The organism is Cognatazoarcus halotolerans (genome assembly GCF_009800965.1).
GTDB lineage: Bacteria > Pseudomonadota > Gammaproteobacteria > Burkholderiales > Rhodocyclaceae > Cognatazoarcus > Cognatazoarcus halotolerans.
The window spans coordinates 1-53,864 of the sequence record NZ_WUAF01000001.1 but is presented as its reverse complement, the minus strand read 5'-3'; the positions used below and the strand labels follow the sequence as shown (position 1 = coordinate 53,864).

Below are 53,864 nucleotides of genomic sequence, written 5' to 3'. Positions count from 1 at the left end.
TGGCGTTGCCGACGTGGCCGCTGACGGTGGTGAAATCCCTGGTGGCGATGGCGATCTTCATGATTGGGTCCTTCAGTCGGGCGTGAGGCTTTCCGCCACGTCACGTGGCGGGGCGAAGTAGGGCGCGCTGGTCACCAGCAGGTCGGCGCCGGCCGCGGCATGGGCATGCGCGTTGGCGGGCGTGATGCCGCCGGCGGCAGCGAGGCGTGGCCGGCCGGGGCGCTCGGGCAGGCTGGCGCGCAGACGGGCGAGCGCTTCGAGCGGCATCTTTTCGAGCTGGATCACATCGGCGCCGGCCTCGATCCAGCGCATCGCTTCCGCCTCGCCGGAGACCTCCACCACCACCGGCCGCTCCGGCCATTGCCTGCGCAGCCGCCGTACCGTATCGGCGGGCACCTCGCCGGGCAGGAAGGCGCGGTGCTCGCCCATGCGCACGGCCTCTTCGCTACCGCACACGGTCATGTCGTAGCGGGCGCGCATCACCAACCGACCCGGGCGCTCGCCGATGCCGAGTGCGAAGGTGGTGGCATCGCCGCAGGGCGCATCGTCAAGCAGCAGCCGTTCGAGCTCGGCATCGGGGAGGGTGTAGGGATTCATTGCAGGTCTCATCGAGGCGGGAAATCGGCCAGCGTGTAGCAGCCGCGTGCCGCGGCGCTGTCGTCGTCGCGGAACTCGATGCGGTAACGCAGCCAGCGCCCGTCGCGCAGCCGCCAGGCGCGCACCGTCTCACCGTGCTCGAGCACCCGGTAGAACTCCTCGTCGTCGTCCGAGCGGCTGCGGGCCAGCGCATAGTCGTGACCGTAGAAGCACAGCACGCCATCCTCGTCGCGGCCGAGCATGCGCGAGGCGGGGATTTCGTACTCCCGATGCACGTTCAGCTCCAGCGGCGTAACCACGCATTCCCGCCACTGCGTCGGCAGGTGGGTGCGCCACTCAGGCTCGCAGGCGTCGTCGCCCGATAACTGCCGGTGGCCGACAGCCGTGCTGTGTTCAAGGCAGTTCATAGCCGTAGCTCCGGATCATGGCGCGCGCCTTGTCACTCCTGAGATAGGCGATCAGCGCCGCGGCAGCCGGGTTGCCGGCGCCCTTGCCCAGCAGCACTGCGTCCTGGCGGATCGGCTCGTAGAGCGCGGCGGGGACCTCCCAGCGCGAGCCGCCCAGCGGCTGGCCGTCCTTGACCAGCTGCGAGGCGGCGACAAAGCCCAGCTCGGCGTTGCCGGTGGATACGAACTGGAAGGTCTGGGTGATGTTTTCGCCCTGTACCAGCCGCGAGCTTACGGTGGGCAGGGCGCCGAGTTTTTCCAGGACACTCATTGCCGCCGCACCGTATGGCGCGGTGCGCGGATTGGCAACGGCGAGGTGACGGAAGCTGCCGTTCCTGAGCACCGCGCCCTTGTCATCGACCAGACCGGGCTCGGGTGACCACAGCACCAGCTTGCCGATCGCATAGGTGAAGCGGCTAGCCGGATCGGCGAGGCCCTCGCGGGTGAGGCGCGCCGGGGTCTCGTCGTCGGCAGAAAGGAAGACCTCGAACGGGGCGCCGTTGGCAATCTGCGCATACAGCTTGCCGGTGGCGCCGAAGGCCAGCACGGCCTGGTGACCGCTGTCGGCAGCAAAGGCCGCAGCAATCTTCTGCATGGGCGCGGTGAAGTTGGCCGCTACCGCGACGTGTACCTCGGCGGCACGGGCGGGCGTCGCGCATACGCCGAATACGGTGGCCAGCGCGGCAAGGGAAGTCGAAAGCTTACGGATCATGACGGGCTCCGGGTTCAGAGGTATTGGCACAGGATGACGGACGAGGCCTTGAAGGCGGCGCAGGCGGGGCTGCCCACGGTGAGCGCCAGCCTGTCGACGCTGTCCTGGGTGATCACCGCGCAGACGGCGCGCCCACCGGGCAGGGCGATCGAGACTTCGGCATTGACCGGGCCGCGGTGGATGCGGCTGACCTCGCCCCACAGCTGGTTGCGCGCGCTGATGCGCAACTGCGGGTCGGCGAGCACCAGCACCGAGGACGACTTGACCAGCGCGGTGAGCTCGCTGCCGATGGCAATGCCGAGCGACTCCGCCGAATCGCGGGTGATCACCGCGGCGATCTCATGCTGCGGATCCAGCCTAAGGCGCACCTCGAAATCGACCTGCCCTTCGCGCAGCGCCACCACCGTGCCGGCGAACTGGTTGCGGGCGCTGCTCTTCATCGACATGCGCTTGAGCAACTGGCGGAACTGGGCAAGGTCTTCGGCCGCGCCCTCGCTCAAGCCCTCGGCAAGGGTTGCCAGTGCGCCCTGGTATTCGGCTTCGAGCGCGCGGTATAGCGCGACGGTGCGGCGACCATGTTCGGTGAGCCGTGTGCCGCCGCCGTTGCGCCCGCCGGTGGAGCGGATCACCAGCGGCTGTTCAGCGAGGTTGTTCATCGCGTCGATGGCATCCCACGCGGCCTTGTACGAGAGGGGTACGGCGCGCGCAGCCTGAGAGATCGAGCCATGTTTCTCCACCGCCTCGAGCAGGCGTACCCGGGTGTCGCCGAGAAAACTGCCGAACTCGGTATCGACCTCGAGTCGTCCGAGCAAGCGCTGTGCGGTTTCTTTCATTTTGTCGTTTCCCCTACGCTGTATTGTCAGATACATAACGTAGTCCTGGTTCTTCGTAAACCCTGAAATCGTCATTTGCCGATTCTGCGCTATGGTTGCTTGTGAATAGCGTTGCTCGACAGAATGCGGCACGGGTCGGAACATTCGTTATGTTGTAGCAGATATAGCGAAAATCGGGCCAGCTCAATCAACACCGCAGGAGCGCATCATGAAAGTCAGTGCACGCAATGTCTTTGAAGGGACGGTCAGCAAGCTCACCGGAGGTGAGGTGAATACCGAGGTGGTGGTGCTCACCGCCGGCGGCGACAGCCTGGTCGCCGTGGTGACCCGCAACAGCGCGGAAGAACTCGGACTCGCGATCGGCAAGCCGGTGATTGCCTTCGTCAAGGCACCGTGGGTGATGATGCTCACCGGGGTGGATGGCGACGGGCAGCAGATCCGCTTCTCCGCCCGCAACCAGCTCGCCGGGGTGGTCGAAGCGGTGGACCACGGCGCGGTCAATTGCGAAGTCTCGCTGCGCCTTCCCGGTGGCAGTCTGGTGCAGGCTGTGCTCACCCGCGAAGCGGTACTCGAACTCGGGCTCAAGCCCGGCGTGCAGGCCACCGCCTTGATCAAGGCCAGTCATGTGATCCTCGGGGTGCCGGCCTGATCAGGAGGCCTGTGGCGCCGTCATGGCAGCAGCTCCGGGCGGATCTGCGCCAGCCACTGGTCAAGGCGCGCTTCGGTAAGCAGCGGCTGGTTCACCTGGTCGAGCGCGAGGCCGAGGAAATGCCCGTCCTCGACCGCCTTCGAGGCATTGAAGGCGTAGCCCGCCACCGGCCACCGCCCCACCAGCCGCGCGCCGCGAAGCAGCAGCGCATCGTGCAGCAGGCCGATCGCATCGACGAACTCGTCCGGGTACTTGACCTGGTCGCCGAGCCCGAAGATCGCCACCGGCTTGCCGGCCAGGTCGATACCCTCGAGACCGGGCAGGAACTCTTCCCAACTCGGTTGATCCAGCCCGACCGACGCACCCGGTAGCTCGCCGTCACCCAGCGTCGGCGTGCCGACGATGAGCGCATCGCAGGCCAGCAGCTGATCCACCGTGGCGCGGCCGATATTCAGCGGCGCATTGGTCTCAACGCCCCACTGCGCAGCCAGTTTTCGGCCGATCTGCTTGGCCACCAGCCGGGTGCGACCTGTTTCCGTGCCGAAGAAGATGCCGATCCTGGCCATGACCTAGGCGTCGGCCGGGGTGGTCTGGGTCAGCTCTTCCGGCAGGCAGCCCACTGGATTGCCCAGGGTGCCATCCGGCCCGGTCTCGAAGCGCACCAGGTAGATTTCCTGCTCGGGGTCGAGCTGGGCGTGGCCGAAATGCACCACCACCCCGCGCGCGCCGGCCGGCGCAATCACCGCCTCTTCGTCGAAGCCGGGCATGCCGCCATCGTTGAAGATGGGCTCAGCGGCGAACACCATCTCGCCGATCTCGTACTGTTTGACGTTCATCTCGGCTCCCCCTACCAGAGCTCGGCCGGCGCCAGCAGCCGCTCGACCGGGCGGTCACCGAGCAGGTGCTCGTCGATGATGGCGCTTACGTCCGCAGGCGTGACGCCGACGTACATCAGCCCCTCCGGATACACCAGCACGCTCGGCCCGGCCTGGCAGGGGCCAAGACAGCCGGTGTTGGTCAACTGCAGGCCCGACTCCCACAGCTTGCGGGCGGCGAACTCATCCGAAAAAGCCTGCCACACCGGGCCGCAGGCCTTGTCCTGGCAAGAGCCGCGAGGATGTCCGGCCGGACGGCCCTGGACGCAGACGAGGACGTGTTTCTTGGGTTTGGGCATGGCGAGCTCCTTATTGATGCCTTGGGCAAAGCAAGGGGAGTGCCATGGAGGAAGGTGTTATGAATCAGTTGCTTAAGCTCTGGTGGATTGTCGGGTTTGTGACAAGATTGCTGCCTGGCTGGACATACGGTTCCTGCTTCGTCGCCCCGGCGAACGCCGGGGCCCAGGGTTTCGCTCTTCGATGTCTTCCGGTGTGTGCCGCCGATTGGCGGTGATTGGCCGGGACTCGCCCCGGCAGGCGAGTGACTTTCTTGTGGCGACCAGAAAGTCACCAAAGAAGCGCCCCCTGCCGCACCGCCGGCTACGCCGGTTACCTCGCTTCGGTCGCGTCCGGCGGGTCGCGTCGAAACTCGCCCTGCGGGCTCAAACAGCGACGCGACAATTCCCGCCGGCCACGGCCTGCGCTCGGCGGTGCAGAAGGGGAAGGGGTTGCCGGCTCGGCTGCGCCATTGCCGATGGTCGTTGCGGTATCGCTGTGATGAGCCTTTTGATTGGCTGGGTGCGTGTTCTCTGATTCGTCGCCCCGGCGAAGGCCGGGGTCCAGGGTTTTTGCTCTTACCGTTTTCCGAAGTGTGTGGTGCCGATTGGCGGTGATTGGCCGGGACTCGCCCCGGCGGGCGAGTGACTTTCTTGTGGCGACAAGAAAGTCACCAAAGAAGCGCCCCCTGCCGCACCGCCGGCTTCGCCGGTTCCCTCGCTCCGGCCGCGTCCGCCGGGTCGCGTCGAAACTCGCCCTGCGGGCTCAAACAGCGACGCGACAATTCCCGCCGGTCGCGGCCTGCGCTCGGCGGTGCAGAAGGGGAGGGGGCTGGTGGCTCGGCTTCGCCTTTGCCGGTGGTTGCTGCGGTATCGCTGTGACGAGCCTTTTGATTGGCTGGGCGCGTGTTCTTTGATTTGTCGCCCCGGCGAATGCTGGGGTCCAGGGTTTTTGCTCTTACCGTTTTCCGGAGTGTGTGGTGCCGATTGGCGGTGATTGGCCGGGACTCGCCCCGGCGGGCGAGTGACTTTCTTGTGGCGACCAGAAAGTCACCAAAGAAGCGCCCCCTGCCGCACCGCCGGCTACGCCGGTTCTCTCGCTCCGGCCGCGTCCGGCGGGTCGCGTCGAAACTCGCCCTGCGGGCTCAAACAGCGACGCGACAATTCCCGCCGGCCACGGCCTGCGCTCGGCGGTGCAGAAGGGGAGGGGCTGGTGGCTCGGCTTCGCCTTTGCCGGTGGTTGCTGCGGTATCGCTGTGACGAGCCTTTTGATTGGCTGAGCGCGTGTTCTTTGATTCGTCACCCCGGCGAATGCCGGGGCCCAGGGTTTTTGTTTTTACCGTTTTCTGCGATGTGTGCCGCTGACTGGCGGTGATTGGCCGGGACTTGAGTTCCCGATTGCGTGAACTGCTGGATGCGCCGGGCCGATGCCAGCAAGATGGAGCCCTTGCCTCTTCACCCACTTAAGCCATCATTTCCTCTGGTCATCCATTTCATATTGCCGCAGCATGTGGCTTCGCGTGGGTGGGATGCGGCTTGCGGAGCGGTTGGCCCTCACGCTGGCTTTATAGAGGGTGGTGAGTCCCCGGAACCCGCATGACGCGCAACTCGCCCGCGCGTGGTTATGGAAACAGTGGTGGTCACTCCGCGATGTCACGCCGCGCTGGCCAGAGGCATGGTTTTCGGCACGGCCCGCCGCGATGCTGGGTTGACCGCGCCCGCAGTGCGTCGCAACACGTCACCGACAAGGAGGTCTCATGTCCGGATTCATCCGCCGCATCATGGTGTGCGGCTTTGTCTTTGGGGTGCTTGTCCATGTCGCCGATGCCGACGCGGCGCTGCGCTGGGGAGACCAGGGCAGCAAGTGCAATGGCACCCAGCGGGTCGACTACGCCCGGCTGTGGGGGCTGGCGCCGCTGACCGACTGGGTCGGCATCTGCAGGAGAACCAAAGCGGCCGGTGTCAGCGCCAGGGCGGACGGCAAGGTCCCGTCCACCTGTGTGCAGCATGTCGATTCCAGCGTGTGGGGTGAATGGAAGTTCTCCAATCATCCGTCCTGCCAGGTGCAGCCCCCGCCTGCGCCGAGCCTCAGCTGGTCCAATGTCGGTGACAAATGCGAGAACGGTGTGCGCGTCGAATATGCCCGCCTGTGGGGTTTGCAGCCGGGTACCGACTGGGTCGGCATCTGTTCCCGCACCAAGGCAAGTGGGGTCAGCGCACTGAGCGACGGAAAAGTGCCGTCTGTTTGCGTCAACCGCGCACCGGATGGCGTCTGGGGTGAGTGGAAGTACTCGAATCATTCGTCCTGCGCCGCGCGCTGGGGCGATTTCAAGAAAGATCAGTGCGTGCGCAGCGGCTACCGGCAGTGGTCGTCGCGCCTCTGGGAGGCCGGTGCCGATCCGCTGCGCACCTGCCAGAAAACCGCTGCGACGGTGAATGGCCAGCGATTCGTGGCGCCGACGCGATGCAAGAATCTGGGCGTGGGCGGCGTCTGGGGCGAGTTCCACGTCCGGGACGATTCGTGCCCCTTCTGGGGCAACGAGCTCGGTACGGCCGGCGTGGTGCGTGGCGAGTGCGCCGCGCTGAACGTTCGCAAATACTACGCACGCCTGTGGGATATTGCGGGCCGCGAAGACTGGAACGCCGCCTGCCACGCCAAGGCGGCGACGGTGGCCGGCGCCACCACGACGCCGGCGCGCTGCGTGAACAAGGGGCCGCTCGGCATGTGGGGCGAATGGCTTGTTGCGGATAACAGGTGCACCGCCGACAAGCTGCCGCAGGATGCGCGCCGCGAGGCGATCGCGCGGGCAAAGCTCGAAGAGATGCGCGACACCATTCTTTCCAATCTCGACGTGGCTGCGCTCATCAGCCGCGATCAGGGGGTGGCGAGAGAGCTGCAGGCTGGCGATCCCGTGCGGATCGCGAGTTCGGTGCGCAAGGCCGAAGGCGAAGGTGAAGGCGAAGGTGAAGGCGGCAGCGCGCAGCCAACTGGAAGTTTCCCGCGAACGCTGACAGTCGGCGCGGTGGTGTCGACCAAGATCCTGGTCATCGGCGGCAGTGCCGAAGCCGGTGCCGCGATCGACTGGGCCGGGCGCCGTCCAGTGTATGCCTACGGTGCGGCCGGCTATGACTGGGGGCCGGGCATGGCCGCGAGCGGTGGCGTGAACGTCGGATTCTGGGTGTGCCAGAACAACAAGATCGGCGGCGACGTGTGGGGTTGGACCTTCGGCCTGGACGATCTCGGCGCGGCCTTGCTCAAGAAGAACCCCTTCGGCAAGGGGCCCGGCATTGCGCTCGGCCTGTGGTTCAGCTATCCGGACAAGAACGATCCGAACTCGCACGACGAATTCCAGGGCTTCACTCTCACGCCGGGATACGGCGTCGGGGCCGATTTTGTGGGGCTGAACTACGCGACGACCGCGGTCGATGGCGACGAGACGGTCAATTGCGACGGAAGTCCCAAGCAGTAAGGCTCGTCCGGTCGGGGGCTGAACGCCGCGAGCGCTCCTGGCAGGAGTACACCTGGGGCCGTCCGGTTGGGCGGCGCGAGGGTGTCCGCGGCCCGTGATGGATGGGGCGCGGGACGCGTTGTCGGGTGTCTTTACTTTCCACCGCTGGCGGGTCAAATTCCGTGGCGAACACGGGGCGCGTGGTGTGACCCGGGTGCCGAGTAAACGGAGTCGTCGATGTGCTTTCATGGAACGCTGATCCGCTTTGCCGTGCTCGCGAGCCTGTTGCTCTCCAGCGGGGTACGCGCCGGTGGTGTGCCAGGCTCGATTCCGTCGGCTGCGCCGGGTTGCGGCGTTGATGCACCTCCGCCGGATGCGGGCGCTTACGTCACGCCGGGCGGCTTCTTGCTGGTGTATCCGCGAAACGCCGCGCTTCCGGACAACTACAGCGGCTGTAAGACGCTGTGGGTGGTGCAGGGGCCGGGCTCGCTGCCGCGACTGATGCGACTGTACTTCCTCGAGGGGCGGCTCACCGCGGCCGAAGCTTATGACGGACGCGGCGGCGGTGCAGCGTCGGCGACATGCTCCGCACCCTTCGACGCCCCCGGCTGCGAGGGCGTGGCCGACTCGCCGCTGACGGCCCTGCGCCTCGCGACCTGGCCGCGGCTGTGCATCGATAACGCCGAAGCCCCTGCATGTTCCGCGGAGCCGGAGTGATCGGCCGTTTCGGCGTCGCCTTGCTCGCCAGCCTGCTCCTGTCAGGCGGGGCCTTGGCCGACCCTGCCTTCGAGGCCTTCCTGCCGCGCTTTCGCGCCGCCGTGGCAACCGGGGATGCGGCTGGTCTGGCCGATCTGACCCGGCTTCCCTTTCTCTACGAAGGCAAGCCCCACGACCGCGCCGCTTTCACCCGTATCATGCCGGTCCTGTTCGATGCGCCGGTACGGCGCTGCCTCGCCGCGGCGCGGCCGCTCGTCGAGGACGACGCGCAGGTCGTGTTCTGCCCGCCGCTGGCCTTCTATTTCCGCAAGGGCGATGACGGCCGCTATCGTCTCGACGAATTCGCGGCGGACGGAGAGGACGCGCCATGAACTGGCAGACGGTTTACCAGATCGACGGCTCCGGTGACGGGAGTTCATTCCTGCCCTTTCTCTACGTCGGGCTTGGCGCGCTGCTCCTTGCCCTCGTCCTCTACCTGCGTGCCCGCGCTGCCAAAAGGGGGCGAGGCACGCCCACCGTGGTGGCGATCTTCGGTGTGCTCGTCGCCGGACTCGGCTACGGCATGAACACCTGGGACCAGGGGCGGCTTGCGCGGATGCTGGCGAGCGGCGAGGTGTTGAGTGTGGAAGGGCCGGTGAGTGCCCATCAGGTTTGGCGTGAGGACATCACCAACCCGAAGAAGGACATCGGTCGCCGCTACCGCACCTGGGAGACCATCACCGTCGGCACGACGTCCTTCATCTGGAGCCCCGGTGCAGTGGAGCCGGCCTTCACCAATGCGCAGCTGCCCCCGGTGGCCTTCCGGGATGGGCTGATGGTGCGTGTCACCTATGTCGAGGACGTCGCCGGCGAAGCCCATCAGCGGCGCATCCTGCGTCTGGAAACAGGGCCGGATGCGCCGGTCGGGGCGCTGCCTGACGCACCCTTTCCGTCGCTCGCCCCGGATGGGCATTTGCCGTCGCGCTGAGCGCAAGAGCGCGCGGCGAGGGGCCGTCGCTCACCCGACCGGCGAGGGGCTGCGGCATTGCAGCCGCGGCCGCCGCCGCGTCTTGCGGTCGCTGTTGGATGCGACTAAATAGAGAGGAGTGGAGTGATGTTTGAAGGCCCGACCGGGTGATCCGCTTGTTGCGAGGTGCCCTGATTGACCATGCCCGTCTACGTTGGATACGGAGACCGTGATGTCGCGTCGTAGCTCGCGCCGGCGGACGCGGATGGCCATGTTGATGGTGGCGACTTCCATATCGATACCGCAGTCGGGCCACGCCGGCTTCGACGCGCTCGATCCGCTCGGTGTGATGAGAGAGAAGGTTCATGCGATCACGGTGGAAGTGGCGCCAGGCGATTGGGGCGATGTCGACCCCCGCGACGTGCAGCTCGTACTTGAATCAGTCGCGAAAGAATTCCTGGCCGGCAGCGTCGGCGTGGAAAAGGATCTGAAGTTCAGGGTCATGCCCCGTAGCGGGGCGCCCCGGGTACTTTACGATCGGGGCGTCAGCGGTGAATACCAGATCCTGTTGACCGCGCGCGACGAGCGGTGGTTTCAGTATGCGTACCAGTTTGCCCACGAGCTGTGTCACGTTGCATCGAACTTCGACCGCAAGCTGCGCGTCGATGACGATCACGGGAGCGCCAATCAGTGGTTTGAGGAGGCATTGTGCGAGACCGCCTCGCTCTATACCCTGATGCGGCTCGCGGTGAGGTGGCGGACGCTTCCGCCGACACGCAACTGGATCGGCTACGGTGACACGTTTGCTGCCTACGCCGAAAAACTCGTTCAAGAGCCACATCGCCAACTGGGCCACCGCTCGCTGAGCGAATGGTATTCGGAGAACTCCGATTCCTTACGGCACAACCCCTACATGAGGGAAAAGAACGAGATCGTCGCCGGCCAACTGCTGCCGCTCTTTGAAGAACATCCCGAATACTGGAGGGCGATCGCCTATCTGAACCCGAATGCGGCCAGTAGCGCGAAACCGTTCGCCGCGTATCTGGCCGACTGGTATGCAGCCTCCCCCGACAAAGCGCTGCCGGCGCGGGTGTTCGCCCGCTTCGGTCTTGAGAACGTCGCCGGGGCATCCTTGGATACCGGCGAGGGCGCTAAGACGGGGGGTACGCAGAATCAGGCCGCTCCGCACGACAATGCCGTTCTCGGCCCGGGCGGGGACTGACAGCGGTGATCGCAACGGGCTGACGAGCAATTCGCCACCGCGGCGGTCCTCACTAGCGCCCCCCGATACCTCCGACCACCTTGACGTGGAGCGCACGAACCTCAGGGGCGTCCGCGCTCGCCAGAGCCCGCACGAGCGCCTCATCGAGAAGCGACGCTCCGCCGACAACGGCTCGCGCGGCAGAGGCCACCCAAGGCTCGCGCCAATCAAGACGTCGCGCTAATACGCCTCGTATCTCTGCTTTTCCTGGATCACGCGATTCACCGCATCAACATAGCCATTCATCCAGCGCGATCCGGTATCGGGAAGCCTGAAACCCGCCAGATAGCCGTCGAAACCGTCCAGCGGCCCATTGGGGCCGGCAGCACCATACGGTTCGCTGTGCTGTTTGTAGGCAAGTTCCTGATTCAGCGTCTCGACGTACGAGTCGAACCACCCTGAACCGGTGTCCCGCGAACTCATCATGGTCCCGAGCATCTGGTTGAAGGCTTCGTCAGAACCCGACGGGCCAGCCTGTACGGTGGATGGAAGGAACAACACGGTTGCACAAAATGCTGCAGCAACCGGAGCCAGGCCAGTTTTGCATTTCCACATGACGCCCTCCTCTTCGAGCCGATGTGCCCAATCCGGGACAGGCCGCGGAGGATTCCGCGCAGGCGGATCGCCATCACGAAAATGATCCCGTCCCTTCGCCGATTGATGGCTCGACTCTTCGGTATAGATTCGGTACCGAGCTAACGCAAATGCACCCGGCGCGTCTCGCGCTGTGCGGTGCGGCCCAGTCGTGCGAGCGAATACAAGCCCCGTCCTGAAGCAGACAGGATCGCGGGACGGTCTCATCGAAGAAAGAGAGCAAGACCAAATGTTTCCGCCCGCAGGATTTCAGCCTCGCGGACAATCACAGCCACTGCATCGGCTCGGCCCGCAAGCGGCTGCATTCCAATGGATCGGACTGCACGATCGGCGGGCGCAAGGCAAGCAGATTCTGCAAGGTGGTACGTGACTGCTTGCCGTGTGCGTTACGTGGCCAGTGTCCGAGGAAACCCGATACAACAAAGGCGCGCCACGTCGCCTTCTTAATGGCCAAGCGGAGCGGCACCGAGAGCTATACCGACCGGATGAAACGCCGGATCGACTTAGAAGAAGGAAAGCGCTTGATCGCGGCGCGCTTTGCCACGGTCGCACAGGTGTTCGGCAACCTGAGGCACAACAAGCTGCTGACTCGCTTTACGCTACGCGGAAAGGGCAAGGTCGATGGGCAGTGGGAGCTCTACTACATGGGGCACAACGTCGAAAAGCTGGCGTATCACGGGTATGCGGGATAGATTGGCGGGAACAGAGTCGAACGGCGCACCAACCCCGTCAGATAGCGCCAAGGAAATGCATATGACGGTGCGACAACGGAGACGCTGAAGGATGGAATTCTCGATAAAGCCGGTCGTGGCCGGTGGCGTCAACTTGACCCGGAAACGGGTTTTTCTACAGCGTCGTTAGACGTCATTTCACCGGTCTATGACTATCCTCACTGTTCAAGCGCTGGAGTTCGCTCGAGAGCACATCGAGAAATTTTACGACTCGGACTTCTTCCCCAAACCGCCAGAATTCGGAGCCTTGTGGCACCAATGGGACGAAGTGAAGAAGGAACTGACGTCCAAGAACGTAAACAAGCTCTGGGTCACATCTCCTCGAGCTATGACGATCGCGAAGCCCAAGGCAGGGTTTCGGGTCGTGCATCAGCTGGAACCGCTGGACGCGCTGGTCTACTCGGCTCTCGCGTGTCACGTGGCTGCAGGCGTCGAGGCCGCGCGAATGCCTATCGAAATGCACATTGCCTGCTCGTACCGCTTTCATATTGCGGACGGCAGCTACTTCGCAGGTGGCTCGGGCTGGACGAACTTCACCAACAAGACCGAGGAACTTGCCGCAAAGTTCTCACAAGTCCTGGTAACGGACATCACCGACTTCTACAACCAGATCTACCTCCACCGTCTGAATAACGGAATTGAGGCAGCAGACCCTGCTCTCAAGCCGACCGCTGACGACATCGAGACGTTCCTGTCGATGCTGAACGAAAGGGCGTCTCAAGGGGTTCCAGTAGGCCCGGCTGCCAGCATCGTGATGGCAGAGGCAGTGCTAATCGACGTGGACGTCTTCTTGCGCGATCAAGGCGTCCCTCATACCCGGTATGTAGATGACTTTCGCATCTTCTCCAACTCGCCGCGTCAGTTGCTGCAGGTGCTGGAGCGGCTCACCTTATACCTGTATGAGAATCACCGACTGACCCTCTCCTCTGACAAGACGTTGGTTATGGACTCGGAAACCTACGTCAAGGAGCATTTGCACAACACATACGCCGAAGAGAAGATCACGCTTCTCGAAACTTTAGAGGTGTTTAACCCGTACACCGACGATATCGAGGAAGTTGAGGTTGAGATTGACGACGAGGAAATTGAGAACGTACAACTGCGGGCCGCGATCGAGAGGGTTCTTGCATACGAGCACCTAGACTTGGGGCTGGCCCGCAGCGTTATTCGTACGGCCAGGCGACACAAAATCTCGGCTATAGCCGGGCACCTACTCGAGAATTTCGATTTTTTTGTCCCGGTGGTGAACGACGTTGCGCTTTACCTCCACGAAGTGACGGACGAAGAAATAGCGACAGTGCTTCTTCCGCATCTCGAGGGCATTGTCGATTCGACCGCACTAGACAGTCAGCTGGTTCGCTTCTGGATGGAGTGGTATGTCGCGCAGCACGCAACTTACATGGGTACGCCCACGCTTCACAGGCTTGTGTTCGGTGGACCTAACATTGAAAACCAGGCGCTTGCGGCCATAGCAACCAAGAACATCGCTTGGGTGAGGAGCCACAAAGCAGGCGTCTACAACTTGGGCGGCTGGGCGCGCCGGGCGATACTGAATGCATCGAGAGTCCTACCGAGCGATGAACGTGAACACTGGCTGAAACTGTTCATTAACAACTCACCTGTCGTTCTGGACAGATGGGTGGCGAAGTGGGTGCTGGAGACGGCGTGACGCCTAATCGGTCGTATATGGACTCCCTCGTAAATCAAGACGGATCGTGTTTTTGACGTTTCGGGATGAATCACCTGCAGTCGTATATCCGGCATCTGTGGTGGGTTCTGAGTGACCCGTGCCGACATCGAATCTGCCCGCGAAGCGCCAATCGTTACAGGCGGCTGCTGGAGAGCCGGAAGTGTTATCGGTGTTCTGTCGCGTGGGTACGACCCGGTTTGCCATGATGAGCGATCAGTTTCGGCGCAAGTAGTGAGAAGAAACGGTGAATTGGGCAGGCGGCGATGGTGAAGGCGCCGCTACAAACGGGGGTTCCAGATTTGTCGCTCAACCAGCTCGGCCCCTCGCGCCATGCGCCAGCACCTTGATCCAGGCCTGGCGGCGCGAGGGGCGAGCCGATTCGTCAGGCCAATATCTTTCTCAAGCTCCGCGTGGCGGGTGGTGCTGATGGCCCCCGTCGCATTGGTGCTTTCAAGTTGCGTCTACTTCGATCGCATCGACTATCCGGAAGACTGGGGAAAAAGCGCAGAGGGCGTTCTCGCGGACGGTTGTCCGGATTTGTCCGGCACATATCAAACTCGCGCGACACAGGCTCATCCGGCGGGGTTGGGGAGTTTTCCGACGCTCGATGAGGTACTCGGGCCGGGCGGCCTGGGTGATATGTATGGGAGAGACAAGTCCTGGCCCGCGCTGCCCGGCGCAACAACGGCCACGCTCAGGTCGGAGGGGAACTGGCTCCATGTTCAGTTCCGCAACGAGGCCGGCGGCACTGCCGAGCTTCGGTTCAAGTGGAAGCACTGGTGGGGCGGCACGGTCGAAGGCGCCGATGCGATGTATCAGTGCCTGAAGCTGGAGCAGGGCGCCGCGCTGGGGATCGATGGTTCGCGGAGGCCAGGCTTTGCTGTGCCTTATGCGTTCCACCCAAGCGACGCGGCTGTCGTTCTGCTGTCCAGAGGTGCGGACGGCTCGCTGACCGTGAATTACCGTACTGCCCGGGTCGGCATCGAGCGGAGCATGATCGGCAGCTACGCCGGGTGGCTTGGCGGCATCTGGTGGCGCTACCCTCAGGTTGCCTCGGACCGATGAATCTTCATCCGGGCACTCGTGGGCGAGCATCGTTGCGGGCGGCGTGGCCGGGCCGGCGCTTGCCCGCGTCGCTGTTCCTCTGCTGAGTCATGCAAGGCCGGGGCGTTTGCGCCGGCAAGGCGTGCTCAATCCCCCCAGGATGACCCCGACTGCGGCAGCAAAGTCGTCCACCACCAGCGCCGGTCGCACGTCCGGGTTGCTGTCGTCGCCGGCGCGGAACTTGCCGGTTCTTACCAGGATGCCGGGGATTCCTGCCCGCTGGGCGCCGCCGATGTCGTCGTGAAGGTCGTCGCCGATCAGCACCGCGTCGGCCGGCGCAAGGCCGAGGTCGTGCAGGGTGCTGAGGAAGAAGGGGCTGGCGGGCTTGCCGACGACTTCGGCCTGCGTGCCGGCGGCATACTCGAGCGCGGCGACGAAGGTGCCGAGGTCGAGGGTCAGGCCGTCGCTTTCCTTGAAGTAGCGGTTGCGCGCCATCGCGATCAGCGGCAGGCCCTGCATGAGCAGACGGAAGGCGGTGTTGAGCGCATCGAAGCTGAAGTGCGGGCCGGCGTCGCCGAGTACCACCACGTCGGGGTCGGGGTCGGAGGGGCCCATCTCGGCTTCGATGTCGGGGTGGATCAGGTAATGCGCGCGCAGGCCGCGTTCCGCCACGATCTGGCGGGTGGCGAGGGCGGCGGTGTGGACTTCGGCAGCGTCGAGTGCAAAGCCGAGGCCTTGCAGCAGGTCGACGATGGCCCGGCGTGGCGAGCGGGTGGTGTTGGTCAGGAAGCGCAGCGGCAGGCCGCTGGCACGCAGCCTGGCGAGCGCCGCAACCGCGCCGGGGATCGCCTCGTCGCCAACGTGCAGCACGCCGGCGAGGTCGATCAGGACGGCCTGGGGTTTGTCCGGCAAGTTCATGTGCGCCTCCGCTTGCTGTTCCGGATTCCGCCCGGGGGCGCGAAGTGTGCCGAAGCGCTCCCGTACTCAGCGGATCTTTGAGCAAGATACATGCCTCGCGGCGGACCCGGCAGGGGAGGTGCCGGCCGCTGCCGACGTATCCGCCCGCATTCCGTATTCTCGACGGCTCGATGCGGTACCGCATGACGCGTGAAACATGTCCGGCTGGCTTCCGCATTGCGGCCGAAGCGTTCGGACGCACTTTCGCGGTGCATTCCGGCAATTTCCTCAACGTCGATTGCGACGGGCCCGTCGGTGGCGCGCAGCGGGCATTCGTGGCGAGGTCGAAGCCGCGGCAACGGTTTGCGGAGGAAGGCGGGAGGGCGGAGGCGGGGCGACCTGCGGGCCGCTTTGAACGATAATCGCGCTATTTTGGAGCGGAAGATGCGCGTTCAGCAATCTCCGGAAGACATCGGCAAATGCGGCTGCGGGCGCCGGGAGTACTGCGATGGCAGCCATGGCCTGAGCGAAGCGCAGTGGCAGGCGGTGGTGGAACGTGAGCGGAAGGCTGCCCTTGAAAAGGATGGCGAGACCGGTCAGGCCACGGCAGAGTCCTCCGACGAGCGTGCCTGAGGCATCGCATACCACCGTTCAGAACTGCTTCACTTCGATGTTGAGCGTCTGGATGCGGTAGGCGATCTGCCTGGGCGTCATGCCGAGCAGCCGCGCGGCCTTGGCCTGGACCCAGCCTGCCTGCTCCAGCGCGCCGATCACGCGCTCGCGTTCCGACAGATTCGGGTCGTCGAGGTCGATCATCGGCGGCTGAGCGCCGGGCGGCTCGGCGCGGGTCATCGGTGCGACGTTGGAGGGCGGACGCGGGGCGCTGCGCTCGCGCCCACCGGGGAAGCGGATCAGGTCCACGTCGATGAGGCCGTCCTCGGAGAGCACCGCGGCACGCTCGAGGCAGTTCTCGAGTTCGCGTACGTTGCCCGGCCAGGGATGGTGGGCGAGCCGCCGCTGGGCCATGTCGGTGAGCGTCAGCTTGCGCCGCTGGTTGGTCCCGATCTTGGCAATGAGGTGCTGGGCGATCTCGGGGATGTCCTCGACGCGGTCGCGCAGCGGGGGCAGGTTGAGCGGCATGACATTGAGGCGGTAGAACAGGTCCTCGCGGAAATCGCCCATCTCGACCGCGGTCTCGAGATCGCGATGGGTGGCGGCGATCAGCCGCACGTCCACCTTGATCGAACGGCTGCCGCCGACCCGCTCGAATTCGCCCTCCTGCAGCACCCGCAGCAGCTTGGCCTGGAAGGCGGGCGAGATCTCGCCGATCTCGTCGAGGAACAGCGAGCCGCCGTGGGCCTGCTCGAAGCGGCCCTTGCGGGCCTCCACCGCGCCGGTGAAGGCGCCGCGTTCGTGGCCGAAAAGTTCGGATTCCAGCAGGTTCTCGGGCAGGGCGGCGCAGTTGAGCTTGACGAAGGGGTTGCGCGCGCGCGGCGAATTGTAGTGGATGGCGTTGGCGATGAGCTCCTTGCCGGTGCCGGTCTCGCCGCGGATCAGCACCGTGGTGTTCCACTTGGCGACCAGCCGTGCCTGGTCGAACACGCGGCGCATCAGTGCCGAGCGGCCAACCACGCTGTCGAAGCCGTACTGGTGGCGCACCGTGCGGCGCAGATCGTCGCGCTCCTCGAGCAGGCTCGTCTTTTCCTGCTCGATCTCGGTAGCGAGGCGAAGGTTCTGGCCGATCAGCCCGGCCACCATCTCGACGAACTGTGCGCGCTCGTCGAGCAGGCCGTCGTCGGGGGTTTCCGGCTGGACCGCGAGGACGCCCTGGAGTTCGCCGCCAACGCGGATCGGCACCGCGATGAAGGGCAGCTGTGGCCGGTAGACGCCGAGCCGGTTGAGAAAGCGCGGTTCGTCGGCAATGCGACGCAGCTTGATGGTGCGCGGTTTGTCGAGCATCTGCCCGAGCACGCCTTCGCCCGCCTGATAACGGATTTCCGGCAACACGCCACTGTCCGGGTTGTGAAGCGCATGCGCGGTGAGATAGCCCGTGTCGTTGTCGACTACACCGATCAGTCCGGATGCAAGCGAGGCTTCTTCGTGCAGCACGCGCAGCACTTCGCTCAGTGTCTCGTTGAAATCCAGCGAGCGGCTGAGGGCGCGACTGACCGCATAGAGCGCGCCGAGCAGCAGATGATTGAGCTCGTGCGAGCGGCAGAAGCCGGTGGCCGGATTGATGTCGGCGACCGGATGGATCTGGTTGCAGGCGGGGGTGCGGGAGTCGGTCTTCGTCATATCGGATCGCCGTCCACCCGGAATTCGACGAGCGCGGTGCAGCCACCGCCGGGACTCTGTACCAGATCGATGATGCCGCCGTGGTCCGACACCACCTGCTGGGCGCGCGACAGCCCGGTGCCGAGGTGAGCGCGGCCGCTGCTCTTATTGCTGAAGAAGGGTTCGAAGGCCTTGTGACGCAGCTCTGCCGGAATGCCTGGCCCCGAATCGGCAATCGTCACCACGATGCGATCGTTGCGGACGTCGCTGGCGACGGTGAGTTCGCGCCGGTTCCAGCCCTTGACGTTCATTGCTTCGATGGCGTTATCCACGAGTGCCTTGAAGAGCATGCGAAGCTGCAGCGGACACCCCTGCACCGCGGGAAGCGTTCCGGTCGGCCGCCAGTCGACGGTGATGCCTGCGGCGAGCATCCTTGCGGTGCTGATCTCGAGCACGTCGCGCAGGATCTCGTTGAGGTTGATGCCCAGGCGGATCTCGCGCGGCATCGGCGGGATCACGTTGCGCAACTCCTCCATGTGGGTTCGGCTTTCGGCCAGCGCGTCTTCGAGCACCTGGGCAACCACCGGGTCGCGGCGGCGCAGGACGCCGATCGCCGAGGCCATCATGTTCATCGGCCCGTCGAGGCGGAACAGCGCCGCGGAGAGTCCCTCGCGCACGGCCGCCGTGCGTTCCTCCTCGGTGAGCGCCACCCGCAACGCCGCCGCACGGTCGCGTTCGCGGCTTTCACGCAGGCTGGTGACGTCCGAGATCACGAGCAGCAGCCCGGGCTGGCCGGTGGTGCAGAAATAGCTGTCGGCGCAGTCGCTCTGCAGATCGACCGGCGATACCGTGGCGGACAGCCAGCGCGTGCGCCCGCCCAGGCGGTCGATGCACGCTTCGCCGCTGAATGCGGCGCATCGGGCGGGGTCGTTCGTGAAGATGCTCCGCCAGGCGGGTTCCAGCGCGTCGAGGATGCAGTGGGCCGGTTCGGGAACCTGCAGGTCGGAGACCAGTTTCTTGTATTCCTGGTTGTCGAGGATGACCCGACCCTGCTGGTCGAGCAGCGCGAGGGCCATCGGCGCCGCGTCCACGGCGGTTTCGATGAGCAGCTTCTGGTTGCGCACGACGCGTTCGAGGCGGTGCAGTTCGGTGACGTCGCGGTGGATGCCGAGGAAGTGGGAGGTGCGACCACCCGCGTCGACCACCGGCGAGATGCTGACGTCGGCGAGATAGAGCGCGCCATCCTTGCGGCGATTGAGCAGGCGGCCGGTCCATGCGCGCTGCTCGCTCAGCCGTGACCACATCTCTTTGTAGAGTGCGGGCGGGGTGGTGTGATTCGAGAGCACCGATTCGTTCTGGCCGATCAGTTCGGTCGGCGCGTAGCCGGTGACGCGCGAGAAGGCCTCGTTGGCGAAGAGGATGTTGGCGTGCGGATCGGTGATGGAGATTGCGATATCCGCCTGGTCCACCGCCTGGCGATAAGCCTCGGTCGGAAGATCCGGGGTGGATTCCTGGGCAGGGTGCCTTCCGCGCGATAGTGCCGACATGGTGCGTTGCCTCGATGAGGAGATGCCGTGGATACACGCAGGTTTCGTGCCGTCCTCGTGCCCCGGGCAATAACCATGTCACGAGCACGGTATTTTGGTGCTTCGCAGCAAACGCGACGATTTGTCGTGTCGGTTTTACGACAATTCCGAGCGCCAATCTGGCACCAGAACGGGGCGTTTCCGCCAAATCGGGGGCTTTGCGGCGGGTCGCGATGCACTGCGGAAACTGGCACGTCTTATGCACGGAACCGGGCAAGTCATTCCGAAGCGAAGCCATGAAGGACATCCTCTTACTGCTGCTTTCGACCGCCCTGGTCAACAACGTGGTGCTGATCAAGTTCCTCGGACTGTGTCCGGTGATGGGCGTCTCCAAGAGCATGGACAGCGCCTTCGGCATGGGCCTGGCGACGACCTTCGTGCTGACTCTGGCGAGCGCTGCCTCGTGGATGCTGGACAACTGGTTGTTGCAGCCGCTCGGCCTCGGTTACCTGCGCATCCTGACCTTCATTCTCGTGATCGCCTCGGTGGTGCAGTTCACCGAGATGTTCATCAAGAAGAGCAGCCCGGGCCTGTACCAGTCACTGGGTATCTACCTGCCGCTGATCACCACCAACTGCGCGGTGCTGGGCGTTGCATTGCTCAACGTGGAGCAGCACTTCGGCCTGTTCAAGAGCCTGCTTTACGGCTTTGGCTCTGCGCTCGGATTCACCCTGGTGCTGCTGATCTTCGCTGGCCTGCGGGAGCGGGTCGCGCTGGCCCGCGTGCCGGCGGCATTTGCCGGTGCGCCGGTGGCCTTCGTGACCATCAGCCTGCTGGCCATGGCATTCATGGGCTTTTCCGGCCTGAACGTTTAAGGAGGATTTCGATGCTGATCGCCATATTCGCCCTTGCCGCACTCGGTGCGGCGCTCGGCATGCTGCTCGGTGTCGCCAACCGCCTGCTGAGGGTCGAGGGCAATCCGATCGTCGAGGAGCTGGTGGCCATCATGCCGGGTTCCAACTGTGGCCAGTGCGGCTTCCCGGGCTGCACCGGCGCGGCCGAAGCCATCGTGGATGGCAGCGCCGCGCCGACCTGCTGCCCGCCCGGCGGCAAGGCGTTGGCGGCCGCCATCGCGGCCAAGCTGGGCCTCACGCTCGACCTGACCGCCATCCGCGACGAGGGGCCGAAGATCGCCACGGTGGCCGAGGAGCTGTGCATCGGCTGCTGTCGCTGCAGCAAGGTGTGCCCCACCGACGCCATCATCGGCGCTGCCAAGCAGATTCACAACGTGATGCGCGAGGCCTGCACCGGCTGCTCGAGCTGCATCGAGACCTGTCCAACCGAGGCGCTGGTGATGAAGCCGGTGCCGGTCACCCTGCAGCACTGGGTGATGCCCAAGCCGGCTCTGGCGTGAGCACCGTCATGGATATCGGGAAGTTCCTTCGCAAACTCTCCGGCAAGGACTGGGGCGTTCATCCGGACGATCACAAGCGGCCGGCGGCCGATGCCCGGGTGCGGGCGCTGCCGATCCCGCCGCGGGTGCACCTGATGCTCTCGCAGCACGTCGGTGCACCGTCGCGCCCGGTGGTGCTGATCGGCCAGAAGGTGCTCAAGGGCGAGCTGATCGCGGCGGCGCAGGGCAACATCTCGGCGCCGTTGCACGCCTCGACCTCCGGTGTGGTCAGCGCCATCGGCGAGATCGCCGCGCCGCATCCATCCGGCCTGTCGGGGATGGCGATCACCATCGACACCGACGGTGAGGACAAGTGGATCGACTGCGACCCGGTGGCCGATCCGTTCGCGCTGTCAGCCGAGGAGATTGCCCGGCGGGTAGCGGATGCGGGCGTGGTCGGGCTCGGTGGCGCCACCTTCCCGTCCTCGGTCAAGCTCAACCTCGGGCGGCGTTCCAGCATCGATACGTTGATCATCAACGGCAGCGAATGCGAGCCCTACCTGTCATGCGACGAGCGGCTGATGCGCGACCGTACCGACGACATCGTCGCCGGCATCCGCCTGATGCTGATCTCGACCGGTGCGAAGCAGGCGAGGGTCGGCATCGAGGACAACAAGCCGGCGGCAATCGCCGCGATGCGTGCGGCGACCTCCGGCCACGCGGAAATCGAGGTGGTGTCGGTGCCGGCGCGCTATCCGATGGGTTCGGACCGACAGCTCATCATCGAACTGACCGGTCGCGAGGTGCCGGCCGATGCGCGCGCCGCCGACGTGGGGGTGATCGTGCACAACGTCGGCACCGCCTACGCGATACAGCAGGCGGTGTGCCTCGGGCGGCCGCTGGTGAGCCGCCTGATGACCCTGAACGGTGCCGCCGCGGCCGCACCGGGTAACTACGAAGTGGTGCTGGGTACCCTGATCAGCGAGCTGGTGGCCTTTACCGGCGGCACCCGCGGCGAGCCCGCAAAGCTGGTGATGGGCGGCCCGATGATGGGCATGCGCCTGCCACACATGCAGATTCCGGTGGTCAAGGGCACCAGCGGCGTCCTGCTGCTCGACGGCTACGAAGCGGCCGATTCCGAACCCGATCCGTGCATCCGCTGTGGCAGCTGCGTCAAGGCCTGCCCGATGGGGCTGCTGCCGCTGGAGATGGCGGCACGCATCCGCAATGATGCGCTGACCGATGCGGTCGATCTCGGGCTCAAGGATTGCATCGCCTGCGGCTGCTGTGCCTGGGTGTGTCCGTCGCGGATCCCGCTGGTCCAGTATTTCGTTCATGCCAAGGGCGAGCTGTCGTCGCAGGATCGCGCCAAGCTGCGCAACGACGCCACCAGGAAGCTCGCCCAGCAGCGCCAGGAGCGGCTCGAACGCGAGGCGCGCGAGAAACTCGAGGCCGCGGCGCGGCGCAAGGCCGAACGCGCGGCGCAGGCTGCCGCTGCCGCCGAGGCGAAGGCGCAGACGAAGACCGCTTCGGTGACGGAAGGAGAGTCAGCATGACGCAGGTCGATCTGCAGATGCCGAGCGGCGGCCAGGCGGTCGCGTCGCCCCATGCCCACGGCGGCAACTCGGTGCGGCGCACCATGCTGCAGGTGCAGGTGGCGCTGGTGCCGGCGACCCTGTTCGGATTCTGGCTGTATGGCTGGCCGGCGTTCTTCCTGTGGGCCGGCACCATCCTGTCCTGCATCGCCTGGGAGGCTCTGTCGCTGCGTCTTGCAGGCAGTGCGCGGGTTCGGCCGACCCTGCTCGACGGTTCGGCGGTGCTCACCGGCTGGCTGCTGGCGATGACGCTGCCGCCGTGGGCACCGTGGTGGGTCGCGCTGGTCGGCGGGTTCATCGCCATCGTCATCGGCAAGCAGGTCTTTGGCGGTATCGGCCAGAATGTCTTCAACCCGGCGATGGTGGCGCGGGTCGCGCTGCTGGTGTCGTTCCCGGTGTCGCTCACCCAGTGGGTCACGCCGATGCCGCTGAGCGCCGTTGCAGGGCCGGATTTCGTCGACGGGCTGCGCATCTTCCTGTCCGACCTGCCGATGCCGGATGCGATCAGCAGCGCCTCGCTGCTGGGCCACGTCAAGACCGAGCTGTCACGCGGCGTCGATATGGCGGCCGCGCTGGGCGGGGCGCATGCCCCGGCGAGCTCGTGGCTGGGCGTGCGGCCGGGCAGCCTGGGTGAATCGTCTGCCGGACTGATCCTCGTCGGCGGCCTGTTCATGATCGGCACCGGGCTGATCGGCTGGCACCTGCCGCTGGCGATGCTGGCCGGCCTGGCCATCCCGGCTGCGATCGCCAGCAGTGTCGACCCGACCCGTTACCTGGGAGCCGCCCAGCATCTGCTCTCCGGCGCAGCCATGCTGGGTGCCTTTTTCATCGTCACCGATTACGTCACCTCGCCGAACACCCGGAGCGGGCAGCTGCTGTTCGCCTTCTGTGTCGGCTTGCTGACCTGGGTGATCCGCACCTACGGCGGCTACCCCGAGGGCATGGCCTTTGCGGTACTGCTGATGAATGCGATGACGCCGGTGATCGATCGTTTCTTCAAGCCGCGCATCCTCGGCCGCGACCGTCGGGGCAAGGCGCTTGATCTTCCCGACAGCGAGCGAGGCTGAGATGAGCGAGAACCTTGAAACCGCGGCTGCCGCGCCACAGGGTCTCGGTGACGCAGAGGTCCCGAAGACCGGCGGCCTCTACACGCTGATCGAGCGCCTGCGCGAGCAGCTGGCCTATCAGCCGGTGCTGCTCGGCATCGTTGCCCTGGCAGCCAGCGCGGCGCTCACCGCAGCGTCGAGTGCGACCAGCGGCGCGATCGCCGAGGCGCAGGCACGCGACCTGCGCGACTCGCTTGCGCAGGTGCTGCCGCAGGGCTTCGCCGACAACGATTTCTTGCACGACACCGTGTCGATCGAGCGTGATGGCAAGCCAGTGACGATCTACCTGGCGCGCAAGGCCGGCAGCGTGGCCGGCGCAGTGTTCAAGGTTGCCGAGCGCGGTTATGCGGGCGAGATCCAGCTGCTCATGGCGGTCGGCGTGGATGGTCGGACGCTGGGCGTGCGGGTGATCCGGCACAGCGAGACGCCCGGCCTCGGTGACAAGATCGAAGCCGGAAAGTCGGAGTGGGCAAAGGATTTCAGCGGCAAGTCGCTTGGCGACCCGGCGCCGGAGCGCTGGGCGGTGAAGAAGGACGGTGGCGTGTTCGACCAGTTTGCCGGTGCCACCATCACGCCGCGGGCGGTGGTCAAGGCGGTGAAGGGTGGCCTGATGTTCTTCGCCGGGCATCGCGCGCAGATTCTCGGAGGTTCGCAATGAGCGACAAGTACGGCGAGATCATCAAGGGCGGGCTGTGGGAGCAGAACGTCGTCTTCTCTCAGATGCTGGCACTGTGTCCGGCCATGGCGGTCACCACCAGTGGCACCAACGGGCTCGGCATGGGGCTGGCGACCACCGCGGTGCTCACCGCCTCCAACATCCTGGTGTCGCTGATCCGCAAGACCGTCAGCAGCCAGGTGCGCATCCCGGTCTTCGTGGTGCTGATCGCCTCGCTGGTGACCATCGTCGACATGGCGATGAACGCCTGGCTGCACGAGCTCTACAAGGTGCTCGGCCTGTTCATCGCGCTGATCGTGGTCAATTGCGCCATCCTCGGCCGGGCCGAGTCCTTTGCCGCCAAGTCCGGCGTGCTCGCTTCGGCGGTCGACGGCCTGGCGATGGGTTTCGGCTTTACCGGGGCGCTGACGGTGATCGGCCTGATCCGCGAATTTCTCGGCGCCGGCACCGTGTTTGCAAACGCCTCCGGGTTGCTCGGCCCGTCCTTCGCCTTTCTCGAGATGAAGCTGCCCGGCTACGGCGGTGCGCTGCTGATGATCCTGCCGCCCGGCGGTTTCGCGGTGCTCGGCTTCCTGCTCGCCGGCAAGCGCATCCTCGACAGTCGCTCGGCCCGTGGCGCGCAGGCGGATAGCGCCGGCTGCTCGGTGGCCAGCCACGCGGGAGCCTGAACCATGCAGATCGGTGTTGCCTATTCGGAGCCGGGCCAGCAGATCTGGCTCAACATCGAGGTGCCGGACGATGCCACGGTGCGCGAGGCGATCGACCGCTCCGGCATCCTCAAGCAGCTACCGCATGTCGACCTGGCGAGCCAGAAGGTCGGCGTGTTCGGCCGGCTGGTCAAGCTCGACGCTGCGCTCAAGCCCGGCGACCGGGTCGAGATCTATCGGCCGATCATCGCCGACCCGGCGACCGTGCCGCGCAAGGACACCGGCGACGACGACTGAGCCGGCCGCCGCCGCTCTGGTCGGCCAAGCCGGCGCGCGGCGATGCGCGCTGCGCACACGAATCCATTCCGAACGTTTCCCGCTGGGGTTCGCACCCGTGCGGTCGCCTGCGCGCGCCACGCGACGCTTTGTTGCAATGCACGAATTGTCGCCTTTGCTACACGACAATTAATTGTCAAGTCATTGAAAATAAATGGTTTTGTTCTGGCACTCAAATTGCTGTTGTGTGCTTGAAACTCTGGAGAGCGCGATGAAAGCCAGCGACATCCAGGCCTTGCTCGACGAGCCGGCCTGCAGCCACAACACCAAGGAAAAATCCGGATGCGCGCGCCCCAAGCCGGGTGCGACGGCGGGCGGATGTTCGTTCGACGGTGCGCAGATCGCGCTCCTGCCGATTGCGGATGTGGCCCACATCGTGCACGGTCCGATCGCCTGTGCAGGGTCCTCATGGGACAACCGCGGCACCCGCTCGTCGGGGCCGGCGCTCTACCGCATCGGCATGACCACCGACCTGTCGGAGACCGACGTGATCATGGGGCGCGGCGAGAAGCGCCTGTTCCATGCCATCAAGCAGGCCATCGACACCTACTCGCCGGCCGCGGTCTTCGTCTACAACACCTGCGTCACCGCGCTGATCGGCGACGACGTGGAGGCCGCCTGCCGTGCCGCCACCGAGCGCTGGGGTACCCCGGTGGTGCCGGTCGATGCGGCCGGCTTCTACGGCACCAAGAATCTCGGCAACCGCCTGGCCGGCGAGGCGATGTTCAAGTACGTGGTCGGTACCCGCGAGCCCGCGCCCGCCCGGCCGCGGCCCGACGGGCGGCCGACCTGGGACATCAACCTGATCGGCGAATACAACATCGCCGGCGAGTTCTGGCATGTGCTGCCGCTGCTCGACGAACTCGGCTACCGGGTGCTGTGCACCCTCTCGGGCGACGCGCGCTTTGCCGACGTGCAGACCATGCACCGCGCCAAAGTGACCATGGTGGTGTGCGCGAAGGCGCTACTCAACGTGGCGCGCAAGCTGCAGGAACAGCACGGCGTGCCTTACTTCGAGGGCAGCTTCTACGGCGTGCTCGACATGAACAACGCGCTGCGGGACTTTGCCCGGCTGATCGGCGACCCCGACCTGATCGCCCGCACCGAGGTGGTGATCGCCCGCGAATCGGCGCGCGCCGACGCCGCGCTGGCGCCGTGGCGCGAGCGCCTCCGGGGGCGTCGGGTGCTGCTCTACACCGGCGGCGTCAAGAGCTGGTCGATCGTTTCGGCGCTGCAGGACCTCGGCATGAAGGTGGTCGCCACCGGCACCAAGAAATCCACCGAGGAGGACAAGGCGCGCATCCGCGAGCTGATGGGCGAGGACACCAAGATGATCGACGACGGCAGCCCCAAGGCCTTGCTGTCGGTGTTCCGCGAATACCGGGCGGACATCCTGATCGCCGGCGGCCGCAACCTCTACACCGCCCTGAAGGCCCGCATTCCCTTCCTCGATATCAATCAGGAGCGCGAGTTTGCCTACGCCGGCTACTCCGGCATGGTCGAGCTGGCGCGCCAGATGGCGCTGTCGATGGAGAGCCCGGTATGGCAGGCGGTGCGGCGTCCGGCGCCCTGGGCGCAACCCATCAGTGGTGCGGTGCTGAGCGCCTGAGGAGACCCGCATGGCAGAGATCGTTCATCCCAAGAAGGCGCTGGCGGTCAATCCGCTCAAGGTCAGCCAGCCGGTCGGTGCTTCGCTGGCCTTTCTCGGCCTCGCCCGGGCGGTGCCGCTGATGCATGGCTCGCAGGGCTGCACCGCTTTCGGCAAGGTGTTCTTCGTGCGCCACTTCCGCGAGCCCATTCCGCTGCAGACCACCGCAATGGACCAGGTGTCGACGATCATGGGTGCCGACGAGAATGTCGTCGAGGCGCTGCGCACGCTGTGCGAGAAGAACAGCCCCGAGGTGATCGGGCTGGTCACGACCGGCCTGTCCGAGACCCAGGGCACCGACATCCACCGTGCGGTGCGGGATTTCCGCACGGCCCATCCCGAATATGCCGCGACCGCGGTGGTGGCGGTGAATACGCCGGACTACGTGGGCTGCTTCGAGAGCGGTCATGCGCTGGCGGTCGAAGCGATCATCAACACGCTGGTGGCGGAGTCGGACGCTGTCGGCAGGCGCCAGCGGCAGGTGAATGTACTGGCCTCGTCGATGCTCACCCCGGGCGACATCGAGGCGATCCGCGAATGGACCGAGGCCTTCGGCCTGCGCGCGATCGTGCTGCCCGATATCGGTGATGCCCTCGACGGGCACCTCACCGAGGCCGAATTCTCGCCGCTGACGCTCGGCGGCACGCCGGCTTCCGAGATCGCCATCATGGGCGAATCGGTCGCGACGCTGGTGATCGGTGGTTCGCTCAACAAGGCGGCGGACCTGCTCAAGGCGCGCACCGGGGTGCCCGACTGGCGCTTCGACAGCCTGATGGGGCTGGATGCCTGCGACGACTTCACCATGGCGCTGGCGCAGATTTCCGGCCGGCCGGTGCCGCCGCGTATCGACCGCCATCGCGCGCAGTTGCAGGACGCCATGGTCGATTGCCACTTCATGCTCGGCTTCGCCCGCGTGGCGCTGGCCGGTGACCCCGACCTGCTGATTCAGATGGGGCGTTTCCTGGTCGGTGTGGGGGCGGAGGTGGTCGCCGCGGTGAGCCCGGCGAAGGCCGAGCGACTCGCCGGCGTGCCTTGCGAGAAGGTCATCGTCGGCGATCTCGAGGATCTCGAGAACCACGCCCGCGGCGCAGGCGTGCAGCTGCTGGTGGCCAATTCCCACGGCACCGAGACCGCGCGGCGGCTGGGCGTCCCCTTGCTGCACGCGGGTTTTCCGCTCTACGACCTGGTGGGCGGCTATGCCCGCACCTGGGTGGGCTACCGCGCCGCGCGGCAGGCCTTGTTCGACCTCGCCAATATCCAACTGGGGCAACACCATGAAATCGAAGCCTATCGATCCTTCTACCGCGACGACCCCGCCGCAGGAGAAAGCCATGTCTGCACGCCGCCTGCAATTGGCGTGGTCCATTAAGAAGGAGCCTGCCGCCATGTTGCGCATCGCCTTTGCCTCCACCGACCGCAAGAAGGTCGACCAGCACTTCGGCTCGGCCGAGGCCTTTGCCATCTACGAGGTGGAGGAGGGCCGCGGTAGCCTGGTTGGCGTCGGCCAGTTCGCCGCCGAGGCCATGGACGGCAACGAAGGCAAGCTCGCCGCCAAGGTCGAGTTCCTCGCCGGCTGCCACGCGGTCTACGTGATGGCGATCGGCGGTTCGGCGATCAAGCAGTTGCTCGCCAAGGGCATCCAGCCGATCCGGGTGGACCAGTGCGATCTCATCCACGAACTGCTGGCCGAGGTATCGAACGCCATGACCGAGGGCGGTGTGCCCTGGATCGACCGCGCGATTGCCGCGCAGAAACGCAGCGACGAACGCTTTGCCGAGATGGATGAAGAGGGGTGGCAGGGATGAGCGCCGGCCTCGTCGAACATCGCGGCGTGATCCGTCGCATCCAGGACGGCAGGGCCGTGGTGGCGATGGACACCGGTGGCTGCCGTTCCTGTGGGCACGGCGCGAGTTGCGGCATCGGCAAGATCGCCGGTGATCGTCCCGCGACACTGCTGAGCCTGCAGTCGTCGCCCGGCCTGAAGGTCGGCGATATCGTTGCCGTCACGCTTTCGGAGCGACGACTCAACCGCTCCGCGCTGTTCGGCTATCTCATGCCCGCAGTCGGAATGCTGGTGGGGGCCTGGGTTGGACAGGCCCTTGTCGGCAGCGACGGCGCATCGGCTGTGGGGGCCTGCCTCGGCCTGTGCGGTGCACTGTTTGTGGGGCGCCTCGGCTTCGAGCGCCTGCCCGACCTGTCGGCCGAGCCCCGGATGACACCGGTCGCCGGCCAGCCTCTCAATTCTTCAATGCTTTCCACGGAGTCCCGCCATGACCACTACTGAACTTGCAGATCCGATCTTCGAAACCGACTTCATCAAGGAGATGGCGCGCCAGATGCGTGCACTCGATACCTACGGCACCTATGCCGGCTGGTCGGTCGAGAAGATCCTCGACCCCTTCGTGATGACCAGGGAGCGCAAGGCCGCGGTGCCGCTCGTCGGCGACCCCGACGAAGAGACCCTGTCGCGGGTGAAGGCCTTCTACAACGCCATTGCGGTGTTGATCGAGAAGGAGTGCCGGCTGCTGGCGGTACCGCTGATCCACCTCACCCATGAGGGCTTCGGCCGCGCGCTGATCACCGTCGGCAAGCTGGTGGCGGTCGACCGGACGCTGCGCGACGTGCATCGCTTCGGCTTTGCGAGTCTGTCGAAGATGAAGGACGAGTCGGACAAGTTGCTGTCGGTCGCCCTGGAGCGCATCGGCCAGTATCCGGCCGTCGCCGGCCTGTAAGGAGTGCCCGTCATGACCGACGACGAGATCAAGGCGCTCGATAAGGAGGTGCGCAAGCTCAAGCGCATCGCCTCCGAGTGGGCGTCGCAGATGCACGACTTGGTCGAGGACCGGCTGCCGGCTGCCTACCAGGAGATCCCGGGCATTGCCCAATCCACCTTCGATGCCTGCCAGGCGTGGGCCGACGCGAGCGCGCGGCTGCAGGCGGCACAGACCGAAACAGAGAGCTGACCATGACGACCGGACTGACCCGCGGCGGGACCGAATGGACCCCCCAATTCGTTACCAATCTCGACCAGGAAAAGTGCATCGGCTGTGGCCGCTGCTACAAGGTGTGCCCGCGCAATGTGCTCGATCTCGTCGAGCGCGAACTGGCCGATGACGATGACGACGAGGACGACGACAACATGATGGTGATGGCCATCGCCGATGCGATGGACTGTATCGGTTGCGGTGCCTGTGGCCGGGTCTGTCCGAAGGATTGCTATACCTACGCGCCGGCGTGATGCGAGCCCTGAGCCGTAGGTCGGACAGCCTGCCGAATTCGTGGAGCGCTACGCGATGATGTCCCTGCTCGACCCTGTCTATGGCGAGGCCGTCTGCAGCGCGCTGCGCCGTCAGGCCGAGAAGCTCGGCGTGTCGATCGGCGCCGAGCCGGTGTGGCTGGCGGCCAGCGTCGAGGAGCTGGTCGATCCGTTCTCGCGCGAGCTCAGCCTGGTCGCGAACTGGCGGGGCGGGGCGCGCTTCGGCAGCGCCACCTTCTTTGCGGACGGCCGGGTCTTTGCCGAGTACCAGGTGCTGCAGCCGTGTCCGACTCAGCCCGGCAGCTATGTCGAGTCGGTGCAGGTGTGGGGGCATCCCGGCAAGTTGCGCGGCGACGCGGTCATCGTTGCCTTCCCCGACTGAGGACGGGTTGTGATGATGACTTCGACGCGCTCGGCGCGGCTCATTCTGCTGCACAAGCAATCCACCAGCGCCAGGGTGAGGTTCCTGCGCCTGCCGGCCGGCATCCTTGCCTTCATGCCCCTGCCAGCGCAGGCCGAGCTGCGCGACGAGCGTTATTCGGCAACGGTCGAGGCGCATCCGGCGGCGATCGTGCGCGAGGCGGAGACGCGCCTCGGTCTGGCCGAGGGCAGCATCCAGCCGGAGGCGGCCTTTCGCGCCTGGGTCGATACCGCCGAGGGCGATGTGCCGGTGTTGCTCGGTGTATTCACGACGGTCGATCCGCCGGCGGATGCGGCGGCGCGGCTCAAGGGGCGCTTCATGCCGATCACCGAGGCCCGCGAGCTGCCCGAGATCGAGCAATTGCTGCTGCGTCGCGCCTATGAACATGTTCTTGGCTGATTGTCGTACATGCGACAAATCATCGCATTGCAACAATTCCAATAAAACAATGGCTTGAGCTTGTTTTTTGGCTGGCACAGGGATTGCGTATGGAGTCTCATCAACCCTCGGAGACTCATCATGATCAATCTCACTCCCGCTGCCGTGAAAGCCGTCGATCGCTTCATTCGCGGTTCCGAAACGCCTGTTGCCGGGCTTCGTCTGGTGGTCTCGGGCGGAGGCTGCTCGGGCCTGCAGTACAGCATGAAGCTCGAAGCGGACAAGGCCGAGGATGACTGGGAGTTCGAAGTCGACGGCGTGCGTCTGCTGGTGGATCCGATGAGCTTCCCGATGATCGACAACGTCACCATCGACTTCATCGATACCCTGACCCATACCGGGTTCAAGTTCGAAAACCCCAACGCGAGCGCCAGCTGCGCCTGCGGACAATCCTTTTCCGTCTGAGGGAGACCGCCATGTGGGAATACTCTGACAAGGTGCGCGAGCACTTCTTCAATCCGCGCAATTCGGGCCCGCTCGAAGAATCCAACGCCACCGGCGACGTCGGCTCCATCCAGTGCGGCGACGCGCTGCGGCTGATGCTCAAGGTCAATCCCGAGACCGAGATCATCGAGGATGCGCACTTCCAGACCTTTGGCTGCGGCTCGGCAATCGCATCGTCATCGGCGCTGACCGAGATCATCAAGGGCATGACCCTTGATGAAGCGCTCAAGGTCTCGAACCAGGACATCGCGGATTTTCTGGACGGGCTGCCGCCGGAGAAGATGCACTGTTCGGTGATGGGACGCGAGGCGCTGCAGGCGGCCGTGGCCAACTACCGTGGCGAGGAGTGGAGCGACGACCATGAAGAGGGGGCGCTGGTGTGCAAGTGTTTTGCCATCGACGCAGTCATGATCGAGGACACCATCCGCGCCAACAACCTCAAGACGGTGCAGGACGTTACCCATTACACCAAGGCCGGTGGCGGCTGCGCTGCCTGCCACGAAGGGATCGAGGAGATCCTTGCCAAGGTGATGGGTGAAACCGCCAGCGGCGCCGAAGTCTCCCCGCCGACCGAAGCCGAGGTGGCGCTGGCCAGGGTCGCCCCGGCCGCTCCCGTGAAGAAGCTGACCCTGGTGCAGAAGATCCGGAAGATCGAGGAAGTGCTCGAGGAAGTCCGCCCGATGCTGCAACGCGACCACGGCGACGTCGAACTCGCGGACGTGCAGGGCAAGATGATCTATGTGCACCTCAAGGGCGCCTGCTCGGGCTGCATGATGGAAGCGGCCACGCTGGGCGGCATCCAGCAGAAGATGGTCGAGACGCTCGGCGAGCTGGTGCAGGTGCTGCCGGCCTCGCACATGCCGGTCGAAGCCTGACCCTCCGCCGCCCGCACCCAACCCATAGCCAGCGAAGGACCGTGCCATGAACCCGATCTATCTCGACAACAATGCCACCACCCGGGTCGACCCTGCGGTGGTGGAGGCGATGCTTCCCTTCTTTACCGAGCATTTCGGCAACGCGTCGTCGATGCATGCCTTCGGCAGCCAGGTGGGGCGGGCCCTCAAGCATGCCCGCAGCCAGGTGCAGGCGCTGCTCGGGGCCGAGCACGACTCCGAGATCATCTTCACCTCGTGCGGCACCGAGTCGGACTCGACCGCGATCCTCTCGGCGCTCAAGGCCCAGCCCGAGCGCAACACCGTGATCACCACGGTGGTCGAGCATCCGGCCATCCTGACCCTCTGCGACTGGCTCGAGAAGGAGGGCTACATAGTCCACAAGCTCAAGGTCGACAAGCGCGGCCGCATCGACATGGACGAATACAAGTCACTGCTGCACGACCGGGTGGCGGTGGTCTCGGTGATGTGGGCGAACAACGAGACCGGCACGATCTTCCCGGTCGAAGAGATGGCCGAGCTGGCCTCGGCACGCGGCATCATGTTCCACACCGACGCGGTGCAGGCGGTCGGCAAGATCCCCATCGACCTCAAGAACACCAAGATCGACATGCTCTCGCTGTCCGGTCACAAGCTCCATGCCCCCAAGGGCATCGGCGTGCTCTACCTGCGCCGGGGCTGCCGCTTCCGCCCGCTGCTGCGTGGCGGTCACCAGGAGCGGGGGCGTCGCGCCGGCACCGAAAACTCGGCCTCGATCGTCGCTCTGGGCAAGGCCTGCGAACTGGCGATGGCTAACATGGAGCGTGAGAACACCGAGGTGCGTCGCCTGCGTGACAAGCTCGAGAAGGGCATCCTCGCGCAGATCAGCCACAGCTTCCCGACTGGCGACGTGGCCAACCGCCTGCCCAACACCAGCAACATCGCCTTCGAGTACATCGAGGGCGAGGCGATCCTGCTGCTGCTCAACAAGCTCGGTATCGCCGCCAGTTCGGGTTCGGCCTGCACCTCGGGCTCGCTCGAACCCTCGCACGTGATGCGGGCGATGGGCATCCCCTACACCGCGGCGCACGGCACCATCCGCTTCTCGCTGTCCTGCTACAACACCGAAGAAGAGGTGGATCGGGTGATCGAGGCGGTGCCGCCGATCATCGCCCAGCTGCGCAAGCTCTCGCCCTATTGGAGCGACAAGGGGCCGGCTTCGTCCCCCGAACAGGCCTTTACGCCGACTTACGCGTAACGCCCGCGGCGGGCGGGGCCTCGGCCTCGTCCGGCAGGGCCTGCGGGCGCGATGCCGCCCAGGCCAGCAGGGCCACGGCGCCGAGAATCAGCGGCAGTGCCGCCCAGGTTTCTGGCGCGATGCTCTCGCCACCCAGCCAGGCACCCACCAGCAGCGCAACCGGCGGGTTCACATAGGCATAGCTGGTGGCGAGTGCCGGCGAGACGTGGGCGACCAGGTACATGTAGGCCGAGAAGGCGATCAAGGAGCCGAACACCACCAGGTAGGCCCACGCCAGCAGCGGGCGCCAGTCGGCGGGGAGCGTCCAGGCCTCGCCCTTGAGTGCGCTTGCCAGCAGCAGCACGGTTCCGCCCAGCAGCATCTCGGCGGCGAAGCCGGTGGCACCCGAGGGAATGTCGAGGCGGCGCGACCACTGCGACCCGAAGGACCAGCAGGTGATCGCGAAGAGGATGGCCGCAGTGCCGAGCGGGCTGGCACGGAATTCGGCGCCGCCGGTGAGCAGTACCACGCCGATGCTGCCGAGCAGCACTGCGAGCCACTCGAGCGCACCGGGCCGGCGCCCGAAGACGCCCGACCACAGGGCCGCGCACAGCGGGAGGGCGCCGATCAGCACGGTGGTGGCACCGGAGCTGATCCATTGTTCGGCGGTGGCGACCCCACCCATTCCGCAGCCCAGCAGCAAGGCGCCGATTGCGCCGCAATCGCGCCACTGCCGGACCGTTGGCAGACGCGCGCCGCGCAGGTGCTGGAAGCTCATGAGGATGGCGCCGGCGACGAGGAAACGGATGGCCATCTGGAACAGTGGCGCGAAGCCCTCGAGAGCGACACTGATCGCGAAGTAGGTCGTACCCCAGACGAGGTAGACGGCCAGCAGGCTGGCAAGGACGGGAAGGCGCAGGGGGCTCATGGCGTGTTTTCTGGGGCGATTCGAGGGGTTCATCTTATGAGGGCGCAGCGAGAACTGGAATTGCGATCGTGCAGACGATTGCGCGATCAGTATTAAAATTAAAGGCAATCGTATTGTCTGGGATTCAAAATAAATGGACGCACTTGACTACCGGATTCTCGGCATGCTGTCGGACGATGCCAGGCGGCCGTTCGCCGAACTGGCCCGCGAGCTTGGTGTCTCGCAGCCCACGGTGGCGGAGCGGGTACGGCGCATGGAGGAGCGCGGGGTGATCCTCGGCAGCAGCCTGCGGCTCGACTACGGCAAGCTGGGCTTCCCGATTTCCGCCGTGGTGCGCATCGTCTCCGACACGCGCGACCAGTACCGTCTCGAGGACATTGCGCGCGCGCAGCCACAGGTGGTGGAAATGCATCGGCTCACCGGCGAGGACTGCCTGATTGCCCGCGTGGTGGCCCGCTCGGTCGAGGAACTCGCCGCATTGGTCGAGAAGCTGTGCCAGTTCGGTCGATCGAATACCTCGGTGGTGTTGTCCACGCCGATTCCCGCGCGCAGTCCGATCGAGGCGTTGACGCCGAAGAAATCGAAGGCCACGAAAGCCTCCTGAAAGGCGTTCAGAACAGATCCATTTGCGGTGAGGGCTGGCGCGGCGGCCTGAAGTGGCTGCAGTCGAGTTCGCGGCGCAGTCGATTCAGGCCTAGCCGGCGGGCAATGTTGCGCAGGCGTTGTGCGTAGAGGTCGGCAATCACGCCCTCGCCGCGCATGCGTTTGCCGAATTCCGCATTGTTGAGTTCGCCGCCGCGCAGCTCGCGCAGGCGGTTGAGCACGTGCGCGCTGCGCTCCGGGTAATGCGTCTGGAGCCAGTCGGAAAACAGCGCCCTGAGCTCGCGCGGCAGTCTGAGCAGCACGTAGCCGGCCATCTGCGCACCGGCCGCGCTGGCTGCTTCGAGGACGCGCTCGAGCTCGTGATCGTTGAGCGCCGGAATCAGCGGTGCCATCAGCACGCCGACCGGCACACCGGCCTGTTGCAGCTGGGCGACCATCTCGAGTCGCCGCGCCGGTGTCGGTGCGCGCGGCTCCATTCGCCGGGCGAGCGCATTGTCGAGTGTGGTGATCGAGATCATCACTTGGGCGAGGCCATCGGCGGCGAGGTTGGCAAGCAGGTCCAGATCGCGCTCGATCAGTACGCCCTTGGTGACGATCGAGACCGGATGGCGGGTTTCGACGAGGACTTCGAGGATGGCGCGGGTGACGCCGAGCCTGCGTTCGACGGGTTGCCAGGCGTCGGTATTCACGCCGAGCGCAATCGGCGCGCAGCGATAGCCCGGTCGCGCAAGCTCTTCGCGCAGGCGTGCCGCGGCATCGGGCTTCCAGATCAGGCGGGTCTCGAAGTCGAGCCCCGGTGAAAGGCCGAGATAGGCGTGGCTTGGGCGCGCAAAGCAGTAGGAGCAGCCGTGCTCGCAGCCGCGATAAGGATTGATCGAGCGATCGAACGGGACGTCGGGGGAACGGTTGAAGGTGATCACCGATCGTGCCTTGTCCTCCGTCAGCGTCGTCGCCGGTGCGGATGGCTGCGTCTCCGCGGCATCGTCCCAACCGTCGTCGAAATGCTCGCGCTGCCACTCGGCGAAGCGGCTGTCCGGTTTGAGTGCGCTGCCGCGGCCGCGCGGAGGAGGGGGTGTCTTGGTGTCGCTCACGTCTGCCCGCAGATGCCGGAATTGCCGACGGACATATTCGATCGAGTGTTGACCCCGGTCAAGCGGACCGCTGCCCGATGTCGTCCGGTACTTTTTCAGAGGCTTAATATGAAGTTAAGGGAGGAGGGCCAGAGTGGGCGCCATCAAGGCGAACATGAGGTGATCGAAATGAATGACGTGCGTTCCGACGGGACGGTTCTGGTGTGGGATTTCCCGACCCGCGCGTTTCACTGGATGCTGGCACTCTCCTTCTTGGTTGCGTATGTCACCAGCGAGTCGGAAACGTGGTTCGGCGTTCACTTGATGAGTGGCGTCACGCTTGTTGCCTTGATCCTGTTCCGCCTGATGTGGGGCATCTTCGGAACCCGCCATGCCCGTCTCACGAGTCTGCAGCTGGCGCCGGCTTCGGTGCTGCGCTACCTGAAAAGCCTGCTCGGCCCCAGGCCCGAGCATCACGTCGGCCACAACCCGGCCGGCAGTGTCGCGATCGTGCTGTTGCTGGGGCTCGGGCTGCTTACCGGGGTCACCGGCTTGTCGATGTATTTCGAGCTTGGCGGCGAATGGCTCAAGGAGATTCACGAGTTCTGTGCCAATGCCATGCTCGCGGTGGTGTTGGTTCATATCGCCGGTGTGGTGGTGAGCAGCTTCCTGCACCGCGAGAACCTCGCCCGGGCAATGGTGAGCGGCTACAAGAAGGGGGCGCCAGGTGATGCAGCCGGGCGGGCGCATCGCGGGGTTGCAGCGCTGCTGGTTGCCGCGGTCGTTGCTGGATGGGCGAGCTACGCGACGGGCGTTTTTTCGGTTCATGTGCCGGCCGTGATGCAGGAAAGGCACGGCGGGCATGAAGGCTACGACGACGATTGAGTCGGATCGCATGACAAGGAGGTCATCATGTGGCAAAGAAAGGCTGGGTTCGTGATGGCGCTGGCGGCGCTGACGGCTGCCGCGGCATGGGCAGATGACAAGGTGCAGACGGTAGACGGGCAGAGCGTCCGCAGCGAGCAGCGAGTCGAGGCCCGTGAGCAGGTGTATGGCTATCAGCTCATGACGCCGGCCGAGCGTGACGCGTACCGGCAACGCATGCGCGCTGCGCGGACCGTCGAGGAGCGTGAACAGATCCGCGTGGAGCATCACGCCGCGATGCAGGCGCGTGCCAAGGAACAGGGCGTGAGCCTGCCCGATATGCCGATGACGCGCGGTCAGGGCATGGGTGGCGGTGCCGGTATGGGTCCGGGCGGTGGCATGGGTCCCGGTGGAGGCATGGGTCGCGGTCGCCAGTAGCAGCGGGAAGGGCTGCGCATGGCGCAGCCCTCTGTGCGAGGGCAGGCGCTGCGCGATCGGCGCGGTCGTTCAGGGTAGCCAGGTCTTGCGAATCTTTTCGAGGCTGCCGTTTTCGCTGATCAGATGTACCCACTGATCCACGTAGTGCTTGAACACTTCCTCGCCACGTGGCAGCAGGAAAGCTTTTTCGGAGAAGGTGAAGGGCTTGTCCGGGTGCACCGCGCACAGACCGGGGCGCAGCTTCTGTTGGAGCAGGGTCTCTTCGGCGTCGGTCATCATCAGGTCGACCTTGCCTTCGAGGATCTGGTCGAAAATGGTGACGTTGTCGTTGTAGACCTCGATCCTGGCCTGCTTGAGATTGGCGCGGGCAAAGCGCTCGTTGGTGCCGCCGGGGTTCACCACCGCGGTGACGCCGGGCCTGTCGATCTGTTCGAGCGTCTGGAACTTGTCGACGTTTTCGCAGCGGGTGATCGGGGTCTTGCCTGAGCGGGCGGTCGGCGCCGAATAGTAGGCCAGTCTGGCGCGATCCAGAGTGACCGAGATGCCTCCCACCGCGATGTCGCACATGCCGCTGGTGTAGTCCTTCATGAGGGTCGGCCAGCTGGTCTTGATGAACACCACCTCGGCGTCGAGGCTCTTGCCGAGATCCTTGGCCAGATCGATGTCGATGCCCTCGAATGCCCCGCTTTCGGGGTTGAGGTAGGTGTAGGGTTTGTAGTCACCGGTGGTGCAGGCGGTCAGCTTCTTCGAGGCGACAACGCTGTCGAGCCGGTTGGGCAGCGTCATGGGGCCTTCCGCATGAACCTGCGAGAACTGTGCGGCGCCGCCGAGCAACAGGGCGAGCGTCAACGATAGCGATGTCTTCTTCATGTGTCTCACTCCTTCTCTTTGAGGTTTGGGTGCTGCTCGCGGGTGCCACGAGATCCAGCGCGGTGCGTCGTGGCTTCGCTTATTTTCCGGTGACTACCGAGATTCCCTTGAAGGCCTGATTCTGGGCGAGGGGCGGGAGCCTTTCCAGCGCCTTGGCGAAGACGGGCTCGATGGCGAAGCGGCCGACCAGTCGGCTCTCCCGTGCGGCCACCTTGTGCAGGGCGGCGTGCTTCACGTGGCCGTAGCCGCGCAGTGAGCGTGGCAGGTCGGCAAGCGCAATGGCGTCTGCCAGGCTTTCGCGGTCGAGCTTGCCGAGCAGCGCGGTGATCAGCCGCGGGTAGGCCTCGGCGAGTTCGCGCTCCATGCGCCGCTCGGCAGTGCGACCGAAGAGGTCGAAGCGACTCCCGCGCAGGCCTTTGGCCTTGGCGAGCAGCTTCATCGCCGACATCAGCCAGGGGCCGAGCGTGATCTTGCGCGTCCGGCCCGAGGCGTCGGCCCGCGCGAGCAGTGGTGGCGCCATGTGGAAGCTGAGGCGCAGCGCCCCGTCGAAGGTTTCGCGCAGCTGCTCGGCAAAGCGCCCGTCGGTGAACAGGCGGGCGACTTCGTATTCATCCTTGTAGGCAAGCAACTTGGCGTAGCCGAAGGCCACCGCTTCTGTGAGCGCAAGCGCCGCGCCATCGCCAACGAGGCGGCGCTCGGCATCCCGGGTCATGTCGACCAGCTTGCGGTAGCGGGCCGCGTAGGCCGCGTCCTGGTAGGCGGTGAGGTGCGCTTCGCGGTGGGCCACCAGGGCGTCGAGGCTCATCGTCTTGGCGGTCGGTTCGTCGGCCAGTTCGAGCACATCGTCCGGTCTTTCCGCGGTCAGGCGGCCGAGGTGGAAGGCCATGCGGTTCATTTCCACGGCGACGCCGTTGAGTTCGATGGCGCGTTCGATGGCGGGCAAGGACACCGGGACCAGGCCACGCTGCCAGGCGTAGCCCAGCAGCAGGATGTTGGCGCCGATCGAGTCACCGAGCAGGCGTAGCGAAAGGTCGTAGGCGTCGATCGATTCCATGGCCTCGCTGCCGGCGGCAAAGCGCATCTTCTCGAGCAGTGCGTCGGCGTGGAGGTTTGCGTCGGGATCGCGAACGAACTTGTCGGTGGGGTTCTGGTGCTCGCTCGAGACGATGCGGGTGCGGCCGTGGCGTACGGTCTGCAGGGCATCGGCGGATGCGCCTACTACAAGGTCGCAGGCCAGCAGGAGGTCCGCCTGCTGGGTGTCGATGCGGACCTGGTTGAGCAGTTCCGGTCGCTTGGCCCAGCGAATGAAGGCCAGCACCGCGCCGCCTTTCTGGGCGAAGCCCATGAAGTCGAGCTGCGAGCTCGCCATGCCGTCGAGGTGCGCGGCCATGCTGACCAGTGCGCCCACGGTGACCACACCGGTGCCGCCGACGCCGGTGATGAGCATGTCGTACGGGGCCTCGTCCAGATGCACGGACGGCAGCGGCAGGTGTGTGATGAGTTCGTCTAGGCGCTGGCGATCGAGCTTGCCGACCCGCTTCTTCAGCGTTGCGCCGGCGACCGAGACGAAGCTCGGGCAGAAGCCCTGAACACAGGCGTAATCCTTGTTGCAGGAGGATTGCTCGATCTGCCGCTTGCGGCCGAGGGGCGTTTCCAGCGGCAGCACCGACAGGCAGTTGGAGGCGTCCCCGCAATCGCCGCAGCCTTCGCAGACCGCAGCATTGATGAAGATGCGGCGGTCCGGATCGGGAAAGGCCTTTTTCTTGCGGCGGCGGCGCTTTTCCGCGGCACAGGTCTGGTCGTAGATCAGGCAGGTAACACCCGCGATCTCGCGCATCATGCGCTGCACCTGATCCAGTTCGCTGCGGTGGTGGAAGCTTGTGCCCGGGGGGAAGAGTCCTCCCTGACCCTTGTACTTTTCGGGTTCGTCGGACACCACGGCGAGGCGCTCGACACCTTCGGCCTCGACCTGCCTGGCAATCCGCTCGACACCTATCACGCCGTCGACCGGCTGGCCGCCGGTCATCGCGACCGCATCGTTGTACAGGATCTTGTAGGTGATGTTGGCGCGTGCCGCGATTGCCTGGCGGATGGCGAGGATGCCCGAGTGGAAGTAGGTGCCGTCGCCGAGATTCTGGAAGACGTGCTTGCGGCGCGTGAAGCGCCCGTGGGCGGACCAGTCGACGCCTTCGCCGCCCATTTGGATGAGACCGGTGGTGGCGCGGTCCATCCATGAGGCCATGAAGTGACAGCCGATGCCCGCCTGTGCAATGGAGCCTTCCGGCACCTTGGTCGAGGTGTTGTGGGGGCACCCCGAGCAGAAGTAGGGCAGCCGTCGAACCGCGTCGCCTGCGTTGGACAGTACCTCGGGTGCGGTGAAGTCGCAGACATGCGCGCGGCGATCCAGCGCGGGTTTGTGGCCGGCCAGCCAGTTGGCGAACACCGGCATGATCCGCGAGGGGCGCAGTTCGCCCAGTGCCGAGAGCAGCGGGCGTCCGTTTGCGTCGGTCTTGCCGATGACGCGAGGACGCGGGCCGGCGCGGTTGAACAGCAGCTCCTTGAGCTGGCGTTCGATCACCGCTCCTTTTTCTTCGATGACCAGTATTTCGGTGAGACCATCGACGAAGGTTTCGATACGGCTGGGTTCGAGCGGAAACACCAGCCCTACCTTGTAGACGCGTATCCCCGCGGCTTCCAGCTCGTCGAGATCGAGCTCGAGGCGGCGCAGCACCTCGAGAAAGTCGTAATGGGCCTTGCCGCAGGTGATGATCCCGAGATCGGCACCCGGCGAAGGTGCGATCCAGCGGTCGATGCTGTTGCTGCGGGCGAAGGCGCGCACTGCATCGAGCTTGCGGGCCAGGCGTTGCTCGAGCGCGAGGCTCGGCAGGTCGGGCCAGCGGTAGTGCAAGCCGTCCGCGGGCCCATCGAAAGTGTCCGGGGGCGGGAAGTCGACCCTGACCTGGTCGAGATCGACCGTCATGCCGCTCTCTACGACTTCCGATATCGCCTTGAATCCGACCCAGTTGCCCGAGAACCGCGACAGTGCCCAACCGTAGAGGCCGAATTCGAGGTATTCGGCGACGCTTCCCGGGTGCAGCACTGGCATGCTCCAGGCCTGCATGGTGAGGTCGCTCTGATGCGGCATGGACGAGGAAACGCAACCGTGATCGTCACCTGCTACCACCAGCACGCCGCCGTGTGGTGAGGAACCGTAGGCGTTGCCGTGCTTGAGGGCATCGCCGGCGCGGTCGACGCCTGGCCCCTTGCCGTACCAGATCGCGAACACGCCATCGACGGTGCGCTCGGGGTCGGATTCCACCTGCTGACTACCGAGTACGGCCGTGCCGCCGAGCTCTTCATTGATGGCCGGAAGAAATTCGATCTTTGCTTCGGAGAGCTGCGAGCGTGCCTTCCACAGGCCTTGGTCATAGCCGCCCAGCGGAGAGCCGCGATAGCCGCTGATGAAACCCGCGGTGTTCAGTCCGCGCAGGGCGTCGAGCCGTGCCTGCATCAAGGGAAGGCGTACCAGTGCCTGGATGCCGGTGAGAAATACCACGCCGCGGCTGGCGTCGAGATTGTCGGCGAGCTTGTAGTCGGCGCGGGGCAGAATCTTTTCAGGTCGCAGGGACTCGGCCGCACGTTGGTCCGGGGTCGGCATTGTTGTTGTCTCCGTCGGGGCGGTCGGGGTGCCGCCACTTGTTTGTTCTGATATCCGAAGCTTAGGGGAGCGCAGTGGTCCAGAGGTTTCTTGTTTACTCTTGATTGGCGATTATTGAGAATGAACGTTCTAGATATTTTTGCCATTGGAGTTGGTTTATGCTTGATCGCGTCTCCAGACGCATGCTGGCTGAGCTGCAGAGGGATTCACGCCTGTCGGTTCAGGAGTTGGCGAATCAGGTCGGAATGTCGTCCACGCCGTGCTGGCGCAGGCTCAAGGAGATCGAAAAGGCGGGTCTGATCCGGCGCTACACGGTGCTTCTCGATCGCGAAGCGCTCGGACTCAAGGAGTGTCTGCTTGCCCATGTCACCCTGCAGCGCCACGCAGGGCAGACCGTGGAGGAGTTCGAGCGCGCGGTACTCGCGCACCCTGAAGTGATCGAGTGCTATTCGACCACGGGTGACGCGGATTACATCCTTAAGGTGGTGGTGCCGGACATGAAGGCCTATGACGCTTTCCTGCAGAAGCGCATCTTCGGCATTCCGGGCGTGGCGAGTGTTCGAACGGCGGTGGTCCTGCGGGAGATAAAGTACGACACGGTACTGCCGATCGACTAGCGGCGGGCGGTCCGTTCAGCGATGTTTCCAGCCGATTTCGGTGGCTGTCGCGGGGCCGACGAGCGTTTTATCGAGCGAGCGCGGGATCGCTGCTTCGCTGTGGCTCACAGGGATGCGGCCGCCCATTATTTCGGCGCGATGCTGCGGCAACAAGGGTTCCTGGTGCGGATCCGCGTAGCCGCCGGGGAAGCGCGGCTGCAGGGTGGTCGGGTCGTATTTGTCGGTCGCGCCGAGGGTGTGCATCAGTTCGTGCGCGATGATTACCATGTTGCCACCGTCCTCGCCACGACTGGCAAAAGCGTTGACCAGCCCGATCATCCCTTTTTCGAGCCCGACGGAATGGCTCAGCGATGGATATGCCTGCGGATCGTGGAAAAGAACGAAGATCCGGATGTCCGGGTTGGGGCCGGCGATGTCGTCGTTGCGCCAAGCCCAGTAGCGCATCTGCAGACTCCACAGGATCGCGTCCATCGCGCTACCACCCGCGGGCGGTTGCGGTGGCCTTGTCGAACGCGGCCTGGCAAGGCTGATCATCACCGGCCGGAGCTCCGCCACCCCATATGTTCTGGCTTGAGCTGCAAGGTAGGTTTCGATCGGCTTGAATCGATCCCGTTCGAGGCGCGTGAGGTAGGCATCGCTGACAGGACTGCCGTCGCCGTTGATCGGGTAGATGCCGACGATCAGGGAGCGTTGCCAGCCAGAGACCGTGGCGCGCGCTCGCCAGGCATTGACCGCGACGGTCGCAAGAATGAAAAGCAGCAGCAGGACGCGCAGGTTGCGGAACACGTCGCCAAGGCGCGTTCAGTTGGTTCGCTGGCGGGTCTCGCCGGCGGCCAGCCGTTGAGGCTGCCAAGACCAGCTTCTTTCCCAGGCGGCACGCACCAGGTTGGGGTATTCGGCTTTGCCGAGGCTGCCGTTGTAGCGGCCGAGGGCGCGGAACAGGTTGCCCTTTTCCACGTCCAGATAGTGGCGCAGGATGGTGCAGCCGTAGCGCAGGTTTGTGCGCAGGTGAAACAGGTTGTCGTCTGGCCGGCCGAGCAGCTTGGTCCAGAACGGCATGACCTGCATGAAGCCGCGCGCGCCGGCGCTCGACACCGCATATTTCCTGAAGTTGCTCTCGACCTGCACGAGGCCCAGCACCAGCTGCGGATCGAGCCCCGCGCGGGTCGCTTCATAATGCACGGTCTTGAGGAGATCGATCCTGTAATCCTCGTTGGGAATGCGGCGTGCGAGGCGTGCCGACATTTCTCCGATCCAGCGTTGCTTTTCAGCTTCGCTGGCGAAGATCGGCTCGGGTGAGGCGGCATCGCTTACCGCGGCTTGCAGTGCCGCCTGGACACTCGCGGCGAGTGGTTCGTATTGCTGGTTGCCCGCGTGGGCTTGTCCGGCAAGCAGCAGCGCCAGCGCCGCGCCGAGGCAGCACAGGCCGCGTCGAATGGTGCGCAAATCGCTGCTTGCCCGCCGTGTCTGCATTACACGAGTGCCCCGAGGCGGGTAACGATCGACGAGACGATTTCGGCGATCGGCAGCTTCACCGCCTCCGCATCACGGCGCCCTTGGTATTCGACAAGGCCTTCCTTGAGGCCGCGATCGCCCACCGTCACGCGATGGGGGACGCCAATCAGCTCCCAGTCGGCAAACATCACCCCGGGGCGCTCGTCGCGATCGTCGAGAATGACGTCCACGCCGGCATCCAGCAAGGCCGTGTAGATTCGGTTTGCCTCTTCGCGGACAGCTTCCGATTTGCTCCAGCCGACCGGGCAGATGACCACTTCGAAGGGCGCGATCGCCGCCGGCCAGATGATGCCGCGCGCGTCATTGTTCTGCTCGATCGCCGCGCCGAGAATGCGGGTTACGCCAATCCCGTAGCAACCCATCTCGAAGTGCTTGGGACGACCGTCCTCGTCCAGGAAAGTGGCGTTCATGGCTTTCGAGTATTTGGTGCCAAGATAGAAGACATGGCCCACCTCGATGCCTCGCTGGATTGCCAGCGGCCCCTGGCCGTCCGGGGAGGGGTCACCCTCGACCACGTTGCGGATGTCGGCGACGAAGTCGGGCTCGGGCATGTCGCGGCCCCAGTTCGCACCGGTGAAGTGGAAGTTCTCGGCGTTCGCGCCGCATATGAAGTCGGCCATGGCGGCAACCGTTCTGTCTGCGATCACCTTGACCGGCTTTGCGAGTCCGATCGGGCCGAGGTAGCCCGGCCTGCAGCCGAAGTGCTCGACGATCTCGGCCTCGGTGGCAAAGCGGAAGCCGCCTTTCAGAGGTTCGAGTTTGCCCGCCTTTACTTCGTTGAGCGCGTGGTCGCCACGCACCAGCAGCAACCAGACCGTGCTGCCTACCGGGGTGCCGGTTGCGTCCACTTCGTCCGTGGCAAGGACCAGCGACTTCACTGTGGTATCGAGGGGAACCCCGAGGAGTTCGGCAACTTCCGCGCAGGTCGCCTTGCCCGGCGTCGGTGTCTTCTCGAGTGACATGGCCGCCGATGCACGCGAGGGCAGCAGTGAGACGGCTTCTGCGAGTTCGATGTTCGCTGCGTAGTCCGAATCCGGGCAGTAAACGATGGCGTCCTCGCCGGTGTCGGCGATTACCTGGAATTCGTGCGAGCGGTCGCCACCGATTGCGCCGGTATCGGCCGCCACCGCACGATATTCGAGCCCGAGCCGGTCGAAGATGCGCATGTAGGCAGCGTACATGGTGTCGTAGCTTCGACCAGCGGCTTCTTCGCTGCGGTCGAAGGAGTAGGCGTCCTTCATCGTGAACTCGCGTCCGCGCATGATGCCGAACCTTGGCCGGCGCTCGTCGCGGAATTTGGTCTGGATCTGATAGAAGTTCTTCGGCAGTTGGCGATAACTCTTTAGTTCCTGGCGAGCGATGTCGGTGACGACCTCCTCCGACGTGGGCTGCATCGCGAAATCGCGGTCGTGGCGGTCCTTGAGGCGCAGTAATTCTGGCCCCATCTTCTCCCAGCGGCCGGTCTCCTGCCACAGCTCTGCAGGCTGAATCATCGGCATCGTGAGTTCCATAGCGCCGGCGCGGTTCATTTCCTCGCGAATGATCCCTTCGACCTTGCGAATGGACCGCAGGCCGATCGGCATGTAGCTGTATATGCCTGCTGCAACTTTCCGGATCATGCCGGCTCTCAGCATCAGCTTCTGGCTGGTTACCTCGGCGTCGGAGGGGGCTTCCTTGAGGGTCGAAACGAAAAACTTGGAGGCGCGCATCTGGGGAATCGCAAGGGACGTTGTCGAAGCGCCCGATTCTAGCGTGTTTGCTGGGCTTCGGCCGCATTGGCGGCGCCTTTCAATTCAACCTGAAGTGTGAAAGAATCGTTCTCAGTTCATGATTTTGAAGGTTTAACCATGCTCGACCGTGAAGGCTATCGCCCGAACGTCGGCATCATTCTGGTTAACGCGCGCAACGAGGTGTTCTGGGGCAAACGCATTCGCGAGCATTCCTGGCAGTTCCCGCAGGGCGGAATCAAGCACGGGGAGTCTCCCGAGCAAGCCATGTACCGGGAGCTTTTCGAGGAAGTCGGACTGCGCCCGGAGCATGTGAAGATTCTTGGGCGTACGCGTGGCTGGTTGCGATACGACGTTCCAAAAAACTGGATCAAGCGCGAGTGGCGCAATACGTATCGGGGGCAGAAGCAGATATGGTATCTGCTCAGGCTCGTGGGTCGCGACAACGACGTGTGTTTGCGCGCAAGCAGCCATCCCGAATTCGACGCTTGGCGGTGGAGTGAATACTGGGTTCCGCTGGAAGCAGTAATAGAGTTCAAGCGGCAGGTTTACCAAATGGCGCTGACCGAGCTTGCTCGGATCGTGTTTCGCGAGCGGTGCCGTGAGTTTCCGAAGGAGTACCGCAGCGCGAGCGTTGGTGGTTAGAGTCTGATACTTGTCGATTGAGCACCGGTCAGCAGGTCGCGGCGGTTTTTCCCTGAAGCGGTGGCGGGAGGGCACCCGTTCCGCTCCACTATCCAGACAGGAAGGAGGGACGCATGGGACACCAAAGCAATATGCCAATGGCGCTCGTCGGAATCAATGGCGAGTCTTGCGCGATCGTGGATGCAAGCAGGGTTGGGCCTGTCACGGCAAGCTCGCCGGCAGTGGACGTCATGACGGATCTGCGCCAGGTCGCGGCGGCGACGGTCGATCCGGATACCGGCTTGGCCGACGCTCAGAGAATCATGGTCCTCAGGGCAGTGCGGTCACTGCTGGTGGTGGACCGAGCACGCAGCATGATAGGTCTCATCACCGCATCCGATCTGCTTGGCGAACGCCCACTTCAGCTCTGCAATCAACGTGGGGTCAGGATGCAGGATCTGACGGTCCGAGATGCCATGACGCCGATCTCGGCTGTTCAGGCGGTGACCTTGACCGAGGTGATGAAGGCCGTCGTTGGCGATGTGGTAGCTACCCTTCGCCATTGTGGACGACAGCATATGCTGGTTGTCGAGCGGGATAGAGCCTCGAACGTTCTGGTGAGGGGGATTTTTTCCTCATCCCAGATTGCCCGGCAATTGGGGATTCCGGTTCAGACGACCGAGGTCGCAAGAACTTTTGCTGAGATCGAGGCCGCGTTACATACCTGATTGGTCCGTTGTGCTGGCTATGCTTCGGCGGCCCGGTGCCGGACCCCTGGGGCTTGTAATGTGTGCTTTTTCAGGGTGTAGAGCCATTCCATTGTTCGCTCATTGTGGGCGTACGCGTGGCGGAATGTTGTTATGCGTCAAAGGTGTTGCCGCCGCGGTTGGCGGGTGGGAGTCGGGAGTGCCGTTTTGAAATCAGCTTCGCGCTTGGCAGTGTTGTCGTTGTGCATGTTTTGCTGTTCCGCTAATGCGGTGGTCGAAAACGACTTTGAGCCGCCTGCGCCGTGGGTCGAGGGTACGTTTACCTTGCCGCCTCCTCCCGACAAGACGGCGTTTGAGCCTTTTTACGTGAGCGCAGTTACCAACAACGACTTTTACCTGGACCGGCACACCCTTGCCATTGGGGACGATGGCGTCACGCGCTATACGATGGTGGTTCGTTCGTCGTCTGGTGCTGAAACGGCCACTTTCGAGGGAATCCGCTGTCAATCGGCCGAGTGGAAAATGTACGCAACGGCTTCTCGGAGTGGGCAATGGATCCCGGTCAGGGCTTCGGCGTGGCGTCTGATCGAGGAGAGCAACCTGAACCGCGCCCGCGCTGCACTTGCGAAAGAGTATATCTGCGACAACGGTATACAAGTGAGAAGCGTGCCCGAGATCCTGACCAAGCTCAGGCGCAGCATGAGTCGTTATTAAACGGAGGTCGGGCGTCATGATTGATCGGGCGATTGTCGAATTCGACAAGGCACTCAGGACCGTTTTTGCTAGCGCGCGGACGATACGCCCGGTGCCAGGGCGAGACTTTCCGGAGACAGACCTTGATGAAAGGTCAAGGAAGGACGCGGCCTCGCTCATGAGGGTGAATCACTGTGGTGAAGTGTGTGCGCAGGCGCTGTATCAGGGGCAGGCGCTGACTTCGCGCGATCCGAGCACGAGAAAGGCTCTGGAAGGGGCAGCAGCAGAGGAAACGGAGCACCTTGCATGGACGGAGCAGCGGATTGCCGAGCTTGGAGGCCGCAAAAGTCTGCTTAATCCCCTGTGGTACGCCGGGTCATTTGGTCTGGGAGCCTTGGCCGGGAAAATGGGGGATGGCTGGAGCCTCGGGTTTTTGGCCGAAACGGAGCGACAGGTCGAAGCTCACCTCAAGGGGCATCTGGAGCGCCTGTCACCAGACGACAAAAAGTCACGGGCGATTCTCGATCAGATGCAGCGTGATGAGGTTGCGCATGCCGAAACGGCGGTCAAGCTTGGTGCCCATGAGCTGCCGACGCCCGTGAGGCAGCTCATGCGTGCGGCGTCCGCCGTGATGACCCGGACCGCATACTGGGTTTAGTGAAAGGGATCAGTCGGTTGACTCGATTGCCGCTTGCGGACCGGTCTCGACGATTGTCCATTCGTGCAACATCTCGGCCGTTTTGCTGAGCATGATCGAAGCCGAACAGTACTTTTCTGCGGAAAGATCGATTGCACGTTTGACCACCTCCGGTTTGAGATTGTGGCCCGAGACGGTGTAGTGAAAGGTGATGCGCGTGAACACCTTGGGGTCTGCATCCGCTCGTTCGGCGTCGAGGCGGACTTCGCAACCGGTGACTGCCTGTCTAGCGCGTTTCAGAATCAATACTACATCGAAGGCCGAGCACCCCCCGGCTCCCGCCAACAGCAATTCCATGGGACGTGGCGCAAGATTGCGTCCGCCGGCTTCTGGAGCCCCGTCCATTGTGACAAGGTGGCCAGTACCCGTCTCGGCGATAAATGCCATTCCATCTAGCCACTTGACTGTGCAATCCATCTGATTCTCCGTTACGTTTCCGAAACCCGAAGGCGCGCGCGTTGCGATCTGGAGCGGGTCGGTGAGGTTGCCCCGATTCGAGCAGCAGAGTTTAGCGGTTTTGAGGTGATGGCATCTTGCCCCGTTTTTCGGGTAAGGCGTGATTGAGTCCGCGTGTCTGGAACGTGCCCCCACGTGAAGTTCATTGCAGAGATTGATTCGTCGATAGAAACAATTTTGCTGCGGCGCACAAAAACCATTTGCCATTGGCGAGGGCTTTCTTGATAATCGGATGCAACCGGATCCGTTGTTCGATCCATCCTGTGTCTCCTCCACCCTCCTCCTTTGGTGTGGATTTAGCGCGGCTCTTCCCGAGCCGCGTTTTTTTTGCATGCAGGGATTTTGGCGAATCCCGATTGACAATGTAGGTCAATTTCTCGTAGTATCGCCCGCTTTCTGTTCAGAGGCCGTCACCCTAGGCCAGTCAAGTTCGAGGAACGAGATGAAAACGTTTTCTGCCAAGCCGCACGAGGTCAAGCGCGACTGGTTCGTCGTTGATGCGGCGGATAAAGTCCTTGGTCGGCTTGCTGCCGAGGTTGCACGACGCCTTCGTGGCAAGCACAAGCCTGAATACACCCCCCATGTGGATACCGGGGACTATATTGTCGTGGTGAACGTAGAGAAGATCCGCGTTACTGGTGCCAAGGCTCAGGACAAGAAGTACTACCGTCACACCGGGTATCCTGGCGGTATCTATGAAACCAACTTTACGAAGCTGCAGCAGCGTTTTCCGGCTCGTGTTCTCGAGAAAGCCGTCAAGGGCATGCTGCCGAAGGGCCCCCTTGGTTACGCGATGCTGAAGAAGATGAAGTGCTATGCAGGCACTCAGCATCCGCACGCTGCCCAGCAGCCCAAAGTTCTCGAGATCTAACAGGAGCTATCGATGGCTGTGACTTACAACTATGGTACGGGTCGCCGCAAGACTGCGGTTGCTCGTGTCTTTATCAAGCAGGGCTCGGGCAACATCGTTGTGAATGGCAAGCCGCTCGACGAGTTTTTCTCGCGTGAAACGGGACGTATGGTGGTTCGTCAACCGCTCGCTCTGACCAATCACGAGGCAACCTTCGATGTGATGGTCAACGTAATTGGCGGTGGTGAGTCCGGCCAGGCCGGTGCTGTTCGTCACGGCATCACGCGGGCTCTGATCGACTATGATCTTGAGCTGAAGGGCATGCTTAAGAAAGCGGGGTTCGTATCTCGCGACGCCCGTGAAGTCGAGCGCAAGAAAGTTGGCTTCCGTAAAGCTCGTCGCCGCAAGCAATTCTCGAAGCGCTGATGTCCGGTTGTCGGGATGCTTTCCCGGCTGGACAAGAATGCCCCGCTTTGCGGGGCGTTTTTGTTTCGTCGACCGAATGTTGCCCCGAATGTCGTAGTGTTGTGAGCCATGCTGCAGCCTCGTCGGATCCGGGCTATGATTGCACCATGAGTTGATGCTGCGAATGCGGCAATGTATCTAGTCCGCTCAATTGCCGTTGTGGCTCTTGCGTCATTATTTTTTGCTTCGCCGTCGGGTGGGGCGCCAGCCAGTCGGCTGGATTGGCATCAGGAGAAATCATGAATACAGCTGCAGACATGCCGGCCCCGCTCGTCTTTACGGACAGTGCGGCAAACAAGGTCAAGGAGTTGATTGAAGAAGAAGGAAATCCCGAGCTCAAGCTCAGGGTCTTCGTGAGCGGTGGAGGCTGTTCGGGCTTCCAGTATGGCTTCACGTTCGATGAGGTGACTAACGAAGACGACACCACCATGGAAAAGAACGGTGTGATGCTTCTCATCGACTCGATGAGTTATCAATATCTGGTTGGTGCCGAGATTGACTATTCCGAGGGCCTTGAGGGAGCGCAGTTCGTTATCAGAAATCCCAATGCAACGACAACCTGTGGTTGTGGTTCGTCGTTCTCGGCGTGAGTTTTTCGCTACGTCTTAAATGGAAAAAGGGCCTTTCGGCCCTTTTTCCATTTAAGACGTAGATCCGTGTCTATTTGTTTGAAACGAGGGCAGTGGCTCTGTTGAGAGTTGCAAGGCGGGCCAAGCTTGGCGACACTTGAGCGTCGAAGCGTGCCATTTCTTCTTTCGAAAGCGGTTGGGCTGTTGGAAGGTCGGCGGACATTGGGTCCAGCGGCTCGTCGCTGGCCCGGAATTCGTAATGCAGGTGCGGACCGGTTGCCCAACCAGTCTGGCCAACGTAGCCAATGATTTCACCTTGTTCGACGCTTTCTCCCTTGCGTAGGCCTTTTGCGAATCCGTTGAGATGGGCGTATAGCGTCGAAATATCGTTGCGATGACGAAGTTTGATAACGTTGCCGTAACCACGCTGTTCGCCGACAAATTCGACGGTGCCGTCGGATGTGGCTTTAACCGCGGTACCTGTCGGGGCGCCGAAATCTACGCCTTTGTGCTGTCGCCACATTTTTCTTATGGGATGAAAGCGCATGGCAAAGCCAGACGTTACACGCGAAAATTCAAGCGGGGATCTCAAGAACGCCTGACGCAGGCTTCTGCCATCCGGCGTGTAGTAGCTTTCGCGGCCGCCCTTTTCCCGGAAAAGCACGACGGCGTAGCGCTTTCCCTTGTTGATGAATTCGGCTGCCAGTATCTGCCCCGTCGAAATCTCGACGCCGCTTTCGGTCACCGACTCGAAGACCACGCTGAATTTGTCCCCCTTGCGTAGATCAGTGTGAAAATCAATCTCAGTTCCAAAGAGCTCGGCGAGCTTCATCGCGACATCATCCGAAAGGCCTGCCTCATCGGTTGCGGCGAAGAGCGAACTCTGGATCGTACCTCCGCGCACCTGAATGGCCGTGTCCGTGCTCCGCTGCTGCACCGATTCGCGGACGAGATTTCCGTCCCTGATTACGCTGTAACGCTCAGCTCCGGCATTCATAAGAATATCGAGCGACAGGATTCGACCGCTCGAAGTAACTGTCGCGGTGACGGGTTCGCCGGCTCGCATTCCCCTGACTGCAGCCTGGCCTTCCTCCGATCCGGTAATGGTCTTCCGAATCTCGTCATCTGAAGCGCCAAGCCGTTCCAGAAGGGACGAAATGCTGTCGCCAGAGCGGATCCGAACGAGGCGCACAAATGCATCGTCATCCAGGGGAAGGGGGGCATTTGTGTTTACTGCAAGATTCTCCACAACCTCGCGAACCGAGATGTCGCCAAGGTGTTGTCCAGGTGCCGTTGCCAGCGCAGTCATGACGCCCAAGGAAAGCGTTGCCGCGATGGGGCCTATAAACATCAGTTTTCGAGGCAGGTGAAGACGCGTAGGCATTTCCGGGTTATCGGCTAAGATTCTGGGCTTGGCTGTCGGCATTGCATTTCCATGGCGCAAAACTTGGTGAAGTCTATCAAAGCAGGCCGATCAAACAAAACCTGTGTGGAGAAATTTTGGGATGACCGAATTCGCCGACGCGCTGAGTCTCATCAAGCGTGGTTCAGAGGAGCTGTTGCTCGAGTCCGAGATGTTGGAGAAGCTTGCATCGGGCAGGCCGCTACGAGTTAAGGCGGGCTTTGACCCAACTGCGCCGGATCTTCATCTCGGCCATACTGTGCTGATTAACAAGCTTCGGCATTTTCAGGAGCTTGGGCACCATGTGATGTTCCTGATTGGCGATTTCACTGGCCTGATTGGCGACCCCTCGGGGAAGAACGCTACGCGCCCACCGCTGACTCGCGAGCAGATCCTCGAGAATGCACGTACTTACCAAGAGCAGATCTTCAAGGTCCTTGATTCCGAGCGTACTGAGATTTGCTTCAACTCGGTTTGGATGGAAAGTGTGGGGGCGGCGGGCATGATCCGGCTTGCTGCGCAGCAGACCGTAGCAAGGATGTTGGAGCGGGATGACTTCGCCAAACGTTACGCAGGTGGCCAGCCAATCGCCATACATGAATTTCTGTACCCACTTTGTCAAGGCTACGATTCGGTTGCCATGAGAGCGGATGTAGAGCTGGGCGGGACGGACCAGCGGTTCAATCTGTTGATGGGGCGCGAATTGCAGAAGCATCAGGGGCAAAAACCGCAATGTGTGTTGATGATGCCGCTTCTCGAAGGGCTGGACGGGGTCAACAAGATGTCAAAGTCTTTGGGCAACTACATCGGCATAAATGAGCCCCCCTTCGAGATTTTTGGCAAGGTCATGTCGATCTCTGACGATTTGATGTGGCGCTATTACGAGCTGCTCTCTTTCCGGTCAAGCGAGCACATCAACGGGTTGCGTAGGGGGGCGCGCGAAGGTGCAAATCCCCGCGACGCCAAGATTCTTCTCGCCCAGGAATTGGTGGCCAGATTTCATGGAGCTGCTGCAGCAGACGATGCGATTCGCGATTTTCTGGCGCGCTTTCAGAAGGGCGCTATGCCTGACAAGATGCCGGAGTTTGAATTTGTGGTCGATGAGCTAGGCTTGTCGCTGCCCCAAGTATTGAAGCAGGCGGGGCTCACAGGTAGTACGTCTGAAGCGCTGCGCATGATCGAGCAGGGTGGAGTCAGGCTGAACGGCGAGCGGATAACGGACAAGGGGCTGTCGCTGACCCACGGTGAGGCCCTTGTGTTGCAGGTGGGAAAACGAAAGTTCGCTCGCGTGGTCCTAAAAGCACTGATTTAACCGGAAGTGGATGACTCTGCACCTGCCAAGTCTCTTGACGGAGATCGGGGCGATTTTAAGATGATGGCTATGTGCAGTGTTTTATCTTGTTGACGGTCTAGATTTGGTGTGTATAATTCGCCGCTCTCGTTGCTTGGCGGGGTTTTGCGGGGCGATGAGGGGTTGATGGATGCGGCGGGTTGTTAAAAATAATTCGCTGGATGTATTGACAAGC

Annotated in this window: 62 protein-coding genes (1 of these 62 running past the window's edge); 41 read left to right on the top strand and 21 right to left on the bottom strand. The window is 63.9% G+C overall.

Features of this window, described 5'->3' with window-relative positions; genetic code table 11:
* The 5 genes in view from GQB03_RS00310 to GQB03_RS00290 are tightly spaced (at most 14 nt apart) and all read right to left on the bottom strand, a layout consistent with a single transcriptional unit that may run on beyond the window.
* Nucleotides 1-61, bottom strand: the start of a protein-coding gene (locus tag GQB03_RS00310) for a NifB/NifX family molybdenum-iron cluster-binding protein (protein ID WP_159682616.1). 332 nt of this gene lie to the left of the window's left edge; only the first 61 of its 393 coding nucleotides appear in the window; its start codon is at nt 59-61; its stop codon lies beyond the left edge, outside the window.
* 11 nt (nt 62-72) lie between these two features.
* The gene (locus GQB03_RS00305; RefSeq protein WP_159682613.1) at nt 73-597 is read right to left on the bottom strand and encodes a beta/alpha barrel domain-containing protein; all 525 of its coding nucleotides are present in this window, start codon (nt 595-597) and stop codon (nt 73-75) included.
* Nucleotides 598-605: 8 nt separating this feature from the next.
* Nucleotides 606-1,004, bottom strand: coding sequence for a hypothetical protein (locus GQB03_RS00300; RefSeq protein WP_159682612.1), 399 nt, complete (start codon nt 1,002-1,004; stop codon nt 606-608).
* Nucleotides 991-1,755, bottom strand: a complete 765-nt coding sequence (modA, locus tag GQB03_RS00295; protein ID WP_159682610.1) for a molybdate ABC transporter substrate-binding protein — start codon at nt 1,753-1,755, stop codon at nt 991-993. Before modA ends, GQB03_RS00300 begins: the two co-directional genes overlap by 14 nt.
* Nucleotides 1,756-1,769: 14 nt before the next feature.
* The gene (locus GQB03_RS00290; protein ID WP_159682608.1) at nt 1,770-2,588 is read right to left on the bottom strand and encodes a TOBE domain-containing protein; all 819 of its coding nucleotides are present in this window, start codon (nt 2,586-2,588) and stop codon (nt 1,770-1,772) included.
* 208 nt (nt 2,589-2,796) lie between these two features.
* Here GQB03_RS00290 and GQB03_RS00285 point away from each other — a divergent pair, with 208 nt between their 5' ends.
* Nucleotides 2,797-3,237 carry a TOBE domain-containing protein gene (locus tag GQB03_RS00285; RefSeq protein ID WP_159682606.1) on the top strand — a complete coding sequence of 147 codons (441 nt, stop codon included), beginning with the start codon at nt 2,797-2,799 and terminating at the stop codon, nt 3,235-3,237.
* A gap of 20 nt (nt 3,238-3,257) precedes the next feature.
* Here the strand turns inward: GQB03_RS00285 and GQB03_RS00280 are convergent, their stop codons facing one another.
* From GQB03_RS00280 to GQB03_RS00270, 3 genes are read right to left on the bottom strand one after another with little or no spacing between them, the layout of a single operon-like run.
* Complete coding sequence (locus tag GQB03_RS00280; protein WP_159682604.1) at nt 3,258-3,803, bottom strand: flavodoxin; 546 nt, start codon at nt 3,801-3,803, stop codon at nt 3,258-3,260.
* A 3-nt stretch (nt 3,804-3,806) separates the two neighbouring features.
* The gene (locus GQB03_RS00275; RefSeq protein ID WP_159682602.1) at nt 3,807-4,073 is read right to left on the bottom strand and encodes a nitrogen fixation protein NifZ; all 267 of its coding nucleotides are present in this window, start codon (nt 4,071-4,073) and stop codon (nt 3,807-3,809) included.
* 11 nt (nt 4,074-4,084) lie between these two features.
* Entirely contained in the window at nt 4,085-4,411 is a 327-nt protein-coding gene (locus tag GQB03_RS00270; RefSeq protein WP_159682597.1) for a (2Fe-2S) ferredoxin domain-containing protein, read from the bottom strand.
* Between the two features lie 1,733 nt (nt 4,412-6,144).
* Between GQB03_RS00270 and GQB03_RS00265 the strand changes: the two genes are divergently transcribed.
* The 5 genes from GQB03_RS00265 (at nt 6,145) to GQB03_RS00245 (ending at nt 10,721) form a co-directional block, all read left to right on the top strand.
* On the top strand, nt 6,145-7,857 hold the full coding sequence (locus tag GQB03_RS00265; RefSeq protein ID WP_159682593.1) for a hypothetical protein: 1,713 nt from the start codon (nt 6,145-6,147) through the stop codon (nt 7,855-7,857).
* 216 nt (nt 7,858-8,073) lie between these two features.
* On the top strand, nt 8,074-8,553 hold the full coding sequence (locus tag GQB03_RS00260) for a hypothetical protein (protein WP_159682590.1): 480 nt from the start codon (nt 8,074-8,076) through the stop codon (nt 8,551-8,553).
* The gene (locus GQB03_RS00255) at nt 8,550-8,924 is read left to right on the top strand and encodes a hypothetical protein (protein ID WP_200832052.1); all 375 of its coding nucleotides are present in this window, start codon (nt 8,550-8,552) and stop codon (nt 8,922-8,924) included. The genes GQB03_RS00260 and GQB03_RS00255 overlap by 4 nt, the downstream gene beginning before the upstream one ends.
* A complete protein-coding gene (locus GQB03_RS00250; protein WP_159682584.1) occupies nt 8,921-9,520 on the top strand; it encodes a hypothetical protein in 600 nt (199 codons plus the stop codon). The genes GQB03_RS00255 and GQB03_RS00250 overlap by 4 nt, the downstream gene beginning before the upstream one ends.
* Nucleotides 9,521-9,764: 244 nt before the next feature.
* Nucleotides 9,765-10,721, top strand: coding sequence for a hypothetical protein (locus GQB03_RS00245; RefSeq protein ID WP_159682580.1), 957 nt, complete (start codon nt 9,765-9,767; stop codon nt 10,719-10,721).
* A gap of 219 nt (nt 10,722-10,940) precedes the next feature.
* Here GQB03_RS00245 and GQB03_RS00240 read toward each other — a convergent pair whose 3' ends face one another.
* A complete protein-coding gene (locus GQB03_RS00240; RefSeq protein ID WP_159682578.1) occupies nt 10,941-11,315 on the bottom strand; it encodes a hypothetical protein in 375 nt (124 codons plus the stop codon).
* A gap of 398 nt (nt 11,316-11,713) precedes the next feature.
* Here GQB03_RS00240 and GQB03_RS00235 point away from each other — a divergent pair, with 398 nt between their 5' ends.
* The 3 genes from GQB03_RS00235 (at nt 11,714) to GQB03_RS00225 (ending at nt 14,840) form a co-directional block, all read left to right on the top strand.
* Nucleotides 11,714-12,046: a transposase gene (locus GQB03_RS00235; protein ID WP_159682575.1), complete on the top strand. Its 333-nt coding sequence runs from the start codon at nt 11,714-11,716 to the stop codon at nt 12,044-12,046.
* A gap of 187 nt (nt 12,047-12,233) precedes the next feature.
* Nucleotides 12,234-13,754: an RNA-directed DNA polymerase gene (locus tag GQB03_RS00230; protein WP_159682573.1), complete on the top strand. Its 1,521-nt coding sequence runs from the start codon at nt 12,234-12,236 to the stop codon at nt 13,752-13,754.
* Nucleotides 13,755-14,201: 447 nt separating this feature from the next.
* The gene (locus GQB03_RS00225) at nt 14,202-14,840 is read left to right on the top strand and encodes a hypothetical protein (protein WP_159682572.1); all 639 of its coding nucleotides are present in this window, start codon (nt 14,202-14,204) and stop codon (nt 14,838-14,840) included.
* Nucleotides 14,841-14,927: 87 nt separating this feature from the next.
* On the opposite strand, the gene GQB03_RS00220 is transcribed toward GQB03_RS00225, so the two are convergent.
* On the bottom strand, nt 14,928-15,737 hold the full coding sequence (locus GQB03_RS00220) for a TIGR01458 family HAD-type hydrolase (protein WP_159682569.1): 810 nt from the start codon (nt 15,735-15,737) through the stop codon (nt 14,928-14,930).
* 423 nt (nt 15,738-16,160) lie between these two features.
* Between GQB03_RS00220 and GQB03_RS00215 the strand changes: the two genes are divergently transcribed.
* The gene (locus GQB03_RS00215) at nt 16,161-16,349 is read left to right on the top strand and encodes a hypothetical protein (RefSeq protein ID WP_159682567.1); all 189 of its coding nucleotides are present in this window, start codon (nt 16,161-16,163) and stop codon (nt 16,347-16,349) included.
* A gap of 18 nt (nt 16,350-16,367) precedes the next feature.
* Here GQB03_RS00215 and nifA read toward each other — a convergent pair whose 3' ends face one another.
* Entirely contained in the window at nt 16,368-18,011 is a 1,644-nt protein-coding gene (nifA, locus tag GQB03_RS00210) for a nif-specific transcriptional activator NifA (protein WP_159682565.1), read from the bottom strand.
* Nucleotides 18,008-19,537: a nitrogen fixation negative regulator NifL gene (gene nifL, locus GQB03_RS00205; RefSeq protein WP_159682561.1), complete on the bottom strand. Its 1,530-nt coding sequence runs from the start codon at nt 19,535-19,537 to the stop codon at nt 18,008-18,010. The genes nifA and nifL overlap by 4 nt, the downstream gene beginning before the upstream one ends.
* 275 nt (nt 19,538-19,812) lie before the next feature.
* Between nifL and rsxA the strand changes: the two genes are divergently transcribed.
* From rsxA to nifS, 19 genes are all read left to right on the top strand, one after another.
* Nucleotides 19,813-20,391, top strand: coding sequence for an electron transport complex subunit RsxA (rsxA, locus tag GQB03_RS00200; RefSeq protein ID WP_159682558.1), 579 nt, complete (start codon nt 19,813-19,815; stop codon nt 20,389-20,391).
* An 11-nt stretch (nt 20,392-20,402) separates the two neighbouring features.
* Nucleotides 20,403-20,930, top strand: a complete 528-nt coding sequence (locus GQB03_RS00195; protein WP_159682556.1) for an RnfABCDGE type electron transport complex subunit B — start codon at nt 20,403-20,405, stop codon at nt 20,928-20,930.
* An 8-nt stretch (nt 20,931-20,938) separates the two neighbouring features.
* A complete protein-coding gene (rsxC, locus tag GQB03_RS00190) occupies nt 20,939-22,465 on the top strand; it encodes an electron transport complex subunit RsxC (protein WP_159682554.1) in 1,527 nt (508 codons plus the stop codon).
* Nucleotides 22,462-23,571 (top strand): RnfABCDGE type electron transport complex subunit D, encoded by a 1,110-nt coding sequence (locus GQB03_RS00185; RefSeq protein ID WP_235026887.1) that lies wholly within the window; start codon nt 22,462-22,464, stop codon nt 23,569-23,571. The genes rsxC and GQB03_RS00185 overlap by 4 nt, the downstream gene beginning before the upstream one ends.
* A gap of 1 nt (nt 23,572) precedes the next feature.
* Nucleotides 23,573-24,268, top strand: coding sequence for an electron transport complex subunit RsxG (gene rsxG, locus GQB03_RS00180; RefSeq protein WP_159682551.1), 696 nt, complete (start codon nt 23,573-23,575; stop codon nt 24,266-24,268).
* Nucleotides 24,265-24,954: an electron transport complex subunit E gene (locus GQB03_RS00175; protein WP_159682549.1), complete on the top strand. Its 690-nt coding sequence runs from the start codon at nt 24,265-24,267 to the stop codon at nt 24,952-24,954. Before rsxG ends, GQB03_RS00175 begins: the two co-directional genes overlap by 4 nt.
* Nucleotides 24,955-24,957: 3 nt before the next feature.
* Entirely contained in the window at nt 24,958-25,230 is a 273-nt protein-coding gene (locus tag GQB03_RS00170; RefSeq protein WP_159682547.1) for an RnfH family protein, read from the top strand.
* 250 nt (nt 25,231-25,480) lie between these two features.
* Entirely contained in the window at nt 25,481-26,878 is a 1,398-nt protein-coding gene (gene nifE, locus GQB03_RS00165) for a nitrogenase iron-molybdenum cofactor biosynthesis protein NifE (protein ID WP_159682545.1), read from the top strand.
* A 10-nt stretch (nt 26,879-26,888) separates the two neighbouring features.
* Nucleotides 26,889-28,286 carry a nitrogenase iron-molybdenum cofactor biosynthesis protein NifN gene (gene nifN / locus GQB03_RS00160; protein WP_159682542.1) on the top strand — a complete coding sequence of 466 codons (1,398 nt, stop codon included), beginning with the start codon at nt 26,889-26,891 and terminating at the stop codon, nt 28,284-28,286.
* Complete coding sequence (locus tag GQB03_RS00155) at nt 28,249-28,722, top strand: NifB/NifX family molybdenum-iron cluster-binding protein (protein WP_159682539.1); 474 nt, start codon at nt 28,249-28,251, stop codon at nt 28,720-28,722. Before nifN ends, GQB03_RS00155 begins: the two co-directional genes overlap by 38 nt.
* The gene (locus tag GQB03_RS00150) at nt 28,719-29,201 is read left to right on the top strand and encodes a SoxR reducing system RseC family protein (RefSeq protein ID WP_159682537.1); all 483 of its coding nucleotides are present in this window, start codon (nt 28,719-28,721) and stop codon (nt 29,199-29,201) included. Before GQB03_RS00155 ends, GQB03_RS00150 begins: the two co-directional genes overlap by 4 nt.
* The gene (locus GQB03_RS00145; protein WP_159682534.1) at nt 29,188-29,649 is read left to right on the top strand and encodes a NifX-associated nitrogen fixation protein; all 462 of its coding nucleotides are present in this window, start codon (nt 29,188-29,190) and stop codon (nt 29,647-29,649) included. The genes GQB03_RS00150 and GQB03_RS00145 overlap by 14 nt, the downstream gene beginning before the upstream one ends.
* Before the next feature lie 12 nt (nt 29,650-29,661).
* Nucleotides 29,662-29,880: a CCE_0567 family metalloprotein gene (locus GQB03_RS00140; RefSeq protein WP_159682531.1), complete on the top strand. Its 219-nt coding sequence runs from the start codon at nt 29,662-29,664 to the stop codon at nt 29,878-29,880.
* Between the two features lie 2 nt (nt 29,881-29,882).
* On the top strand, nt 29,883-30,155 hold the full coding sequence (gene fdxB, locus GQB03_RS00135) for a ferredoxin III, nif-specific (protein ID WP_159682529.1): 273 nt from the start codon (nt 29,883-29,885) through the stop codon (nt 30,153-30,155).
* A 55-nt stretch (nt 30,156-30,210) separates the two neighbouring features.
* A complete protein-coding gene (locus tag GQB03_RS00130) occupies nt 30,211-30,555 on the top strand; it encodes a hypothetical protein (RefSeq protein ID WP_159682527.1) in 345 nt (114 codons plus the stop codon).
* Nucleotides 30,556-30,567: 12 nt separating this feature from the next.
* Nucleotides 30,568-30,993 carry a hypothetical protein gene (locus tag GQB03_RS00125; RefSeq protein WP_159682525.1) on the top strand — a complete coding sequence of 142 codons (426 nt, stop codon included), beginning with the start codon at nt 30,568-30,570 and terminating at the stop codon, nt 30,991-30,993.
* Between the two features lie 120 nt (nt 30,994-31,113).
* The gene (locus GQB03_RS00120; protein WP_159682524.1) at nt 31,114-31,437 is read left to right on the top strand and encodes a HesB/IscA family protein; all 324 of its coding nucleotides are present in this window, start codon (nt 31,114-31,116) and stop codon (nt 31,435-31,437) included.
* Between the two features lie 11 nt (nt 31,438-31,448).
* A complete protein-coding gene (nifU, locus tag GQB03_RS00115; protein ID WP_159682522.1) occupies nt 31,449-32,351 on the top strand; it encodes a Fe-S cluster assembly protein NifU in 903 nt (300 codons plus the stop codon).
* 46 nt (nt 32,352-32,397) lie between these two features.
* Entirely contained in the window at nt 32,398-33,606 is a 1,209-nt protein-coding gene (gene nifS, locus GQB03_RS00110; RefSeq protein WP_159682520.1) for a cysteine desulfurase NifS, read from the top strand.
* On the opposite strand, the gene yedA is transcribed toward nifS, so the two are convergent.
* A complete protein-coding gene (gene yedA / locus GQB03_RS00105; protein ID WP_159682517.1) occupies nt 33,587-34,513 on the bottom strand; it encodes a drug/metabolite exporter YedA in 927 nt (308 codons plus the stop codon). The genes nifS and yedA overlap by 20 nt on opposite strands.
* Before the next feature lie 133 nt (nt 34,514-34,646).
* Here yedA and GQB03_RS00100 point away from each other — a divergent pair, with 133 nt between their 5' ends.
* Entirely contained in the window at nt 34,647-35,117 is a 471-nt protein-coding gene (locus GQB03_RS00100; protein WP_159682513.1) for an Lrp/AsnC family transcriptional regulator, read from the top strand.
* A 7-nt stretch (nt 35,118-35,124) separates the two neighbouring features.
* Here GQB03_RS00100 and GQB03_RS00095 read toward each other — a convergent pair whose 3' ends face one another.
* Nucleotides 35,125-36,207, bottom strand: a complete 1,083-nt coding sequence (locus GQB03_RS00095) for a PA0069 family radical SAM protein (protein ID WP_159682510.1) — start codon at nt 36,205-36,207, stop codon at nt 35,125-35,127.
* A 168-nt stretch (nt 36,208-36,375) separates the two neighbouring features.
* Here GQB03_RS00095 and GQB03_RS00090 point away from each other — a divergent pair, with 168 nt between their 5' ends.
* A complete protein-coding gene (locus tag GQB03_RS00090) occupies nt 36,376-37,071 on the top strand; it encodes a cytochrome b/b6 domain-containing protein (RefSeq protein ID WP_159682506.1) in 696 nt (231 codons plus the stop codon).
* 27 nt (nt 37,072-37,098) lie between these two features.
* Complete coding sequence (locus GQB03_RS00085) at nt 37,099-37,488, top strand: hypothetical protein (RefSeq protein ID WP_159682502.1); 390 nt, start codon at nt 37,099-37,101, stop codon at nt 37,486-37,488.
* 69 nt (nt 37,489-37,557) lie between these two features.
* On the opposite strand, the gene GQB03_RS00080 is transcribed toward GQB03_RS00085, so the two are convergent.
* Both GQB03_RS00080 and GQB03_RS00075 read right to left on the bottom strand, forming a co-directional pair.
* Complete coding sequence (locus GQB03_RS00080; RefSeq protein WP_159682500.1) at nt 37,558-38,358, bottom strand: transporter substrate-binding domain-containing protein; 801 nt, start codon at nt 38,356-38,358, stop codon at nt 37,558-37,560.
* Nucleotides 38,359-38,437: 79 nt separating this feature from the next.
* On the bottom strand, nt 38,438-42,016 hold the full coding sequence (locus GQB03_RS00075) for an indolepyruvate ferredoxin oxidoreductase family protein (RefSeq protein ID WP_159682498.1): 3,579 nt from the start codon (nt 42,014-42,016) through the stop codon (nt 38,438-38,440).
* A gap of 158 nt (nt 42,017-42,174) precedes the next feature.
* On the opposite strand from GQB03_RS00075, the gene GQB03_RS00070 reads away from it, so the two are divergent.
* Nucleotides 42,175-42,633, top strand: a complete 459-nt coding sequence (locus tag GQB03_RS00070) for an Lrp/AsnC family transcriptional regulator (RefSeq protein ID WP_159682495.1) — start codon at nt 42,175-42,177, stop codon at nt 42,631-42,633.
* A gap of 15 nt (nt 42,634-42,648) precedes the next feature.
* Here GQB03_RS00070 and GQB03_RS00065 read toward each other — a convergent pair whose 3' ends face one another.
* From GQB03_RS00065 to GQB03_RS00055, 3 genes are read right to left on the bottom strand one after another with little or no spacing between them, the layout of a single operon-like run.
* Nucleotides 42,649-43,419, bottom strand: coding sequence for a hypothetical protein (locus tag GQB03_RS00065; RefSeq protein ID WP_159682492.1), 771 nt, complete (start codon nt 43,417-43,419; stop codon nt 42,649-42,651).
* Between the two features lie 15 nt (nt 43,420-43,434).
* Nucleotides 43,435-44,079: a lytic transglycosylase domain-containing protein gene (locus GQB03_RS00060; protein WP_407644524.1), complete on the bottom strand. Its 645-nt coding sequence runs from the start codon at nt 44,077-44,079 to the stop codon at nt 43,435-43,437.
* Nucleotides 44,080-44,105: 26 nt separating this feature from the next.
* Complete coding sequence (locus GQB03_RS00055) at nt 44,106-45,857, bottom strand: proline--tRNA ligase (protein WP_159682485.1); 1,752 nt, start codon at nt 45,855-45,857, stop codon at nt 44,106-44,108.
* Nucleotides 45,858-45,995: 138 nt separating this feature from the next.
* On the opposite strand from GQB03_RS00055, the gene GQB03_RS00050 reads away from it, so the two are divergent.
* The 4 genes from GQB03_RS00050 to coq7 all read left to right on the top strand — a co-directional run bounded on the left by GQB03_RS00050 (nt 45,996) and on the right by coq7 (nt 48,557).
* Complete coding sequence (locus GQB03_RS00050; protein WP_159682481.1) at nt 45,996-46,520, top strand: RNA pyrophosphohydrolase; 525 nt, start codon at nt 45,996-45,998, stop codon at nt 46,518-46,520.
* 113 nt (nt 46,521-46,633) lie between these two features.
* Nucleotides 46,634-47,227 carry a CBS domain-containing protein gene (locus GQB03_RS00045; RefSeq protein WP_200832051.1) on the top strand — a complete coding sequence of 198 codons (594 nt, stop codon included), beginning with the start codon at nt 46,634-46,636 and terminating at the stop codon, nt 47,225-47,227.
* Nucleotides 47,228-47,413: 186 nt separating this feature from the next.
* Nucleotides 47,414-47,920 carry a CNP1-like family protein gene (locus GQB03_RS00040; RefSeq protein WP_159682478.1) on the top strand — a complete coding sequence of 169 codons (507 nt, stop codon included), beginning with the start codon at nt 47,414-47,416 and terminating at the stop codon, nt 47,918-47,920.
* Between the two features lie 16 nt (nt 47,921-47,936).
* Nucleotides 47,937-48,557, top strand: a complete 621-nt coding sequence (gene coq7, locus GQB03_RS00035) for a 2-polyprenyl-3-methyl-6-methoxy-1,4-benzoquinone monooxygenase (protein ID WP_159682475.1) — start codon at nt 47,937-47,939, stop codon at nt 48,555-48,557.
* 9 nt (nt 48,558-48,566) lie between these two features.
* On the opposite strand, the gene GQB03_RS00030 is transcribed toward coq7, so the two are convergent.
* Nucleotides 48,567-49,013 carry an OsmC family protein gene (locus GQB03_RS00030; protein ID WP_159683988.1) on the bottom strand — a complete coding sequence of 149 codons (447 nt, stop codon included), beginning with the start codon at nt 49,011-49,013 and terminating at the stop codon, nt 48,567-48,569.
* Between the two features lie 481 nt (nt 49,014-49,494).
* Between GQB03_RS00030 and rplM the strand changes: the two genes are divergently transcribed.
* The 3 genes from rplM to erpA all read left to right on the top strand — a co-directional run bounded on the left by rplM (nt 49,495) and on the right by erpA (nt 50,957).
* Nucleotides 49,495-49,923 carry a 50S ribosomal protein L13 gene (gene rplM, locus GQB03_RS00025; RefSeq protein ID WP_159682471.1) on the top strand — a complete coding sequence of 143 codons (429 nt, stop codon included), beginning with the start codon at nt 49,495-49,497 and terminating at the stop codon, nt 49,921-49,923.
* A gap of 12 nt (nt 49,924-49,935) precedes the next feature.
* Nucleotides 49,936-50,328: a 30S ribosomal protein S9 gene (rpsI, locus tag GQB03_RS00020; protein WP_159682467.1), complete on the top strand. Its 393-nt coding sequence runs from the start codon at nt 49,936-49,938 to the stop codon at nt 50,326-50,328.
* Nucleotides 50,329-50,606: 278 nt separating this feature from the next.
* Nucleotides 50,607-50,957 (top strand): iron-sulfur cluster insertion protein ErpA, encoded by a 351-nt coding sequence (gene erpA, locus GQB03_RS00015; protein WP_159682463.1) that lies wholly within the window; start codon nt 50,607-50,609, stop codon nt 50,955-50,957.
* Between the two features lie 70 nt (nt 50,958-51,027).
* Here the strand turns inward: erpA and GQB03_RS00010 are convergent, their stop codons facing one another.
* On the bottom strand, nt 51,028-52,362 hold the full coding sequence (locus GQB03_RS00010) for a M23 family metallopeptidase (RefSeq protein WP_159682460.1): 1,335 nt from the start codon (nt 52,360-52,362) through the stop codon (nt 51,028-51,030).
* A gap of 79 nt (nt 52,363-52,441) precedes the next feature.
* On the opposite strand from GQB03_RS00010, the gene tyrS reads away from it, so the two are divergent.
* Complete coding sequence (gene tyrS, locus GQB03_RS00005; protein WP_159682457.1) at nt 52,442-53,650, top strand: tyrosine--tRNA ligase; 1,209 nt, start codon at nt 52,442-52,444, stop codon at nt 53,648-53,650.
* Nucleotides 53,651-53,864 lie beyond the last annotated feature (214 nt).

Bases quoted from the DNA above. Each gene is read 5' to 3' on its own strand.
- nifE (WP_159682545.1), top strand. From the start codon at position 25,481: ATGAAAGCCAGCGACATCCAGGCCTTGCTCGACGAGCCGGCCTGCAGC.
- rsxA (WP_159682558.1), top strand. From the start codon at position 19,813: ATGAAGGACATCCTCTTACTGCTGCTTTCGACCGCCCTGGTCAACAAC.
- nifN (WP_159682542.1), top strand. From the start codon at position 26,889: ATGGCAGAGATCGTTCATCCCAAGAAGGCGCTGGCGGTCAATCCGCTC.
- GQB03_RS00260 (WP_159682590.1), top strand. From the start codon at position 8,074: ATGTGCTTTCATGGAACGCTGATCCGCTTTGCCGTGCTCGCGAGCCTG.
- tyrS (WP_159682457.1), top strand. From the start codon at position 52,442: ATGACCGAATTCGCCGACGCGCTGAGTCTCATCAAGCGTGGTTCAGAG.
- GQB03_RS00185 (WP_235026887.1), top strand. From the start codon at position 22,462: ATGACGCAGGTCGATCTGCAGATGCCGAGCGGCGGCCAGGCGGTCGCG.
- GQB03_RS00230 (WP_159682573.1), top strand. From the start codon at position 12,234: ATGACTATCCTCACTGTTCAAGCGCTGGAGTTCGCTCGAGAGCACATC.
- GQB03_RS00215 (WP_159682567.1), top strand. From the start codon at position 16,161: ATGCGCGTTCAGCAATCTCCGGAAGACATCGGCAAATGCGGCTGCGGG.
- GQB03_RS00275 (WP_159682602.1), bottom strand. From the start codon at position 4,073: ATGAACGTCAAACAGTACGAGATCGGCGAGATGGTGTTCGCCGCTGAG.
- modA (WP_159682610.1), bottom strand. From the start codon at position 1,755: ATGATCCGTAAGCTTTCGACTTCCCTTGCCGCGCTGGCCACCGTATTC.
- nifA (WP_159682565.1), bottom strand. From the start codon at position 18,011: ATGACGAAGACCGACTCCCGCACCCCCGCCTGCAACCAGATCCATCCG.
- GQB03_RS00055 (WP_159682485.1), bottom strand. From the start codon at position 45,857: ATGCGCGCCTCCAAGTTTTTCGTTTCGACCCTCAAGGAAGCCCCCTCC.
- coq7 (WP_159682475.1), top strand. From the start codon at position 47,937: ATGATTGATCGGGCGATTGTCGAATTCGACAAGGCACTCAGGACCGTT.
- GQB03_RS00030 (WP_159683988.1), bottom strand. From the start codon at position 49,013: ATGGATTGCACAGTCAAGTGGCTAGATGGAATGGCATTTATCGCCGAG.
- GQB03_RS00080 (WP_159682500.1), bottom strand. From the start codon at position 38,358: ATGAAGAAGACATCGCTATCGTTGACGCTCGCCCTGTTGCTCGGCGGC.
- GQB03_RS00170 (WP_159682547.1), top strand. From the start codon at position 24,958: ATGCAGATCGGTGTTGCCTATTCGGAGCCGGGCCAGCAGATCTGGCTC.
- rplM (WP_159682471.1), top strand. From the start codon at position 49,495: ATGAAAACGTTTTCTGCCAAGCCGCACGAGGTCAAGCGCGACTGGTTC.
- GQB03_RS00045 (WP_200832051.1), top strand. From the start codon at position 46,634: ATGGGACACCAAAGCAATATGCCAATGGCGCTCGTCGGAATCAATGGC.
- nifS (WP_159682520.1), top strand. From the start codon at position 32,398: ATGAACCCGATCTATCTCGACAACAATGCCACCACCCGGGTCGACCCT.
- GQB03_RS00150 (WP_159682537.1), top strand. From the start codon at position 28,719: ATGAGCGCCGGCCTCGTCGAACATCGCGGCGTGATCCGTCGCATCCAG.
- GQB03_RS00290 (WP_159682608.1), bottom strand. From the start codon at position 2,588: ATGAAAGAAACCGCACAGCGCTTGCTCGGACGACTCGAGGTCGATACC.
- GQB03_RS00195 (WP_159682556.1), top strand. From the start codon at position 20,403: ATGCTGATCGCCATATTCGCCCTTGCCGCACTCGGTGCGGCGCTCGGC.
- erpA (WP_159682463.1), top strand. From the start codon at position 50,607: ATGAATACAGCTGCAGACATGCCGGCCCCGCTCGTCTTTACGGACAGT.
- GQB03_RS00140 (WP_159682531.1), top strand. From the start codon at position 29,662: ATGACCGACGACGAGATCAAGGCGCTCGATAAGGAGGTGCGCAAGCTC.
- GQB03_RS00145 (WP_159682534.1), top strand. From the start codon at position 29,188: ATGACCACTACTGAACTTGCAGATCCGATCTTCGAAACCGACTTCATC.
- GQB03_RS00175 (WP_159682549.1), top strand. From the start codon at position 24,265: ATGAGCGACAAGTACGGCGAGATCATCAAGGGCGGGCTGTGGGAGCAG.
- GQB03_RS00075 (WP_159682498.1), bottom strand. From the start codon at position 42,016: ATGCCGACCCCGGACCAACGTGCGGCCGAGTCCCTGCGACCTGAAAAG.
- GQB03_RS00130 (WP_159682527.1), top strand. From the start codon at position 30,211: ATGATGTCCCTGCTCGACCCTGTCTATGGCGAGGCCGTCTGCAGCGCG.
- GQB03_RS00085 (WP_159682502.1), top strand. From the start codon at position 37,099: ATGTGGCAAAGAAAGGCTGGGTTCGTGATGGCGCTGGCGGCGCTGACG.
- GQB03_RS00090 (WP_159682506.1), top strand. From the start codon at position 36,376: ATGAATGACGTGCGTTCCGACGGGACGGTTCTGGTGTGGGATTTCCCG.
- GQB03_RS00155 (WP_159682539.1), top strand. From the start codon at position 28,249: ATGTCTGCACGCCGCCTGCAATTGGCGTGGTCCATTAAGAAGGAGCCT.
- GQB03_RS00010 (WP_159682460.1), bottom strand. From the start codon at position 52,362: ATGCCGACAGCCAAGCCCAGAATCTTAGCCGATAACCCGGAAATGCCT.
- GQB03_RS00285 (WP_159682606.1), top strand. From the start codon at position 2,797: ATGAAAGTCAGTGCACGCAATGTCTTTGAAGGGACGGTCAGCAAGCTC.
- GQB03_RS00280 (WP_159682604.1), bottom strand. From the start codon at position 3,803: ATGGCCAGGATCGGCATCTTCTTCGGCACGGAAACAGGTCGCACCCGG.
- rsxC (WP_159682554.1), top strand. From the start codon at position 20,939: ATGGATATCGGGAAGTTCCTTCGCAAACTCTCCGGCAAGGACTGGGGC.
- GQB03_RS00240 (WP_159682578.1), bottom strand. From the start codon at position 11,315: ATGTGGAAATGCAAAACTGGCCTGGCTCCGGTTGCTGCAGCATTTTGT.
- GQB03_RS00070 (WP_159682495.1), top strand. From the start codon at position 42,175: ATGCTTGATCGCGTCTCCAGACGCATGCTGGCTGAGCTGCAGAGGGAT.
- GQB03_RS00270 (WP_159682597.1), bottom strand. From the start codon at position 4,411: ATGCCCAAACCCAAGAAACACGTCCTCGTCTGCGTCCAGGGCCGTCCG.
- GQB03_RS00125 (WP_159682525.1), top strand. From the start codon at position 30,568: ATGATGACTTCGACGCGCTCGGCGCGGCTCATTCTGCTGCACAAGCAA.
- nifL (WP_159682561.1), bottom strand. From the start codon at position 19,537: ATGTCGGCACTATCGCGCGGAAGGCACCCTGCCCAGGAATCCACCCCG.
- GQB03_RS00225 (WP_159682572.1), top strand. From the start codon at position 14,202: ATGGCCCCCGTCGCATTGGTGCTTTCAAGTTGCGTCTACTTCGATCGC.
- GQB03_RS00265 (WP_159682593.1), top strand. From the start codon at position 6,145: ATGTCCGGATTCATCCGCCGCATCATGGTGTGCGGCTTTGTCTTTGGG.
- nifU (WP_159682522.1), top strand. From the start codon at position 31,449: ATGTGGGAATACTCTGACAAGGTGCGCGAGCACTTCTTCAATCCGCGC.
- fdxB (WP_159682529.1), top strand. From the start codon at position 29,883: ATGACGACCGGACTGACCCGCGGCGGGACCGAATGGACCCCCCAATTC.
- rpsI (WP_159682467.1), top strand. From the start codon at position 49,936: ATGGCTGTGACTTACAACTATGGTACGGGTCGCCGCAAGACTGCGGTT.
- GQB03_RS00305 (WP_159682613.1), bottom strand. From the start codon at position 597: ATGAATCCCTACACCCTCCCCGATGCCGAGCTCGAACGGCTGCTGCTT.
- GQB03_RS00250 (WP_159682584.1), top strand. From the start codon at position 8,921: ATGAACTGGCAGACGGTTTACCAGATCGACGGCTCCGGTGACGGGAGT.
- GQB03_RS00100 (WP_159682513.1), top strand. From the start codon at position 34,647: ATGGACGCACTTGACTACCGGATTCTCGGCATGCTGTCGGACGATGCC.
- yedA (WP_159682517.1), bottom strand. From the start codon at position 34,513: ATGAGCCCCCTGCGCCTTCCCGTCCTTGCCAGCCTGCTGGCCGTCTAC.
- GQB03_RS00050 (WP_159682481.1), top strand. From the start codon at position 45,996: ATGCTCGACCGTGAAGGCTATCGCCCGAACGTCGGCATCATTCTGGTT.
- GQB03_RS00245 (WP_159682580.1), top strand. From the start codon at position 9,765: ATGGCCATGTTGATGGTGGCGACTTCCATATCGATACCGCAGTCGGGC.
- GQB03_RS00120 (WP_159682524.1), top strand. From the start codon at position 31,114: ATGATCAATCTCACTCCCGCTGCCGTGAAAGCCGTCGATCGCTTCATT.
- rsxG (WP_159682551.1), top strand. From the start codon at position 23,573: ATGAGCGAGAACCTTGAAACCGCGGCTGCCGCGCCACAGGGTCTCGGT.
- GQB03_RS00220 (WP_159682569.1), bottom strand. From the start codon at position 15,737: ATGAACTTGCCGGACAAACCCCAGGCCGTCCTGATCGACCTCGCCGGC.
- GQB03_RS00300 (WP_159682612.1), bottom strand. From the start codon at position 1,004: ATGAACTGCCTTGAACACAGCACGGCTGTCGGCCACCGGCAGTTATCG.